This is a genomic window from Streptomyces sp. NPDC045899, from assembly GCF_056431485.1.
The window spans coordinates 115,344-172,601 of sequence record NZ_JBWKKP010000007.1 but is presented as its reverse complement, the minus strand read 5'-3'; the positions used below and the strand labels follow the sequence as shown (position 1 = coordinate 172,601).

The following is a 57,258-nucleotide window of genomic DNA, read 5'->3' as shown; positions in this document are numbered from 1 at the left end:
CCCACCGCGCCCTGTTCGGTGGCCAGCGGGGCGCCCGCATAGACGGTGACGTCCTCGCCACGGGCGTCGGTGACCTCCACGGCCGCCCAGCGGTACTCCGCGGTGCTGCCGTCGATCCGGGCCGTGCCTCCGCTGTACTCCGGGGCCGAGGAGACCTCCCCCGCACCGCCGTCGTCATCGTCGTCATCGCCCTCGCCGGGCGGCGCCGGAACCGGCCGCACCGAGGGGCTGCCGGTGCCGCTGACCGCCTCGAGGTCGTCGCTGACCGCCCGGACCCGGTGGTCCTCGTCCACGATCTGCACCGGGGTGTCGTCCCCGAGGTCCAGCTCCTGGTACGCCACCCCGCCGGCCACCTTCGACGCGACCGCACGCGCGGCGGCCCCGGCGTCGACCTCGGCCCGGTCCGCCAGATTGCTCCGCAGCACCGCCAGGACCGCGATCCCCGCGGCCACCAGCGCCACCGCGACCACCACGGTCGCGCCCAGCGCCGCCCGCGACCGTACGGAGCCGAAGACCCTACCCACGGAGCCGGTACCCCGCTCCCCGTACGGTCTCGATCAGCCCGGCGCCCAGCTTCCGGCGCAGGGCGCTGATGTAGACCTCGACGATGTTGGGGTCGCCGTCGTACGCGAAGTCCCAGACGTGCTCGAGGATCTCGGCCTTGGAGACCACGTCCCCCGGCCGCAGCGCCAGATGCTCCAGCACGGAGAACTCCTTGGCGGTCAGCGCGATCTCGCCGCCGTCCCGCTCCACCCGCCGGGCGCCGCGGTCCACCGACAGCTCGCCGATCCGCACCACCGGTGAGGCGGCGGGCCCGCGGCGGCGCAGCAGCGCGCGCACCCGGGCCACCAGCACCACGTACGAGAACGGCTTGGTCAGATAGTCGTCGGCGCCGGTGTCGAGTCCCTCGGCCTCGTCGTACTCGCCGTCCTTGGCGGTGAGCATCAGGATCGGCACATCGTTCCCGGCCGCCCGGAGCGCCCCGCACACGTGGTAGCCGTTCATTCCCGGCAGCATGATGTCGAGGACGATCAGGTCGTGGACACCCTCCTGCGCGCGGTGCAGCCCCTCGCGCCCGTCGTGCGCCACATCCACGGCGAAGCCCTCCGCCCGCAGCCCCTTGGCCAGCGAGACGGCGAGCCGCCGTTCATCCTCCACGATCAGCAAACGCATGCGACCAGCCTCCCAAAGCCAAGCTGAAGATCTCTTCAGGTGGCTTCAGCTCAGCTTCAGCATCCCTCCGTGATGGTGGTTGACGTCCGAACACGACCCGGGGAGGAAACCCTCATGAAGCGCAACATCGTCATCGCCACCGTCGCCGCGGCCGCCCTCATCGGCGGTGGTACGGCCGTCGCCATGGCGGACGGCGGGACGGGCGGCGCGCAGTCCTCGTCCTCCGGCGCGGCCGGGACCACCGGGAAGGTGGCGGCCTACCACTCCGACGACACCGACGCCGACGCGGACGACAGGGACGGCAAGGACGACACCGACCGCGACGACACCGACGGCGCGGACCGCGAGGCCGGGTCGGTCAAGACCGCCCGGGTGACGCTCTCCGACGCCGCGGGCACGGCCCTGAAGGCCGCACCGGGCACGCTGTCCTCCATCGAGCTGGACGACGACGCCCGCAACGCCGTCTGGGACGCCGAGATCCTGGGCAAGGACGGGAAGTGGCACGAGGTCGGCGTGGACGCGTCCAGCGGCAAGGTGCTGGACCAGCGCGTGGACCGTGACGAGGACGACGACGCCGCCGAGCGCGCCGCCCTGAAGAAGGCCGATGTGAGCGCCGTCGAGGCGGCGCGGAAGGCCGCCGCGGGCGGTGGCACCGTGACCTCCGTCGGCATCGACGACGACCGCGCCGCGGCGTGGGAGGCCGAGGTCGTGAAGAACCACAAGGAGCGCGACCTGACCGTCGACGCGCAGAGCGGCAAGGTCACCCAGACCGTGTCCGACGACGACCGGAACGACGACGAGGCCGGCGACCGCGACGACGACTGACAGGCCGATCTCTCGACAACCACGCGTACGGCGGGCCCCGGACACCGGGGCCCGCTCCGTCGTGCGGCGGCTCAGGCCCCCTCGGTGACCCCGGCCACCAGTTCGTCGGCGGCCGTGTACGGGTCCAGCTCACCGGCCACGACCCGCTCCGCCAGCGCGCCCAGCCGCCGGTCGCCGTGCAGATCGCCGATGCGCGCGCGCAGCGCGGTCACCGCGATCGTCTCGACCTCGCCGGCCGCCCGCCGCATCCGGCGCTCGGCCAGCACACCGTGCTCCTCCATCCAGGCGCGGTGCTTCTCCAGCGCCTCGACGACCTCGTCGATGCCCTCGGCGCGCGCCGCCACCGTCTTGACGATCGGCGGCCGCCAGTCCCCCGGCCCCCGTGCCTCGCCCAGGCCCAGCATGTGGTTGAGCTCACGGGCGGTGGCGTCGGCGCCGTCCCGGTCGGCCTTGTTGACCACGTAGACGTCGCCGATCTCCAGGATCCCGGCCTTGGCCGCCTGGATCCCGTCGCCCATCCCCGGCGCCAGCAGCACCACGCTGGTGTCGGCCTGGGCGGCGATCTCGACCTCGGACTGGCCGACGCCCACCGTCTCCACCAGCACCACATCGCAGCCGGCCGCGTCCAGCACCCGGATGGCCTGCGGCGCGGCCCAGGCGAGTCCGCCCAGATGGCCGCGGGTGGCCATGGACCGGATATAGACCCCGGGGTCCGAGGCGTGCTCGGACATCCGGACCCGGTCGCCGAGCAGCGCCCCGCCGGAGAACGGCGAGGAGGGGTCCACCGCGAGGACCCCCACCCGCTTGCCGATCCGGCGGTAGGCGGTGACGAGCGCCGAGGTGGAGGTGGACTTCCCCACCCCGGGGGAGCCGGTCAGACCGACCACATAGGCACCCCCGGCCAGCGGCGCCAGCGCCGCCATGACCTCGCGCAACTGCGGGGAATCGCCCTCGATCAGCGAGATCAGCCGGGCGACGGCCCGCGGCCGCCCCTGCCGGGCCTGCTCCACCAGGGTGGGCACATCACTCATGGGTGCCGCGCTCCTCAACGCTCGTACCGCCGTACCGCCCCGCCGTGTCCGTGGACCGGCGCCGTTCAGAACCTCATCCCGGCGACCGCCGGGATCACGCCTTCTTTCCGGGGACCCGGATGATCAGCGCATCGCCCTGACCGCCACCGCCGCACAGCGCGGCCGCGCCCGTGCCACCGCCGCGCCGCCGCAGCTCCAGCGCCAGGTGCAGCACGATGCGTGCGCCGGACATCCCGATCGGATGTCCGAGGGCGATGGCGCCTCCGTTCACATTCACCTTTTCGGAGGAAACGCCCAGATCCTTCATTGACTGCACCGCGACCGCGGCGAACGCCTCGTTGATCTCGATCAGGTCGAGGTCGCCGACGGTCAGCCCCTCCTTGCCCAGCGCGTGCGCGATCGCGTTGGACGGCTGCGACTGGAGGGAGTTGTCGGGTCCGGCCACATTGCCGTGGGCGCCGATCTCGGCGATCCACTCCAGGCCCAGCTCCTCGGCCTTCGCCTTGCTCATCACCACGACGGCGGCGGCGCCGTCGGAGATCTGCGAGGAGGTCCCGGCGGTGATGGTGCCGTCCTTGGCGAACGCCGGACGCAGCTTGCCCAGGGACTCGGCGGTGGTCTCCCCGCGGATGCCCTCGTCCTTGGCGAAGACGACCGGCTCGCCCTTGCGCTGCGGGATCTCCACGGGGGTGATCTCGGCGTCGAACAGACCGTTCTTCTGGGCGGCGGCGGCCCGCTGGTGGGAGCGGGCGGCGATCTCGTCCTGCTCGGGGCGGGCGATGCCCAGCCGGGTGTTGTGCTTCTCGGTGGACTCGCCCATGGCGATGTTCTCGAAGGCGTCGGTGAGCCCGTCGTGCGCCATCGCGTCGAGCATCTCGATGGCGCCGTACTTGTAGCCCTCCCGCGACTTGGGGAGCAGATGCGGGGCGTTGGTCATGGACTCCTGGCCGCCCGCGACCACCACGTCGAACTCACCCGCGCGGATGAGCTGGTCGGCCAGGGCGATGGCGTCGAGGCCGGAGAGACAGACCTTGTTGATGGTGAGGGCGGGCACGTTCATCGGGATACCGGCCTTCACGGCCGCCTGCCGGGCCGGGATCTGGCCGGCGCCCGCCTGGAGCACCTGCCCCATGATCACGTACTGCACCTGGTCCCCGCCGACCCCGGCGCGGTCCATCGCCGCCTTGATGGCGATGCCCCCCAGGTCGGCACCGGAGAACGAGCGCAGGCTGCCGAGCAGCCGTCCCATGGGCGTGCGGGCACCCGCCACGATCACGGAGGTGGTCTTGGCGTTACCGGTCGATGGTGCGGTCATGTGGTGCGCCCCTTCACGAGAAGAAGGAAGTTAACGAGGGTTATCGTCAATGTACTGACCGGTCACCCGCGCGGTCACCGGCCCATCAGTGTGATCGCGCGCACGTTGCGTAACCACCGCGCAGAGCGGTGCACTGGTCCCATGCTGACGAGAATCGACCACATCGGGATCGCCTGCTTCGACCTCGACAAAACCGTCGAGTTCTACCGTGCCACGTACGGCTTCGAGGTGTTCCACTCCGAGGTCAACGAGGAACAGGGCGTGCGCGAGGCCATGCTCAAGATCAACGAGACCTCCGACGGCGGGGCCTCCTACCTGCAGCTCCTGGAGCCGACCAGGGAGGACTCGGCGGTCGGCAAGTGGCTGGCCAAGAACGGCGAGGGCGTCCACCACATCGCCTTCGGCACCGCCGACGTCGACGGCGACTCCGAGGAGATCCGCGGCAAGGGCGTACGGGTCCTCTACGAGGAGCCCCGCCGCGGCTCGATGGACTCCCGGATCACCTTCCTCCACCCCAAGGACTGCCACGGTGTGCTGACCGAACTGGTCACCGCCGCACCCTCCTCCGAAGCGGACCACTGAAGCGGACCACTGACCTACCCCTTCCCCGGCCGGTAGAGTGCAGGCTCGGCCGGGGTACGGGAATCGGAAGGATCGGGGTCCGGCCCGGGCTTTGCCGATGATCTGACACCATTTCTTCGGAAGGGCCAGCTCCGCACCGTCCGGCACACGTCGCCGGGCCGTGACCACGAGGAACCGCGAGGGACCACGAGGTACGGAGCCGGCCGCCAACGCGACCAGGGGACGGATGGGACCGCGCAGTGCGGGGCTACGACCGCTACGAGCCTGACGATCAGCTCTCGAAGTTCGAGGCCGAGATGGAGCGGCTGAAGACCGAGCGGGAGAAGGCCGTCCAGCACGCCGACGACCTCGGCTACCAGGTCGAGGTGCTGCGCGCCAAGCTGCACGAGGCGCGCCGCACTCTGGCGACCCGTCCTGCCTACGACAGCGGCAACCTGGGCTACCAGGCAGAACAGTTGCTGCGCAATGCGCAGATCCAGGCCGACCAGCTGCGCGCCGACGCCGAGCGCGAGCTGCGCGAGACCCGTGCCCAGACCCAGCGGCTGCTCCAGGAACAGGCCGAGCGGCAGGCCCGGCTCGAAGCCGAGCTGCACGCCGAGGCGGTGGGCCGCCGCCAGCGCCTGGACCAGGAACTCGCCGAGCGCCGCGCCACCGTCGAGTCGCACGTCAACGAGAACGTCGCCTGGGCCGAGCAGTTGCGCGCCCGCAGCGAGGACCAGGCCCGCCGGCTGCTGGACGAGTCCCGCGCCGAGGCCGAGCAGTCGCTGTCGGCCGCCCGCGCGGAGGCCCAGCGGCTGGCCGAGCAGGCCCGTCAGCGGCTCGGTTCGGAGACGGAGTCCGCCCGTACCGAGGCCGAGGCGATCCTGCGCCGGGCCCGCGCGGACGCCGAGCGGCTGCTCAACGCGGCCGGGGCACAGGCGCAGGAGGCCACCGACCACGCCGAGCAGCTGCGGGCCGGGGCCACCACCGAGTCGGACGAGGCCCGCCGTCAGGCCGCCGAGCAGACCCGCGCCGCCGAGCAGCGGATGCAGGAGGCGGAGACGGCGCTGCGCGAGGCGCGCGCCGAGGCCGAGAAGCTCCTGAACGAGGCCAAGGAAGCGGCCGGCAAGCGGCTTTCGGCCTCCGAGGCCGACAATGAGCAGCGCACCCGTACGGCCCGTGCCGAGGTCGCCCGGCTGGTCGGCGAGGCCACCAAGGAGGCCGAGGCGCTGCGGGCGGAGGCCGAGCAGCTCCGTGACGACGCCCGCGCCGAGGCCGAGCGGATGGTCTCGGAGGCCGGGGACGACGCCCGTGCCCGCGCCGCCGAGGACTCCGCGGCCCAGCTGGCCAAGGCGGCCCGCAGCGCCGAGGACGTGCTGACCCGCGCCTCGGAGAAGGCGCAGGCCACCACCAAGGCGGCGGCCGAGGAGGCGGAACGGATCCGGCGCGAGGCCGAGTCCGAGGCGGACCGGCTGCGCACCGAGGCCCAGGACACCGTCGAGGAGCTCAAGGGCGCGGCGAAGGACGACACCAAGGAGTACCGCGCCAAGACCGTCGAGCTCCAGGAGGAGGCCCGGCGGCTGCGCGACGAGGCCGAGCAGTTGCGGTCCGAGGCGGTGGCCGAGGGCGAGCGGATCCGCACCGAGGCCCGCCGGGAGGCGGTCCAGCAGATCGAGGAGGCGGCCAGCACTGCCGAGGAACTGCTGACCAAGGCCAAGCAGGACGCGGAGGAGACGCGTTCGGGCGCGACCAGCGAGAGCGAGCGGGTCCGCACCGAGGCGATCGAGCGGGCGAACGCACTGCGCCGCCAGGCCGACGAGCTGCTGAAGCGGGCCCGGGGCGAGGCCGAGGAGCTGGTGACCTCGGCCGAGGAGCGGGCCGAGGAGATCCGTACCGAGGCCGACCGCGCGGCCGAGGAGCTGCGCGAGGAGGCCGAGCGGTCGGCGGAGGACCGGCGGGCCACCGCCGAGGCCGAGCTGACCCGGCTGCACCAGGAGGCCGAGCAGCGGCTGGGCTCCGCCGACGACGCGCTGAGCGAGGCGCGCGCGGAGGCCGAGCGGCTGCGCCGGGAGACGGCCGAGGAGATCGAGCGGCAGCGCGGGGAGTCCGCGGAGCGGCTGAACGCGCTGCGCCAGCAGGCCGAGGAGGAGGCCGACCGGCTGCGCGAGGAGGCCGCGGCCGACGCGTCGAACGCGCGCGCCGAGGGCGAGTCGGTGGCGGTGCGGCTGCGCGGCGAGGCCGCCGCGGAGGCCGAGCGGCTGCGCACCGAGGCCCAGGAGATGGCCGACCGGGTGCGTACCGACGCCACGGCCGCCGCCGAGCGGATCGGCGCGGAGGCGGCCGAGGCGCTGGCCGCGGCCCAGGAGGAGGCCGCCCGCCGCCGCCGTGAGGCCGAGGAGCTGCTGACCGACGCCCGTGAGGAGGCCCAGCAGGAGCGCACCCGGGCGCATGAGCAGAGCGAGGAGCTGCTGACCGCGGCCCGCAACCGGGTCGCCGAGGCGCAGACCGAGGCGCAACGGCTGGTCGAGGAGGCCGAGCGGCGCTCGTCGGACATGGTCACCGCCGCCGAGCAGACCGCCCAGCAGGTGCGCGATTCGGTCGCCGGGCTGCACGAACAGGCCGATGCCGAGATCACCGGGCTGCGTACGGCCGCCGAGCACGCGGCGGAGCGCACCCGCACCGAGGCGCAGGAGGAGGCGGACCGGGTCCGCGCCGACGCCTACGCGGAGCGGGAGCGCGCCTCACAGGACGCCACCCGGCTGCGGCAGGAGGCGCAGGAGGAGGCCGAGGCCGCCAAGTCGCTGGCGGAGCGCACGGTTTCGGAGGCGATCGCCGAGTCGGAGCGGCTGACCTCCGAGGCCCGCGAGGACGCCGGGCGGCGCCGTACGGAGGCGGCCGAACAGGCCGACCGGCTGCTCGGCGAGGCCACCCATGAGTCCGAGCGGCTGCGCACCGAGGCCGATGAGACGCTCGACGAGGCGCGCCGTTCGGCCAACAAGACCCGCACGGAGGCCGCGGAGCAGGCCGACACCCTGGTGAGCGGCGCCACCGAAGAGGCGCAGCGACTGGTGGCCGAGGCCACGGCCCGCTCCCAGGCGATGCGCACCGAGGCGTCGGACGCGCGCGCCACGGCGGAGCAGGACGCGGCGCGCACCCGGGCCCAGGCCCGCGGGGACGCCAACAACATCCGCTCGGAGGCCGCGGCGCAGGCCGACCGGCTGGTGGGCGAGGCCGCGAGCGAGGCGGAGCGGCTGCTCGCGGAGGCCACCGCGGAGGCCGAACGGCTGCGCACCGAGGCGGCGGAGACCGTCGGCTCGGCCCAGCAGCACGCCGAGCGCACCCGGGCCGAGGCGGACCGGATGGGGACCGACGCGGCGGCGGAGGCCGAGCGGATCCGGGCCGAGGCACAGGCCGAGGCGGACCGGCTGGTCGACCGGGCCCGCGAGGACGCCAACAAGCGCCGCTCGGACGCGGCGGAGCAGGCGGACCGGCTGGTCACCGAGTCCGCCGCGGAGGCCGAGCGGCTCACCGCGGAGGCGCAGGAGGCCGCGCTGCGGGCGGCCACCGCGGCCGAGGAGCAGGCGGACACCATGGTGGGCGTGGCCCGCCAGGAGGCCGACCGGCTGGTCGCGTCGGCCACCGAGGAGGCCAACGGGCTGGTGGAGAAGGCCCGTACGGACGCGGATGTGATGCTGGGCGAGGCCCGGGGCGACGCGACCGCGATCCGGGAGCGCGCCGAGGAGCTGCGCACCCGGATCGAGTCGGAGGTGGAGGAGCTGCACGAGCGGGCCCGCCGGGAGTCCGCCGAGCAGATGAAGGCCACCGGCGAGCGGGTGGACAAGCTGGTCGCGGCGGCCACCGCGCAGCTGATGAAGGCCGAGGAGAAGGCCAAGTCGCTGGTGTCGGACGCCAACAGCGAGGCCAGCCGGGTGCGGATCGCGGCGGTGAAGAAGGCCGAGGGCCTGCTGAAGGAGGCCGAGCAGCGGAAGGCCGACGCGACGCGGGACGCGGAGCGGATGAGGGCCGACGCCACCGCCGAGGCGACGGAGATCGTGGACGAGGGCAAGCGGGAGCTGGAGTTGCTCAAGCGGCGCCGCGAGGACATCAACTCGGAGATCTCCCGTGTCCAGGACGTACTGGAGGCGTTGGAGTCCTTCGAGACACCCGGGTCGGGTGGCGCGGGCGCCAAGGAGAACGGCGGGGTCAAGACGGCGGCGGGAGCGGGTGCGAACAGACCGGGCGGAAAACGTTCCGACGGCTAGCGCCACACGCCGTATCGTGTCCGAATCATCCCGACGAGTGACAAGCGTTGGGCCTTAACGACACTCAAAAGGCTGGACATTCTCCAGATCAAACAGACGTTGACTCGATGACACGCCGCTCGGCCCCCTAGGATTCCCTCTATCACCTCACCGGTCTCTTTCGACAGGAACCCCATGAGCGACACTTCCTCCCCCTTCGGCTTCGAGCTCGTGCGGCGTGGATACGACCGCGGTCAGGTGGACGACCGCATTACCAAGCTCGTCGCCGACCGTGACAGTGCACTGGCCCGTATCACCTCCCTGGAAAAGCGCATCGAGGAGCTGCACCTCGAGACGCAGAACGCTCAGGCCCAGATCAACGACGCGGAGCCGTCCTACGCGGGGCTCGGCGCCCGGGTCGAGAAGATCCTCCGTCTCGCCGAGGAGGAGGCCAAGGATCTGCGCGAGGAGGCCCGCCGGGCCGCCGAACAGCACCGTGAGCTCGCCGAGTCGGCGGCCCAGCAGGTGCGCAACGACGCGGAGACGTTCGCCGCCGAGCGCAAGGCGAAGGCCGAGGACGAAGGCGCGCGTATCGTCGAGAAGGCGAAGGGCGAGGCCTCCACCCTGCGCCAGGAGGCGCAGAAGGACGCCCAGTCCAAGCGCGAGGAGGCGGACTCCCTCTTCGAGGAGACCCGCGCCAAGGCCGCGCAGGCCGCCGCCGACTTCGAGACGAACCTGGCCAAGCGCCGCGAGCAGTCCGAGCGCGACCTGGCCTCCCGTCAGGCCAAGGCGGAGAAGCGGCTCGCGGAGATCGAGCACCGCGCCGAGCAGCTGCGCCTGGAGGCCGAGAAGCTGCGCACCGATGCCGAGCGCCGGGCCCGCCAGACGGTGGAGACCGCGCAGCGCCAGGCCGAGGACATCGTGGCCGACGCCAACGCCAAGGCGGACCGGATCCGCAGCGAGTCCGAGCGCGAGCTGGCGGCCCTCACCAACCGCCGCGACAGCATCAACGCCCAGCTGACCAACGTCCGCGAGATGCTGGCCACGCTGACCGGTGCCGCGGTGGCCGCGGCCGGTACGCCGGAGGACGAGGCGGTCAGCCGTGGCGTCCCCGCCCAGCAGACCCGGTGACACCCGGTCATCCCTGAGCGCTCCCTGCCCCGTGCCGCACCGTGCGGCGCGGGGCAGGCGCGCGTCCGCGGCCGGTACTCCGGCGGGCGGCGGCCCGGTGGCGGGGGTGACGGGCCCCGCTTAGCGTGGCCGCATGATCGAGATCGAGGGGCTGACCAAGGCCTACGGTGACACGCTGGCCGTGGACGGCCTCTCCTTCACCGTACGGCCGGGTGTGGTCACCGGCTTCCTCGGTCCCAACGGGGCGGGCAAGTCCACCACCATGCGGATGGTGCTCGGTCTCGACCACCCGACCTCCGGCCGGGTCCGGATCGGCGGACAGCCGTACGAGCGGCTCACGGACCCGCTGCGGCATGTGGGCGCCCTCCTCGACGCCAAGGCGGTGCACGGCGGCCGCAGCGCCTTCCACCACCTGCTGTGTCTGGCCCAGAGCAACGGGGTGGCGGACTCCCGGGTCCATGAGGTGCTGGACCTGGTCGGCCTCGGTTCGGTCGCCCGCAAACGCTCCAAGGGTTTTTCCCTGGGAATGAGTCAGCGGCTGGGAATCGCCGCCGCGATGCTCGGTGATCCGTCCATTCTGATGTTCGACGAGCCGGTCAACGGACTCGATCCGGAGGGCATCCACTGGATCCGGAATCTGATGCGTGATCTGGCGGGCCAGGGGCGGACCGTGTTCGTCTCAAGTCATCTGATGAGCGAAATGGCACTCACTGCCGACCATTTGGTGGTCATCGGTCAGGGACGACTTCTCGCCGACACCTCGATGCCGGATTTCATCACCGAACATTCACGTTCCTATGTGCGGCTGCGCTCCCCCGAACAGCAGCGACTGCGCGATGTCCTGGCGGCGGGCGGATTCACCGCGGTCCCCGGCTCCGACGGCTCGGTCGAGGTGGACGGCGGCGATCCGGTGCGGCTGGGCCAGCTGATGGCGGACCACCGGCTGGTCCTGCATGAGCTGAGCCGGCAGCAGGCGTCCCTGGAGGAGGCGTTCATGCGGCTCACGGCCGGATCGGTGGAGTACCACGCACATCCCGCGGGGGCCGATGAGCCCGCCCCGGCCGCCGTCTGGGGCGCCGACCGGCGGTCCGGGAAGGAGTCCTGACGATGGCGGTGCCGACCCGGGTGCTGCGCTCCGAATGGACCAAGATCCGTTCGGTGCGCTCGACGGTGTGGACGCTGGGTGTGGCCGCGCTGGTCACGATCGCGCTCGGAGCGCTCATCAGCGCACTGGTCCGGCATGACTTCACCCGTCTGTCCCCCCATGACAAGCAGGTCTTCGACCCGACCTTCGTGAGTTTCGCGGGCACCGGACTCGGTCAGCTCGCGATGATCGTCTTCGGGGTGCTGGTGGTCTCCGGCGAGTACGCCACCGGAATGATCCGCACCTCGCTCGCGGCCGTTCCGCGCCGCGGGGTGCTGTTCACCGCCAAGCTCACCGTGGCGGCGCTGCTCGCCCTCGCGGTGGGCATGCTCACCAGCTTCGCCGCCTTCGCCACCGGCCAGACCCTGCTGGGCCAGTACCGGGCCGCGCTGGGCGACCCCGGGGTGCTGCGGGCGGTGCTCGGCGGTGGGCTCTACATGACGCTCATCACCGTGTTCTCGATGGCGGTCGCGGTGATGCTGCGCAGCCCGCTGCTGTCCCTGGGCGTGCTGATGCCGTTCTTCTTCCTGATCTCGAACATCCTGGCCAACGTGGAAGTGACCCGGAAGTTCGGCGCATATCTGCCGGACCAGGCGGGCCAGCACATCATGCGGGTGGTCCCGGACGGCGACGGCGCCCCGTACGGCCCGTGGGGCGGCTTCGGCATCATGTGCCTGTGGGTGACGGCCGCCCTGATGACGGGCTACGTCCTGCTCAAGCGCCGCGACGCCTAGGCCCTGTCCTGCCGGTCCTCGCGGGAGGTCCTCGCGCGGCCGTCCGTTGCGTAGGCTCGCGGGTGTGACCGACCGCAGTCTCGCCGCCCTGGGCTTCGCCGACGTGCCCGCCCGGCAGCCGCTGTGCTACCCCGGCCGTCCCGTCACGTCGCCCGCCCTGCTCACCGGTGGTGAGCTGTGGCCGCTGGAGCCCGCGGAGGGACGGCTGGGCAGCTGGCCGGTCCCCGGCCCGGACGGACACCGGATACCGCTGGACACCGCGCTGGCCCGGCTCGGGGCACCGGCGGCCGGTGCGCGCACCCCGGTCGTCGCGGTCGGCTCCAACGCCTCCCCCGCCCAGCTGCACCACAAGCTCTCCCGGCTGGACGACCGGTACGCCGTGCCGATGGTCCCGGTGGACATCACCGGGATCGCGGTCGGCGCCGCCGCGCACATCGGGCGCCACGGCTACGTCGCCTCCGCGCCGTACACCGCGCCGCGGCAGCGCACCGCGCTGGTGGTGAGCTGGCTGGACGCCGGTCAGCTCGCGGCGGTGGACGCCACCGAGTACCCCAACTACCGGCGGGTGCCGCTGCCCGGCGCGGACTTCCCGATGGTGCTGCCGTCCGGTGAACGGCTGGGCGGCGCGTACCTCTACACCGGGGTGCGCGGGGTGCTGCGGGACCCTGACGGCACCGCGCCGCTGCCCGGCGGCGGCGACCAGGGCGCGCTGCTGACCCGGCTGCTGGCCGCCTCGGACCGGCTGCGCGCCCTGCTCGGCCCCGATCCGCGCTCCTGGGTCCGGCGGGCGGGCGCCGACCCCGCGGTGCGGGAGGCGGGCACCCGGGCCTTCCGGGACGAGGGCTGGACGCTGCCGCTGGAGGGACTCGGGGGCGGTGCCGGGGAGGCCGGGGACGGTGCGGAGGTGCCGTCCGGGGCCCGTGATTACGATGCGCTCTCATTCCTCCGGTGAGGGGAACCGTCAACCCACCGCTATCCTCCTAACCCTCACGGGGGCTCGCGCCCCGGACCCATTTGCACGAGGGGCGGAGAATGATCGAGGCAGTCGGCCTGACGAAGCGCTACGGCGCCAAGACGGCCGTGTACAACCTGTCGTTCCAGGTGAGGCCCGGTGCCGTCACCGGCTTCCTGGGACCCAACGGATCCGGCAAGTCGACGACGATGCGCATGATCCTGGGGCTCGACGAGCCCACCGCCGGGCAGGTCACCGTGGGTGGCTACCCGTTCCGCCGCCTCCCCAACGCACCGCGTCAGGTGGGTGCCCTCCTCGACGCCAAGGCCGTGCACGGGGGCCGCAGTGCGCGCCAGCACCTGATGTGCCTGGCCCAGCTGTCCGGTATCCCGGCCCGCCGGGTGGACGAGGTCCTGGGCGTGGTCGGCCTCCAGAGCGTCGCCGGCAAGCGGTCCAAGGGCTTCTCGCTCGGTATGGGCCAGCGCCTGGGCATCGCCGCCGCCCTGCTCGGCGACCCGCAGGTGCTGCTCTTCGACGAGCCGGTGAACGGTCTGGACCCCGAGGGCATCCTGTGGGTCCGCAATCTGATGAAGCAGCTGGCCTCCGAGGGCCGCACCGTCTTCGTCTCCAGCCACCTCATGAGCGAGATGGCGCTCACCGCGGACCACCTGATCGTCATCGGGCGCGGCCAGCTGCTCGCCGATATGAGCGTCCGGGACTTCATCTCGTACAACTCCGCGGACTTCGCCCGTGTCCGTACCCCCGAGGGCGAGCCCGAGCAGCGCGAGAAACTCACCTCCGCTCTGAGCGAGGCGGGCGGCCAGGTGCTGCCCGAGCAGGACGGCGCCCTGCGGGTGACCGGACTGCCGCTGCCGCGGATCAGCGATCTGGCACACGGGGCCGATGTCCGCCTCTGGGAGCTGTCGCCGCACCAGGCGTCGCTGGAGGAGGCGTACATGCGGATGACCTCCGGCGCGGTGGACTACCGCTCCACCGTCGACCAGCGTGCCGGGCTGATGGAACCGGTCCCCGGTATGCCGCCGCAGGGCGGTGCGTACGGCTACGCCCCGGGGGCGCCCGGCCAGCCCGTGGGCCCCGGCGGCTTCCCGCCCGGCACCGTACTGCCGGGGTACGCCGAGCCGCCCGCCGCCCCGCAGGGCCACGCACCGGCGCCCTACGGTCAGCCGCAGGGCGCCGTACCGGCGGCCGCGCCCGCGGCGCCGCCCGCCGCCCCTCCGGCCGCTCCCCCTGCCTCGGCTCCCGACATGACCAAGCGCGACAGCGAGGACGCCCGATGACGACCCCGTACCAGCACCCGTCGGCGCCCGTCCCGCCGCACACGCCCCCGCACACCCCGCCGGTGCCGCACGGCGCCCCGCAGGCGCCGCAGCAGATGCCGCCGCCGTCGGCGCACCCGCACCCGCAGATGGCCGCCCCCGCGGCGCCGCAGCAGCCCGTCCCGCAGCAGATGCCGCAGCCGACGCCGCCGCCCGCCGGGGCCAACCCGTCCCAGCCGTACGCCGCCGTGGGCGGCTACACCTCGCCGATCCCGGTCCGCGGCACCCACCTCGGACACGCCCTCGCCTCCGAGTGGACCAAGATCAAGTCGGTGCGGTCGACGATCTGGACGCTGAGCGTGATGGTCGCGCTGGTGGTCGGGATCGGACTGCTGGTCTCCGCGGGCACCGGCGACGACGACTACACCACCGCTCCCCCGACCCTGCCCGGCTTCTTCGGCACCCTGCTGGGTCAGCTCTGCCTCGTCACCCTGGGCGTGCTGGTGGTCTCCTCCGAGTACGGCACCGGCATGATCCGCACCACGGTCACCGCCTGCCCGCAGCGCGGGCGCGTGCTGACCGCCAAGGCGCTGGTCTTCTTCACCCTCTCGTTCACCACCACGACCGCTGCGCTGGCACTGGTGGCGTTCGCCGGATCGGGGATGCACAGCGGCCCGGGTGTCATGGAGCCCACCGGTGAGCAGATGGTCGGCGCCACCATCGGGGCCGGGCTCTACATGTCGCTGCTCGGGCTGCTCTCCATGGCCGTCGGCTCCATGCTGCGGCACTCCGCGGGCGCCATCACCGCGATGCTCGGTGTAGTGCTGCTGCCGGCGATCCTCCCGGCGTTCCTGATGATGTCCGAGAGCCTCCAGGACCTCGGCGAGACCATGCAGAAGTACTCCTCGCCGAACGCGCTGGCGGCGCTGTTCCAGCTCTCCGACGAACTGGGCAGCGGCTGGTCGCAGCTGGGCGTACTGGCCGGGGTCACCGGCGCGGCGCTGATCGGCGCCTATGTGCTGCTGGAGAAGCGGGACGTCTGAGACACCCCGCGCGGCCGCCCGGCCCGCGGCCCTCAGTACTTCGGCGCGCTACGGGACCGCTGGAGCTTCGCGCTCCGGCGGTCCCGCGCGTTCCAGCAGGCCTTGTGCCAGTGGCGGCGGTCATCGGCCCCCGAGTGCTGCTGCCAGGCGACCACATGCGGCACCCCCGGCGGGATCCCCTGGTCACACCCCGGGCAGCGGTAGTACTTGGTGGCGGCGCCCCCGCTGATCTGCCGTACCACCCACTCCTCGCCCTGCCAGTCCTCGGTGCGCTCGAGTCCGAAGCGGTCGGCACCGTCGCGGCCGACGGGCTGCTCACCACCTCGCGGGCGGTTGCGGCGTGGAGACACGGTGACACCTCGGAAACTCGGGAGCTGGGCGACTCAAACCCGCTGAGGGCTACGGGCTGTGACCACAGTACGCGTTACGGTCACGCTTCCGGAAAGCCGTCGTCCACCCCCACTCTCCGATCATCATGAAAACTTCTTGCCAAGCCGTGCCCTTGGCACGTGTCAGGCGTTAATGCCTTCGAGGGGGGTGCGCCCGCGTCCGCGGACGTTCCGCGACAAGGAGGCAGATGGCGATGCATGTGGGGGCTTTCATCCTGGCCGCTCAATTCCCGGGCCAGGGACATCAGGAGGCGCTGCACCGGGCGGTGCGGTCGGCCGAGCTGGCCGAGGTGTCGGGGCTGGACGCGGTCTGGCTCGCCGAGCACCATTTCGTTCCGTACGGGGTCTGTCCGTCCGCGGTCACCCTCGCCGCCCATCTGCTGGGCCGCACCCGGACGCTCGGGGTGGGCACGGCGGTGAGCGTGCTGCCGACGGCGCATCCCGTCGCGCTGGGTGAGCAGGCGGCGTTGCTGCACCAGGTCTCCGGCGGCCGGTTCACCCTGGGGGTCGGCCGCGGCGGGCCCTGGGTGGACCTGGAGGTCTTCGGCGCCGGTCTGGAGGCGTTCGAGCACGGTTTCCCCGAATCGCTCGATCTGCTGCTGCGCTGGCTCCGCGAGCCCCGGGTCGGGGCGGACGGCGAGCGGTTCGCCTTCCGTGAGGTGCCGGTGGTGCCGCGCTGCGAGGATCCGCTCGGCGGCCGGGGCGCGGTCTCCCCTCCGGTCGTCGTGGCCTGCACCTCGCCCGGCAGTGTGCGGCTGGCCGCCGAGCGCGGGCTGCCCATGCTGCTCGGTATGCACTGCGGGGACGAGGAGAAGGCCGAGGCGGTCGCGCTCTGGCGGAGCTCCGCGCTCGCCGCGGGCCGTCCGCCCGATGAGGTCGAGGCGGCGGAGCATGTCTCGGCGGGGGTGGTGCAGATCGCGGACGCGCGGCCCGAGGCCGCGGAGATCCTGACCAAGGCGATGCCCGGCTGGTTACGGCAGGGGCTCGATGCCCATGTCACGGTCGACGGGCGGCAGCGCCGGATGCGCGATCCGGTGGCCTATGCGGAGTTGCTCTGCGAGCTGCATCCGGTCGGCCCGCCGCGGCTGTGCGCGGACCGGCTGGCGGCCACCGCGGAGCGCACCGGGATCCGCCGGTTCGCGCTGCTGGTCGAGGGGTCGGGCGATCTGGCGACCACGGAGGAGAATGTGCGCAGGCTCGGTGGTGAGGTGCTGCCGCTCCTGTGCTGATACACCTCCCCCAGAGGGAGCGGCAGCGGTCATCGCGTCAGCAGTCGCGCAGTTCGGGCGACTGGTTCAGCAACTGCCCCCGAACCGAGGTGAAGCGCGCGAGGCGCTCATCCGCCGACGCGTCCAACGGGAAGACGGCCACCCGGTGACAGTTCTGGAAGGCCAGCCGGACCCCGAAATGGCGCTGGAGCGCGCCGCGTATCGCGTCACTCGCCAGTGCGCGCAGCAGTTGACCGCGTGCCTGCTCGTCCGGCGGCGGCGTCTGGTTGTCGGCGAACTCTCCACCGTCCACCTTGAGCTGGGCCACCAGCGAGCTGATCATCTCCCATGCGTACGGTAGGGAGTTCCGGACGCAGTCGACGAATTCCGCTTCGTCGACCTCGCCTCGCTCGGCCTGTTCGAGAAGGGCCGGTGAGACGTCGAGCGACATGGGTTCTCCTCTCGCGACCCCGGGGTGCGGGGTCTCAGGGATGGGATGGGCGGACGGCGACGGAGCGTACCCGTCCGGCGACCGCCCGCTTCAACGGTAATTCGGCCACTGCCCCCGCACCAGGAGAACGGGCACACAACCAGCCATCACCGAACGGGTCCATCGCCGGACGAATCGCGTGGAGCCACCGGCGTCGAGTAGCGTTGCCGACCATGCGTCTCGTCATCGCCCGGTGCTCCGTGGACTACGCCGGCCGTCTCACCGCCCACCTCCCCTCGGCACCCCGTCTGATCCTCGTCAAGGCCGACGGCAGTGTGTCCATCCACGCGGACGACAGGGCCTACAAACCCCTCAACTGGATGTCTCCCCCATGCACCCTCAAAGAGGGCGATGACGATGTGTGGACGGTCGTGAACAAAGCGGGGGAAAAGCTCATCATCACCATGGAGGAAGTCCTCCATGACTCGTCGCATGAACTCGGCGTCGACCCGGGCCTGATCAAGGACGGGGTGGAGGCCCATCTCCAGGAGCTGCTGGCCGATCGGATCGAGACACTCGGCGATGGCTGGACGCTTATTCGGCGTGAATACCCCACCGCCATTGGCCCCGTGGACATTCTCTGCCGGGACGCGGACGGCGCCACCGTGGCGGTGGAGATCAAGCGGCGGGGGGAGATCGACGGAGTCGAGCAGCTCACCCGCTATCTGGAGCTGCTCAACCGGGATCCCCACCTCGCCCCGGTGAAGGGTGTGTTCGCCGCCCAGGAGATCAAGCCGCAGGCGCGGGTGCTGGCCACCGACCGCGGAATCGGCTGCGCGGTCCTCGACTACGACGCGCTGCGCGGTATCGAGGACGACAAGCTCCGCCTCTTCTGACCGGCCCGGCCACCACACCCCTCACTTCCCGCCACCCGACCGCATCCGCGCCCGGCGCGATGCGGTCGTCGGCTTGTCCTGCCGGCCGCCCCGCCGCGCGGCCGGCGGGACACGGCCTAGGCCGAGGCCGACGAGGACGGGGCGGTGGAGGTGGTCGGCGCGCTTGCCGTGGTGGAGGTCTGACCCGAGGGCGTCGGCGCCGTGGTGGACGGCGAGGTCGTCGGGCTCGGCTCGTCCGTGGGGTCGTCCGGTGTCGTCGGGGTGCTGCTCGGCGTCCGGGTCGGCCGGTGGGTGGGGCGCTGGGTCGTGGGGTCCGGCGAGGGCGACGAGGGCTTGCCGGTCTCCGAAGGCGTACCGCTGGTCGACGGGTCGTCGTCCGGGGAGGTCGGAGTGCCGGGCGTCGCGTCGGCCGGAGTGCTGGGCGAGGTGGACGACTGCGGCACCCCGGTGGACCCCGGCCGGGGGTCCTGGTCGGTGTCGCTGGTCGGCTCGTCGGCGGTGAGATCGGCGTCGTCGTCCTGCTGGGACGCCGTCCGGTCGGGCTTGACGCGGTCGCCGGGCTGGTCCTTGTCGTCGGAGGTCATCCCCAGGGTCACCACGGTGCCGAGGACCGCCACCAGGAGCGCGCCCGAGGCCACCGCTATCACGTTGCGGCGGGCACCGGCCGCCGTGAGGCGGCGCAGCCCGCGCGGACGGCCGCCGGGGGCCGCGGCACCCGCCTTCGCCGTCGGGTCCGGTGCACCCGTCGAGCCCGGTGCGCCGGTCGTGTTCCGTGCCGTCACCGCGGGGAGGGCGCCCGTCCCGGCCGCCGCGGCCGTACCGACGGAGGTGAGCGGACTGGTCGCCGCCACCTTCGGGGTGACGACGGTGATCTCGGTATCGGGGTTCCGCGCCCCCGGAACGCCCGGCACCCCCGACGCACCGGACCCGTCCCGGGCCCCCGGAGCGCCCGGCGCGGAGGCCGACTCCTCGTGCCGGGCCGCCGGGACCTCCTCACCCGCGGCCGACCGGCCGCCCCCCGCGGTGCCGAACGCGCCCGCCATCGACGATCCGGCCGTACGGTCGCTGACCAGGGCCAGTGCCCGCCGCCCCGCGACCGTGCCGCGCTTGTCGGCGAGGACGCCGCGCAGTCCGATGGACGCCTCCAGCTCCGCGCGGGCCCGGTCGAGATTGCCGGTGCACAGCGCGAGGACGCCCAGCTCGTGGTGGAAGTACGCCTCGTCGGAGACCTGTCCGGCCAGCCGGGCGGCCTCCTGGCCGTGGCGCACCGCGCGCTCCCAGGCACCCCAGTGCAGCGCGGCGGCGAAGGCGGGGGCGGCGGCACGGGCCAGGGCCACGGCGGCGTCGGCGTGGCCCGCCTCGCGGCCGGCGACCAGGGTGGTCATGGCGCCGAGGATGGCGTCCGCCTCGGCGGCCACCCGGTCGGGGGCGACCGAGGGGTGTCCGGCCCACCAGGCGTAGTGCTGGGCGACGGTGTGCGCCCGCCCGGCGGACTCCGCGGCGTCCCCGGCGAAGCCCTCGTCGGCGAGCTGGTCGGCCACACCGGCGGCCAGCCGGTAGTGCGATCCGGCGCTGGTGATCAGTCCGCAGCCCAGCAGCTCGGTGAGGGCGGCGTCCGCGTGGGTGTCCTCGGTGAGCGCGGGCAGATGGGCCTGGTGCGGCAGTTCGCCGCCGAGCGCGACCCCGAACCGCAGGGCGTCCCGGGCCGCCTCACCGAGCTCCCCGGCGAGCAGCGCGGCGGGGGCGGCGGCCTCGGCGCGGCTGGGCAGCGGTCCGCCGCCGCGCTCCTCGCGCCGCCGCAGCAGCGCGCCCGCCTGGACGAAGCGCAGCGGCAGCCCCTCGGCCGCGAACCACAGGTCCGCGGCCCAGCCCGCCTCCTCCTCCGTCAGCGGCCGGCGTACGGCGCGCTCCAGCAGCTCCAGACCGGCGGTGCGGCTGAGGCCGGAGAGGAAGACCTCTTCGAGGTGCGAGTCGGCGGAGGGCGCCGCGATCCCGGGGGTGGCGGAGATCAGGAAGGCGCATTCGGGGGTCGCGTCGAGGAACTCGTCGAGCGCGGCGCCACCGAAGTCGATGTCGTCGAGGACGACCACGGCGCCGATCTCCTGGACCGCCGCCAGCAGTCCGGCGCGGTCGGGGCGGTGGAGCGGTGCGCGGTAGACGGCGGCGTAGAGGTCATGGAGGAGATCGGTGGGGGTGCGGCGGTAGCCGGACAGCCGGACCACGCCGTCCGGGGCGAGCCGCTCACAGTCGGCGGCCACGGCCTCCAGCAGGACGCTGCGCCCGGCGCCGGAGGGACCGGTGACGCGCACCGAGCGGCCGCGGGCCAGCAGCCGGGACAGCCGCTCCCGCTCCTCCTCGCGCTCCAGCACGGGCAGCTCGTGCACGACGGTGCCGGAGGGGCGCGGCGGGGCGGCGGCCCTGCGCAGCTCGGCGCGCTCCTCGGCACTGCGCCGCCCGGGCCGGTCGGGCCGCTCACCGGGCGGACAGGGTTCTATCTCGCTGCCGTCGACGGGGTTGACGGTCAGCAGGTGGTCGCCGGAGACGATCCGGGCGGTACGGGCGGGCGCCGGGGCGTCGCTGTCCAGATGCGGCAGGAGCGGATCGCCCGGCGGTGGGGCGGGCAGGACCGACGGACCCTGGCCGTCCGCCGGGCGCGAGGACTCGGCCGGACGGGAAGCGGCCTCGTCGCGGCCGTCTTCCTCCGGTCCGCGGTTCATCGGCTCCATGGTGATGGCCCCCAGTGCGTGGCGTGCTGTGTGGCTCCCCGGCCCGCCGTCGCCTCTGGTCGGTGCCGCCGTGGGGAAAGGGCCCGGCGGTACCGAACCCTAGACCTTCTCACAGTATCCACTCCCCGGGAGGGAGGGCACGCCACCCCGGTGCCGCCCGGCCTCTCGGAGCCCGCGCCATGGCGGGATCCGAGAGGCCGGGCGTCCGCGGGTTTCAGACGCGCGGCAGGGATTCGGCCTCGAGGCCGCCCTCGATGGCCAGGATGCGGTGCAGCCGGGTGGCCACCAGCAGCCGCTGCATCTGGGGCGGGACTCCGCGCAGGACCAGCCTGCGCCCCGCCCGGCCCGCCCGCCGGTGCGCCCCCATGATGACGCCGAGTCCGGTGGCGTCCCAGGAATCCAGCTCGGTGAGGTCCAGCACCAGATCCCCACCGCCGGAGTCGACAGCGGTGTGCAGGGCCGTCCGGGCGTCCGCCGCGCTTCGGACATCCAGTCGGCCCCCGACGACCAGCTCGGTGTGGTCGCCCCTGATGTGCATATGCACTCCCCACTTCGGTGCGTCGTGTGTCGTCAATGAGCCATTCTGTCTACAGAACTGACTGCCCCTCACGCGACGAAGTTGCCGCTTGTAAGCGAACCGATACCGAATTCACCCGCGAGGGTGAGTCCTGGGCCTGGCGCGGTAACCGGGCCCGTCAGTAGCGGTAGAAGCCCTCGCCGCTCTTGCGGCCGATGTCCCCCGCGTCGACCATGCGGCGCATGCTCTCCGGCGGCGCGAACTTCTCGTCCTGGGACTCGGTGTAGATGTTCTCGGTGGCGTGCATCAGGATGTCCACGCCGGTGAGGTCGGCCGTGGCGAGGGGTCCCATCGCGTGGCCGAAGCCCAGCTTGCAGGCGATGTCGATGTCCTCGGCCGAGGCCACCCCGGATTCGTGGAGCTTGGCCGCCTCGACGACGAGGGCGGCGATCAGACGTGTGGTGACGAAGCCCGCGACATCACGGTTGACGACGATACAGGTCTTGCCGATGCCCTCCGCGAACTCCCGTGCGCGGGCGAGGGTTTCGTCACTGGTCTTGTAGCCGCGCACCAGCTCGCACAGCTGCATCATCGGCACCGGGGAGAAGAAGTGGGTGCCGACCACCCGCTCCGGGCTCCCGGTGGCCGCCGCGATCTTGGTGATCGGGATCGCGGAGGTGTTGGAGGCGAGGATGGTGTCGTCCTTGACCAGCCCGTCGAGGGTCCGGAAGATCTCCCGCTTGACCTCGACCTTCTCGAAGACGGCCTCGACCACGACATCCGCGTCGGCGGCGGCGTCGAGGTCGGTGGTGGTGGTGATCCGGGCGAGGGCCTGCTCGGCGGCCTCGGCCTCCAGCTTGCCCTTGGAGACGAACTTCTCGTACGAGGCCCGGATGCCGTCCGTACCCCGCCGCAGTGCCTCGTCGGTCACATCGCGCAGCACGACGTCCCAGCCCGCCTGTGCCGAGACCTGCGCGATGCCGGACCCCATGAGTCCGGCTCCGATGACCACGAGCTTCCTGGCCACGACACACACCCTTCGATCGACGTTGATGTGCCGGACCTTAACGCCCGTTCACCCTCCGTGGCAGCCCTTAGTAAGGCGCGTCACGGTGTGTTCTTCGCCGCATAGTTGAGCGTGCGCTCCCCGAGGAGGGAGGTGACCAACTCCAGACGGCTCAGTACCTCGCGCGCCACGTCCGCCGGTTCGCCCCCGGCCGCGATCAGCCGCTGGACGCTGTTGAACAGCACGCTGTTCACCCAGGCGAGCTGGCTGGCGACCAGCATCGGTTCGGGGTCGCCGGGGTCCGCACCGGTCTCCTCGCGCAGGGTGTCGCCGATGGCGTGGCAGGTCCGCTCGTTCATCGACATGATCCGCAGACTCAGGGCAGGTGAGTCCTGGATGACGGCCATGAAGCGCGCGAATCCCGGGCTGAGCGGGGCGTAGCTGCCGTCCTCGAGGGAGGCGCGCAGTTCCCGCAGGACGGCGACGGCGGCGGACTCGCCCACCGCGCGCTCCCTGATCCAGCCCGACAGCCGTCCCACCGTCTCCTCCTCCCGGTCGAAGAAGAGGTCCTCCTTGGCCGGGAAGTAGTTGTAGACCGTGTTCACGGACACCTCGGCGGCCTCCGCGATCTCCGCGATGGTGACCGCCTCGAACCCGCGCTCCAGGAACATCCCGGTCGCCACGTCCGAGATGTACTGCCGGGTCTGCCGCTTCTTCCGCTCCCTGAGCCCTTCCGCCATGGACCCATCCTAGCTTCGCTGGTGTCGCTTTATTTTTGGAGTCATTGCAATTTTGGAGTGGCCCTGGTTTTCTGTGCGACATGGCAGTCCTCATCACCAGCGGGCTCGCCCGCACCTTCCGGACCAAGCGCGGCCCCGTCGAGGCCGTACGGGGCATCGATCTGTCCGTCGAAGCGGGGGAGATCCTCGGCTTCCTGGGACCGAACGGCGCGGGCAAGACCACCACGCTGCGCATGCTCACCACCCTGCTCCCGCCCACCGGCGGCACCGCGACCGTCGCCGGCCACGACCTGACCCACGACCCCGCCGGGGTGCGCCGCCGCATCGGCTACGTCGCCCAGACCGGCGGCGTCGACCCGACCGTCTCCGTACGGGAGGAACTGGTCACCCAGGGCAGGCTGTACCGGCTCACCCGGCAGCGGGCCACCGACCGCGCCACCGAACTGGCCGGGGAGCTGGCCCTCACCGAGCTGCTGGACCGCCCCTGCGGCGCGCTCTCCGGCGGTCAGCGGCGACGACTGGACATCGCCCTGGGCCTGGTCCACCGGCCCGGGATCCTCTTCCTCGACGAACCCACCACCGGCCTCGACCCCGGCAGCCGCGCCGAGCTGTGGGACCTGGTCCGCCGGCTGCGCGACGAGCACGGCACCACGGTGTTCCTGACCACCCACTACCTCGACGAGGCCGACGCGCTCGCCGACCGATTGGTCATCGTCGACCAGGGGCGGATCGCCGCCGAGGGCACCTCGGCGGCGCTGAAGGCCCGGTACGGGGGCTCACCGGGGGCGACCCTCCAGGACACCTTCATCGCCATCACCGGACACGGCTCCCCACGGCGTGACACCGCCCCGCTCACCGTCTGAACACCGCATCACCCCCGCGCACCCCGCGCAGCCGTCCACAGCGGTCAACCCGCCCTCCCGGAAGGGGAATCCGTGCCCCACGTCCTGTCCGACACCGTCCTGGTCTTCGGCCGGTACGCCCGTCAGACCCTGCGCTCCACCCCCGCCCTGGTCTTCGGACTGGTCCAGCCGCTGCTCTTCCTGGTCTTCTTCGGACCGCTGCTGGAGGATCTGCCGCTGAGCGGCGACGGTGACTCCTGGCAGCTCATCGTCCCCGGCATCCTCATCCAACTCGGCCTGTTCAGCGCCTCGTTCACGGGTATCGGCCTGGTGCTGGAGAAGCGCCTCGCGATCGTCGAGCGGATGCGGGTCACCCCGGTCAGCCGGCTGGCGCTGCTCATGGGCCGGGTGCTCAAGGATGTCGTCCAGCTGCTGGTGCAGTCCCTGGTGCTGGTGGCCGTCGCCGTGGTGATGGGGCTGCGGGCCCCGGTGCTGGGGGTGGCGATCGGCTTCGTCTTCGTCGCCGTGCTCACCATCTCGCTCGCCTCGCTGTCGTACGCGCTGGCCATGCGGGTGGCCACCCCGCAGGAGTTCGCCCCCCGTGATCAACGCCGTCACCATGCCCGCGATGCTGCTGTCCGGTGTGCTGCTGCCGATGTCGCTCGCGCCGGGCTGGCTCGACGCGGTCTCCCACGCCGTGCCGTTCCGCTACCTCGTGGACGGCGTACGGGCCGCCTTCGCCGGGGAGTACGGGGACGGCAGGATCGCGGTGGCCGCGCTGGTCGCCACCGGTCTCGCGGTGGTGGCGGTGACCCTCGGCGCCCGGCTCTTCCGGCAGGCGGGGGCCTAGCCACGGCGCGTAGTCTCGGGCCCATGGTCAATCTCACCCGCATCTACACGCGCACCGGGGACTCGGGTACCACCGCCCTCGGCGATATGAGCCGCACCGCCAAGACCGATCTGCGGATCTCCGCCTACGCCGACGCCAACGAGGCGAACGCCGCGATCGGGGTGGCCATCGCGCTGGGCGGGCTGCCCGACGAGCTCACCACCGTCCTGGTCCGCGTCCAGAACGACTTGTTCGACGTGGGCGCGGACCTGTGCACCCCGGTGGTGGAGAACCCGGAGCATCCGCCGCTGCGCGTCGAGCAGAGCTACATCGACAAGCTGGAGGCGGACTGCGACCGCTTCCTGGAGCAGCTGGAGAAGCTGCGCAGCTTCATCCTCCCCGGCGGCACCCCCGGTGCCGCGCTGCTGCACCAGGCGTGCACGGTGGTCCGCCGCGCCGAACGGTCCACCTGGGCGGCGCTGGAGACCCACGCGGACTCCATGAACCCGCTCACCGCCACCTATCTCAACCGGCTGTCGGACCTGCTGTTCATCCTGGCCCGCTCGGCCAACAAGGAGGTCGGCGACGTGCTGTGGGTGCCCGGCGAGAACCGCTGACACCACGCGGCCCGGACGATGCGAACGGGGCCGGAACCGGGCGCTCCCCGGTTCCGGCCCCTACCACGACGGCCCTCACTCCGGGAGCGAGGAGCGGACCCGCTCCGGCGTCCGCTCCCGCTCCGGCTCCCGCTTCGGCCACAGCGTGTAGCTCATCGCGATGACCGCGTTGATGCCGATGACGAACAGCATCCTGGTCTGCCACTCGCGCAGCGAGCCGATCTCCCCGTCGTCCCCGACGTACCAGATCGCACCCTGCAACAGCGCGATCGCGATCACCGACGCCAGCATCCAGCGCAGCGCGGTCTTCCACTCGTGCACCGCCCGCGCCGTCCCGTACTTGGGCGGCTTCACCGGCGGCGGACCGCCGAAGAAGCGGTGGGCCACCCGGGCGTCCACCCACGAGATCGTCTGATGGCCCAGCGCCACGGAGAAGCCGATGTAGACGGCGGCGAGCCCGTGTTTGAAGTCCGGTTCCGCACCGTTCTTGAGGTCGATCGCGGTCGCGACGAACAGCACCAGTTCCAGCAGCGGCTCGCACAACAGCACCGCGACGCTCGCCTTCGGCATCTTCGCCAGGTACCGCAGGCCCAGCCCGATGGCCAGCAGTACCCAGAACCCGACCTCACAGGCGATGATCAGCGCGACAATCACGGATGGCTCCTCTCGCTCTCCCCTTCCACGCTCCCGTGCGATCCGGGCCGCCGCGTCGTCGCGGGCGATGAGAACCGACTGCATCCTTCGATGTACCCCGGCTTGTCCCGGCCCCGCCCCCGAGCGGAGGATCACCCGCCGTCGCCCGTGATGGGATGGGCGTCATGCCGTCCCGCCCCCGTCCGCTCCAGCGTCCGCACCGCGACGATGTGCTGATCAGCCTCGCCGGACTGGTCGGTGGAGTCGTCCTGTGGTCGCTCGGGCTGGTAGGCGGGGATTCGTTCCCCCGGGAACCGGAGGCCCTCACCCTGGTCCCGCTGGTGGTGATGACCGGGGCCGAACTGCTGCGCAGGACCGCCCCCGCGGTCGCGCTGTGCGTGGCGGTGCCCGCCCTCGCCGGCGACCAGCTGGCGGGCTCGCTGATCGCCACCATCGTGATGTTCACCGATGTGCTCTACGCGGCGGTGGTGTACGGGACCCCTGCGATGGCCCGCAGGATCCCGCTGGCCACGGTCTATCTGACGGTCGTGGCCACGGTCGTGCCGATCGCGGTCTACCGCACCCCGGCCTCCCTGCTCATCGGCGTGGTGGTCGGCCTGGTGGCGCTGACGCCCGCCTGGACCGGCTGGGCCATCCGCGAGCACCGGGAGGCCGCCGCCGCCGAACGGCTGCGCGCCGAACAGACCGCGCTCCTGGCCGAACTGGACCGCCGCGAGGCGGTCACCGCGGAACGTGCCCGGATGGCCCGGGAACTCCACGACATGGTGGCGAACCACCTGTCCGCCATCGCCATCCACTCCACCGCCGCGCTCTCCCTCAAGGACGCCGCCGCCACCGAACAGGCCCTCGGTGTCATCCGGGAGAACAGCGTGCACGGCCTCGCCGAGATGCGCCGGCTGATCGGTCTGCTGCGCGACGCCGGGGACGGGGGCGCACCCGCGCCCGCGCCCACCCTGGACGCCCTGGACACCCTGCTGGACCAGGCGCGCGCCACCGCCGCGGCGGGCTCCGGCGGCCAGGAGTTCGTCCTGCGCGATGACCGCCCCGGGGGCGCCGCCCCGCTGCCCGCTCCGGTCGGGCTGGCCGCCTACCGCATCGTCCAGGAGTCCCTGACCAACGCGCTGAAGCACGCGGGACCCGGACGGGTGGAGGTCACCCTCGCCCGTCTCCCGGACGGCCCGGTGGAGGTCGGTGTCACCAGCCCGTACGACGAGGACCGCGCGGCGCCCCGGGCGCCCGGCTCCGGCAGCGGGCTGATCGGGATGCGGGAGCGGGTCTCGCTGCTCGGCGGCACCCTGGAGACCGGACCGGCGGACGGCCCCTCGGGCCGGGTCTGGCGGGTCCGGGCCACCCTGCCGCTCACCTCCGAGAACGCCCCCGAGACCGCCCACTCCCCCACCGACCAGGAGCCGCAGTGACCCAGCCGACCACCCCGCCGCGGACGGTCCGCGTGCTCGTCGCCGAGGACCAGGCCGCGGTGCGCTCCGGGCTCGTCCTCATCCTGGGGTCGGCGCCCGGGATCGAGGTGGTCGGCGAGGCCACCGACGGCCTCCAGGCGGTGGACATGGCCCGGTCGCTCCGCCCCGACCTGGTGCTGATGGATGTGCAGATGCCGCGTCGTGACGGGGTGTCGGCCACCCGGGAGGTGGTCGCGGAGGGGCTCGCCGATGTGCTGGTGCTGACCACCTTCGACCTCGACGAGTACGTCTTCGGGGCGCTGCGCGCGGGCGCCGCGGGCTTTCTCCTCAAGGACAGTGACGCGGCGACGCTGATCGAGGCGGTCCGTACGGTCGCCCGCGGTGAGGGACTGATCGCCCCGGCGGTGACCCGCCGGCTGATCGCCGAGTTCGGCAGAGCGGGCTCGGTGCCCTCCCCGGGCGGCGCCGACGCGGCGGCGCTCGGCGCGCTCACCCCGCGCGAGCGGGAGGTGCTGGGCGCTCTGGGTCAGGGGCTGTCGAACGCGCAGATCGCGGCACGGCTGACCATGGCGGAGGCCACCGTGAAGACGCATGTCAGCAGGGTGCTGGCCAAACTGGACCTGCGCAGCCGGGTACAGGCCGCGGTACTGGCCCAGGAGCTGGGAGTGGAAGGCCCTAGGCCACGTTGACCCGGCGGCCGGGCGGGGCCGCCTCCAGCCAGGCGAGGAAGCCGGTCAGGGCGTCCTCGCTCATCGCCAGCTCCAGGCGGGTGCCGTGGTGCAGACAGGCGAGCACCACCGCGTCGGAGAGCAGCGCGAGCTCCTCCTCGCCCTTGGGCGTACGGCGCTCCAGCACCTCGATGGCGTCGCGCTCCAGCAGCTGGCGGGGGCGGAAGGCGTAGGAGAAGACCCGGAACCACTCGACGCGGTCGCCGTTGTAGCGGGCGACCCCGTACACCCATCCCTTGCCGTTGGAATCGGACCGGCCCTCGCCGTCCGGGCTCCAGCGCAGTGAGCAGTCGAAGGTTCCGCCGGAGCGCTGGATCAGCCGCCGCCGCAGACCGAAGACGAAGAGTCCCACCACCACCAGCGCGACGACCACGCCGCTCACGAGCAGAGCGAGGACCATCTTCACCGACCTCCTCGCGTCATCCGGAAAACCGCACCTGCATTACCTCAGCCGCGGACCGCTGAAGCAAAATTCCAGCGAGGTCCGCGGCTGAGGTTCTCGACCGTACGTGACAGGCTCAGTGCACTCCCGCCACCGCGCGCAGTCGGACATCGGCGCGCCGCTCGGCGGCGGCGTCCGCCTCCGCCTTGGCACGCTCCAACGCCCGCTCCGCGCGCTTGACATCGATCTCGTCGGACAGCTCCGCGACCTCGGCCAGCAGCGAGAGCTTGTCGTCCGCGAAGGAAATGAACCCGCCGTGCACCGCGGCGAGGACGGTTCCGCCATCGCTCGTACGGATGGTCACCGGACCGGACTCCAGCACACCGAGCAGCGGCTGGTGGCCGGGCATCACGCCGATGTCACCCGATGTGGTGCGCGCGATGACCAAGGAGGCCGTGCCGGACCAGACACTACGGTCCGCCGCGACCAGCTCGACGTGCAGCTCAGCAGCCAACGTGGCTCCTCGGGTCTACCTGCCGGGTACGACAGGGCTTTCGTCACAGAATAACGGGCGTTCGGAGAGGGGTGGGACCGGGCCCACCCCTCTCCGTGAGCACGGGGCTCAGGAGACGCCCAGCTCCTTGGCCTTCGCCTTGAGGTCGTCCAGGCCACCGCACATGAAGAACGCCTGCTCCGGGAAGTGGTCGAACTCACCGTCGGCGATCGCGTTGAACGCGGCGATGGACTCGTCCAGCGGAACGTCCGATCCGTCGAGACCGGTGAACTGCTTCGCCGCGTGGGTGTTCTGCGACAGGAAGCGCTCGATACGGCGGGCGCGGAAGACGGTGAGCTTGTCTTCTTCGCCGAGCTCGTCGATACCCAGGATGTTGATGATGTCCTGGAGGTCCTTGTACTTCTGCAGGATCGACTTCACGCGCGAGGCGCAGTCGTAGTGGTCCTGCGAGATGTAGCGCGGGTCCAGGATCCGGGAGTTCGAGTCCAGCGGGTCCACCGCCGGGTAGATGCCCTTCTCCGAGATCGGCCGGGAGAGCACCGTCGTCGCGTCGAGGTGCGCGAAGGTGGTCGCCGGAGCCGGGTCGGTGAGGTCGTCCGCGGGGACGTAGATCGCCTGCATGGAGGTGATCGAGTGACCACGGGTCGAGGTGATGCGCTCCTGGAGGATGCCCATCTCGTCGGCCAGGTTCGGCTGGTAGCCCACCGCGGAGGGCATACGGCCGAGCAGGGTCGAGACCTCGGAACCGGCCTGGGTGAAGCGGAAGATGTTGTCGATGAAGAACAGCACGTCCTGCTTCTGCACATCGCGGAAGTACTCCGCCATGGTCAGACCGGCCAGCGCGACCCGCAGACGGGTGCCCGGGGGCTCGTCCATCTGGCCGAAGACCAGTGCGGTCTGCGGGAGAACGCCGGACTCGGCCATCTCCTCGATCAGGTCGTTGCCCTCACGGGTGCGCTCGCCGACACCGGCGAACACGGAAACGCCCTCGTGCAGCTTGGCCACACGCATGATCATTTCCTGGATGAGGACGGTCTTGCCGACGCCCGCGCCGCCGAACAGACCGATCTTGCCGCCCTTGACGTACGGGGTCAGCAGGTCGACGACCTTCAGACCGGTCTCGAACATCTCGGTCTTGGACTCGAGCTGGTCGAAGGCCGGGGCCTTGCGGTGGATGGACCAGCGCTCGGTGACCTCGGACTCGGCCTCGGGCTCGTTGAGGATCTTGCCGAGGGTGTTGAACACCCGGCCCTTGGTGACATCGCCGACCGGCACCGTGATGCCGTCGCCGGTGTCGGTCACCGCCGCCTGGCGGACCAGACCGTCGGTGGGCTCCATGGAGATGGCGCGGACCAGGCCCTCGCCGAGGTGCTGGGCGACCTCGAGGGTCAGCGTCTTGGTCGCGCCCTCGGTCGTCGGGTCGGCGACCTGGACGGTCAGCGCGTTGTAGATTTCCGGCATCGCGTCGACGGGGAACTCCACGTCGACGACCGGGCCGATGACCCGCGCGACGCGGCCCGTCGCCGTGGCCGTCTCAACAGTGGTGGTCATAGTTGTCAGTCACTCCCCGCAGAGGCGTCGGCCAGAGCGCTCGCGCCACCGACGATCTCGCTGATTTCCTGGGTGATGTCGGCCTGGCGGGCCGCGTTGGCAAGCCGCGTGAGCGACTTGATCAGTTCTTCGGCATTGTCGGTCGCCGACTTCATCGCCCGCCGGGTGGCCGCGTGCTTGGAGGCGGCGGCCTGGAGGAGGGCGTTGTAGATGCGCGACTCGACGTACCGCGGCAGCAGGGCGTCGAGGACGTCCTCCGCCGACGGCTCGAAGTCGAACAGCGGGAGGATCTCGCCCTTCTTGGCCGACTCCTCCGCCGTGTCCTCGAGGCTGAGCGGCAGCAGCCGGCTGTCGACCGGCGACTGCGTCAGCATCGACACGAACTCGGTGTACACGATGTGGAGCTCGTCCACACCGCCCTCGGCCGTCTGCTGGAGCACGGCCTCGATCAGGGGACCCGCGATCTTCTTGGCGTCCGCGTAGGTCGGGTTGTCGGTGAAGCCGGTCCACGCCTCCGCGACCTTGCGCTCGCGGAAGCCGTAGTAGGCGACGCCCTTGCGGCCGACGATGTAGGTGTCGACCTCCTTGCCCTGCGCGGTGAGCCGCTGGGTGAGCTGCTCGGCCGCCTTGATGACGTTGGAGGAGTAACCGCCGGCCAGACCCCGGTCGCTCGTGATGAGCAGCACGGCGGCCCGCGCCGGGTTGTCGGTCTCCGTCGTCAGCGGGTGCTGGGTGTTGGAGCCGGTGGCGACCGCGGTCACCGCCCGGGTGAGCTCCCCGGCGTACGGAGTCGAGGCCGCCACCCGGCGCTGCGCCTTGACGACGCGCGAGGCGGCGATCATCTCCATCGCCTTGGTGATCTTCTTGGTCGCGGAGACGGACTTGATCCGCCTCTTGTAGACCCGGAGCTGGGCACCCATGCTCAGCCCTCGCCCAGCAGCTTGCCGTCCGAGGTCTCGAACTGCCGCTTGAAGGTGTCCACCGTCTCGCCGAGCGACGCGATGGTGTCGTCGGACATCTTGCCGCCCTCGACGATGCTGGTCAGCAGACCCTTGTGCTCACGGTGCAGGTAGTCCAGCAGCTCGCGCTCGAAGCGGCGGACGTCCTCGACCGGGACGTCGTCCATCTTGCCGTTGGTGCCGGCCCAGACGGAGACGACCTGGTCCTCGGTGGAGAACGGGGCGTACTGCGTCTGCTTCAGCAGCTCGACCATGCGCGCACCGCGCTCCAGCGACGCCTTCGAGGCCGCGTCCAGGTCGGAACCGAAGGCGGCGAACGCCTCCAGCTCGCGGTACTGGGCGAGGTCCACACGGAGGCGGCCGGAGACCTGGCGCATCGCCTTGTGCTGGGCGGAGCCACCGACTCGGGAGACCGAGATACCGACGTTCAGCGCGGGGCGCTGCCCGGCGTTGAACAGGTCCGACTCCAGGAAGCACTGGCCGTCGGTGATGGAGATGACGTTGGTCGGGATGAACGCCGACACGTCGTTGGCCTTGGTCTCGACGATCGGCAGACCGGTCATCGAACCGGAGCCCATCTCGTCGGAGAGCTTGGCGCAACGCTCCAGCAGCCGCGAGTGCAGGTAGAAGACGTCACCCGGGTAGGCCTCACGGCCCGGCGGGCGGCGCAGCAGCAGCGAGACGGCGCGGTAGGCGTCGGCCTGCTTGGACAGGTCGTCGAAGACGATCAGGACGTGCTTGCCCTGGTACATCCAGTGCTGACCGATGGCCGAGCCGGTGTAGGGGGCCAGGTACTTGAAGCCCGCCGGGTCGGACGCCGGGGCGGCGACGATGGTGGTGTACTCCAGCGCACCGGCCTCCTCCAGCGCGGCGCGCACGCCGGCGATGGTGGAGCCCTTCTGGCCGATGGCGACGTAGATGCAGCGGACCTGCTTCTTCGGGTCGCCGGAACGCCAGTTGTCGCGCTGGTTGATGATCGTGTCGACGGCCAGCGCGGTCTTGCCGGTCTGACGGTCACCGATGATCAGCTGACGCTGGCCGCGGCCGATCGGGGTCATGGCGTCGACGGCCTTGTAGCCGGTCTCCATCGGCTCGTGCACCGACTTGCGGTCCATGACCGTGGGGGCCTGCAGCTCGAGGGCGCGGCGGCCCTCGGTCTCGATCTCGCCGAGGCCGTCGATCGGGGCACCCAGCGGGTCGACGACGCGGCCGAGGTAGCCCTCGCCGACGGCGACCGAGAGGACCTCGCCGGTGCGCTGCACCTGCTGGCCCTCCTCGATCCCGCTGAACTCTCCGAGGACGACCGCACCGATCTCGCGCTCCTCGAGGTTGAGGGCGAGACCGAGGGTGCCGTCCTCGAACTTCAGCAGTTCGTTCGCCATGGCCGAGGGAAGTCCCTCGACCTTCGCGATGCCGTCGCCGGCAACGCTGACCGTACCGACCTCCTCGCGCGAGGCCGCGTCCGGCTTGTACGCCTGGACAAAGTTCTCCAGCGCGTCCCGGATCTCCTCCGGCCGGATCGTGAGCTCCGCCATCTGGGTTCCCTGCTCTCCTTGTTGGGCCCGAAGTATCTGACTACGGCCCAACTCGGGCCGCTTACATGCTTGTTGAGTTGGTGGCTGTGTCAGCCGGCCATCCGGCGGGCCGCCTCGTCGAGGCGGTCCGCGATGGTCCCGTTGATGACCTCGTCGCCGATGCGCACCGCGATCCCGCCGAGGACCTCCGGGTCCACGTCGAGGTTGAGGTGGACCTGGCGGCCGTACAGCTGGGCCAGAGCCGCGCCGAGGCGCTGCTTCTGCTGATCGCTGAGCGGTACCGCCGAGGTCACGACCGCCACCGTCCGGTCGCGGCGTGCCGCGGCCAGCTTGGTGAGCTCGTCGAGACCCGCTTCCAGGCTACGTCCGCGCGGCTGGGTGACCAGACGCACCACGAGGCGCTCGGTCACCCCCTCGGCCCGGCCGCCGAGCAGCCGGCGCACCAGGTCGGCCTTGGCCGTGGTGCTCGCGTTCCGGTCGGACAGCGCGCTGCGCAGCTCCGGCGAGGAGGAGACGATCCGGCTGAACCGGAACAGCTCGTCCTCGACGTTGTCGAGGGTGCCGGCTCGCTGGGCCGCCACGAGGTCGGCGCAGGCCGCCAGCTCCTCGACCGCGTCCGCGAGGTCGCGCGGACGCGACCAGCGGGTGCGGACCATGCCGGAGACCAGGTCGACGGTCTCGCCGCCGACCTGCCCACCCAGCAGGCGTCCGGCCAGCTCGGCCTTGGCCTCGCCGGGCTGCGCCGGGTCGGTGAGGACCCGACGCAGGGAGACCTCGCGGTCGAGCAGCGCGGTGACGGCGGCCAGCTCATCGGCGAGCTTCGTGGCGTCGACGGACGTGTTGTCCGTCAGCGCGTTGAAGCGCTCACGCGCGGCTGCCAGTGCCTCCCTGCTCGCTCCGTTCATCGGCCGGCCTCAGCCTTCGAACCGTCCGCGGCCTTCGCCTCGAGGTCATCGAGGAACCGGTCGATGGTGCGGCTCTGCCGGGCCACGTCCTCGACCGACTCGCCGACGATCTTGCCGGCCAGGTCGGTGGCGAGCTTGCCCACGTCCTGGCGCAGCGCCTGAGCGGCCTGCTTGCGGTCGGCCTCGATCTGGGCGTGACCGGCAGCGATGATCTCCTCACGCTGCCGCTGGCCCTCCGCGCGCATCTCGGCGATGAGCGCGGCACCCTGCTCCTGCGCCTCCTGGCGCAGGCGAGCGGCCTCGTGACGGGCGTCGGCGAGCTGGGCGCGGTAGTCCTCGAGGACCTGCTGGGCCTCGGCCTGGGCGGCCTCGGCCTTCTCCATCCCGCCTTCGATCGCCTCGCGACGCTGCTCCAGAACACGGTTGATGTTCGGGAGGAGCTTCTTCGCGAGGAACACGAAGACGATGGCAAAGGCGATCAGGCCGATGACCAGCTCCGGGATCGGCGGGATGAGGGGGTTCTCCTCCTCAGCCGCCACCTGTACCAGGGCGTTCATCTCAGTGCCTTCCGTCTGTGGTGGTTAACGCGGTGCGTCAGGACTTGAAGAGGAAGCCCATGACGATACCGATCAGCGCGAGCGCCTCACAGAACGCGAAGCCCATGATCTGGTTGGCGCGGATCAGGCCCGCGGCCTCGGGCTGGCGGGCCAGGGCCTGGGTGCCGTTACCGAAGATGATGCCGACGCCGACGCCGGGGCCGATGGCGGCGAGGCCGTAACCGATCGAACCGAGGTTGCCGGTGATGCCGTCGGCGGCGAGGGTCTGGAGAGCGGACATGCCGGTTCTTCCTTCTGTTTCATGGACCGGTGGGGGTTGGCCACCGGACGTCTGATGGGCGAGGACTGGGCTGCTCGGTGCTCAGTGGCCCTTGGCGAGCGCGCCCTGAACGTAGTTGCAGGCCAAGAGCACGAAGACGTACGCCTGGACAGCCTGGATGAAGAGCTCGAACGCGGTCAGCAGGATCGTCATGACGAACGAGGCGCCCGCGTAGGCGATCCCGATGCCGTTCAGCAGGTACCAGGTGCCGATGGTGAACATCAGGAGCAGCAGGTGACCCGCGAACATGTTGGCGAAGAGCCGGACGGCGTGGGTGAAGGGCCGGATGATCACGTTCGAGAAGAACTCGATGACGACGATCAGCGGGAGGATCCCGCCGAGCTCCTTGTCGTAGCCGGTGATGTTCTTCCAGCCACCGACGAAGCCGTGGTTCTTGAACGTCAGGTACATCCACATGATGTAGACGATCAAGGCGAGACCGGCCGGGTAGGCGATGATCGACGTCACCGGGAACTGCGCGACCGGGATGATCGACCACAGGTTCATGATCCACACGAAGAAGAACAGCGAGACCATGAAGGGGACGTACTTCTCGCCCTCCTTCTTCCCGAGTGCTTCGTAGACCAGCCCGCGGCGCACGAAGTCGTACCCCGCCTCGCCGACCATCTGGAGCTTGCCCGGGACCACCTTGGCCCGGCCGAAGGCCGCCCAGAAGAACCAGATGACAATGCCGGTGCCCAGCAGGGCCAGCAGCATCGTCTTGTTGAACTCGAACCCGCCCACCGTGAAGAGCGGCTCGAACTTGAACGAATGGAGTCCGGGTGCCGGGAAGCCGCACCCATCGAAGATGTGGCAGTTCGTCTCGAAGGCGAGCGTCTGGTCAGCACTCACCGCGAGCTCCTTCAGCGTGGCGCATGGGTACGGCAACCTCGTTGTGTCGGCGCGGCGCACGGCCACGGAACGGCACTGGACTGGTCTTACGGATGTGGGGGCGGCTGATCGGCGGGGAGCCGAACGCTGTGTCGGGCATCAGCTGCATGGGCCGCCGATTCCCTCCCGCGGAATACGGGGGTTCGGCTACCTGCGCCCGCTGTGCCTCAGATGGCACCGGACGATAGCAGGTGAGCGGACGTGCCTTTATACCGGCCCTACCGATCACGATGCGGACCCGGCGGGAGCGGACTTCTTCGCCCCCCCGGGCTTACGTTCGTGCTCGGCTTCGGGCTGCACGTAAAGGATCTTGGCCTTCATGTGGGCGCGGGTCTGTGCGGCGATCCACACGAGCACCGCGACGAGCAGTGCGACTCCGAACGCCTTGGTGGAGAACAGGGTGGTGTCCCTGAACACCGCGAGCGCCACCGCGACCAGCAGGAACTGGGCCATGTAGAGCACCAGTCCCATCATCTGGAACAGCTGCGGGAGGTGCTTGGCGGTGCGCTCCAGCACGATCAGGCCGGTGGCCATCACCGCGGCGCCCAGGAGCGCCCCGAAGGTGGCTCCGAGCGCGCCCTTCCCACCGGCGACCACAGCGCTGACAGCGACGGCGACCACCCCGGCAACGGCCGTGGGCGCGGCGCAACTCAGAAGCGTTCGGGCGTCGTTGGACTGCATGAAGGGTTCTCCGGCAAGAGTCGGAAGCAGCGTTTCGTCGTGGACGAGCGTATCCCCGGGTATGAGGGAAACCTCGCGACGAAGGACCGTCGCACTACGGTCCCTCGGCTCTGGCACCGGGTTTAGTGAACGGTATCACAAACTATTTGATGAGGTCTTTACCTGCCAAGTGTGCTGCCCGTCACACACAGGAGTTATGGACTCTCCACCGTGCTGACGCCGCGGCGTTCCCTGTTGTGGCGATCAGCACCCCTCGCGCGGAGATCTCGAGGGAGATCACCAGGGAGTTCAACGGTGTCCGCGACACGTTCGCCGGCGGCGCTCACTGCGGAGTGCCGATCCTCCTGCGGTGGGTGAACCGGGAGCGGTCTCCGATGGCGGTCGCACCGTTGATCCCGGCCGGCACCGGCTGCGGCGCGGACTCCTCCGCCATCTGCCCGGCCGCGGCGCCGTCCTCGGCCCCGCCCTCCGCGACGGCACCGGCGTCCGCCGCCTCCGCCGCCTCCCGGTTCCCGCGGCGGTAGCGCGGCGGTACGAACCCCTCGGCCCAGCGCGGCACCCGCGGGGTGAACCTCGGCAGCAGCAACAGCACCAGGCCCACACCGCTCAGCGCCACGATCGCCATCACGAACCACGTGCCGACGCTGTTCACCGAGTACGCCACGGCGCCGAAGGCGATCAGCGCGGACCAGAAGTACATGATCAACACGGCCCGGCTGTGCGAGTGTCCGATCTCCAGCAGCCGGTGGTGCAGATGGCCGCGGTCGGCGGCGAACGGTGACTGGCCCCGCCAGGTGCGCCGCACGATGGCCAGCACCAGATCGGCGAAGGGCACCGCGATGACGGTCAGCGGCAGCAGCAGCGGGATGTAGACGGGCACGGTGGCGTGCACCGCGGCCGTCTCGGACCCGGCGAACAGCTTCATCGCGTCCGGGTCCACCTGACCGGTGATGGAGATGGCACCCGCGGCCAGCACCAGACCGATCAGCATCGAGCCCGAGTCGCCCATGAAGATCCGCGCGGGGTGGATGTTGTGCGGCAGGAAGCCCAGGCACATGCCCATCAGCACGGCCGCGAACAGCGTCGCGGGAGCGGCCGACTCCAGTCCGTAGCCGTACCAGATGCGGTAGGCGTACATGAAGAACGCGGCGGCGGCGATGCACACCATGCCGGAGGCCAACCCGTCCAGCCCGTCGACGAAGTTGACCGCGTTGATGGTGATGACGACCAGCGCCACCGTCAGCAGGGTGCCCTGCCAGGGCGTGAGCGAGACCGGCCCCACACCGGGCACCGGCAGCCACAGGATGGTCAGACCCTGGAGCACCATCACACCCGCGGCGATCATCTGGCCGCCGAGCTTGATCAGCGCGTCCACGCCCCACTTGTCGTCCAGCACACCGAGCAGCCAGATCAGCCCGGCGCCGGACAGCAGCGCCCGCGGCTCGTTGGACAGCTCGAAGACGTCCTTGAGGTTGGTGAGGTGCGCGGCGACCAGCAGTCCCGCGCACAGCCCGCCGAACATGGCGATGCCACCCAGCCGTGGGGTGGGCTCGCGGTGCACATCACGGGCGCGGATCTCGGGCATCGCGCCGGCCGCGATGGCGAATTTCCGCACCGGCCCGGTCAGCAGATACGTGACCGCGGCCGTGATGCACAGAGTCAGCAGGTATTCACGCACAGGCTGCCCCAGAGGTATCGCTGGCCATCACAGCCACACACCCTATGCGTGTCGGACCGCAACCGGTGAACGTACTTACAGACGGCCTACACCTTCGGATGGTTGCACGAGTCGGCCCTCGTCCGGATAGGGCGGAAATCTGCCGGCCAGTTCCGCCACCTTCTCCCGTACGACGCGCTCGTCCCGGAGCGCGGTTCCGATCAGGGCCGCTATGCGCTCCATCTCGGGCGCTCCCATGCCCTGGGTGGTCACCGCCGCGGTGCCCAGCCGCAGCCCCTTGACGCACCCTCCGGGCTCCGTGGCGGAGGCCAGCGCACAGGTGTCCAGCACGATCCCGGAGGCGGCGCAGCGGCCGCGCGCGGTGCGGCCGTCCAGGCCCAGCGGGGCCGTGTCCGCGGTGATCATGTGGGTGTCGGTACCGCCCGTGGTGACCGCGAGACCCTCCGCGACCAGCGCGTCCGCCAGCACCCGGGCATTGGCGACCACCCGCTGCGCATAGGCGGTGAAGGAGGGCGCCGCGGCCTCGCCGAACGCCACGGCCTTGGCCGCCACGGTGTGCATCTGGGCGCCGCCCTGGGTGAACGGGAACACCGCCCGGTCGACCCGCTCGGCCAGCTCCGCACCGCACAGCAGCATCCCGCCGCGCGGTCCGCGCAGCACCTTGTGTGTCGTTGCGCACACCACGTCGGCGTACGGCACCGGACTGGGCGCCGCCTTGCCCGCGACCAGCCCGATGGGGTGCGCGGCGTCGGCGATCAGATACGCCCCGACCTCGTCCGCGACGTCCCGGAAGGCCACGTAGTCGGGGTGACGGGGATAGGAGATCGACCCGCACACGATGGCCTTCGGCCGGTGGGTCCGCGCCAGTCCGCGCAACTGGTCGTAGTCGATGAGCCCGGTGGCCGGATCGACGCCGTAGCCGACGAAGTCGAACCAGCGGCCGGAGAAGTTCGCCGGGGAGCCGTGGGTGAGATGGCCGCCGTGCGGCAGCGCCATCGCCAGCACGGTGTCACCGGGGCGCAGCAGCGCGGCGTACGCGGCCAGCACCGCCGAGGAGCCCGAATGGGGCTGCACATTGGCGTGCTCGGCGCCGAACAGGGCCTTGGCGCGGTCCTGGGCCACCCGCTCGGCGATGTCGACCAGTTCACAGCCACCGTGGTGGCGGGCGCCGGGGTAGCCCTCGGCGTACTTGTTGGCCAGCGGTGAGGCCAGGGCGGCGAGGACGGCGGGTGAGGTGAAGTTCTCCGCGGCGATCAGCTGGAGGCCGCTGGAGACCCGGTCCAGTTCGCTCAGGATGATCCCGGCGAGTTCGGGGTCCTGGCGGGCGAGGGCGTCGAAGTCGGGGCCCCAGGGGGTACGGACCGGGGCACCGGCGGGATCGGCGGCAGTGCCGCCCCGGGTCCCTGCGGGGGTGACGGCCATCGCTGCTCACAGCCTCGGGAGGGTCGGTCGGGCGTCACCCCCAAATGTAGGCCGGGCGGGCCGTCCGTGCGCGCCGTGCGGCCGCCGCGGCCGCGGGCGCGGTCCCCGGCCGCCCCAGCAGCCCTTCAGGCCGCGGCGGGGACCCCCGTCAGGGCCGTGACGACCGGGTCCAGGGCCTGGTGGATCTCATCGCCGATGGAACGGAAGAAGGTGATGGGCGCGCCGTACGGATCGTGCACCTCGTCCGCATCCTCGTTGGGGGCCAGCAGCCAGCCGCGCAGCGCGGCGGCCGCCTGCACCAGCGCGCGGGCGCGCTCGACCACCCCGCCGCTCTCCTCCGGATCGGGGAGCGTGGCCGGGTCTATGGCCCGCACCAGCCGGGTGAACTCCTTGAGGGTGAAGGTGCGCAGCCCCGCCGAATGCCCCATCGAGATGACCTGGGCACGGTGGTCACGGGTCGCGGTGAGCACCAGATCGGCCCGGATGACGTGTTCGTCGAGCAGCTCACGGCCGAGGAAGCCCGCCGGGTCGGCGCCGAAGTCGGTCAGGACGGTCGCGGCGTGCGCCTCCATGGGGGCGCCCTCGTGCCCCCAGGTGCCCGCGCTCTCCACGATCAGGCCGCTGGTGCGGGCGCTGCCGAGGCGGTCGGTGAGGGCATGGCGGGTCAGCCGCTCGGTGATCGGCGAGCGGCAGACGTTGCCGGTGCTGACGTGGAGGATGCGGAAGGAGGTCTCGGCGTGCTTCGCCCGGTGTTCCGCTATGCCACGCCCCGTCTCAGGGGCTGTCAATTGGCCACCTCGAGGTCGGGGACGACCTCGCGGAGCTGCTCCGCGGTGAGCGCGCCCGCGCGGAGCAGCACCGGCACCTTGCCGGTGACGTCGACGATGGAGGACGGGACGGCGGCGGGGGTGGGCCCGCCGTCGAGGTAGACCGAGACGGAGTCGCCGAGCATCTCCTGGGCGGCGTCGCAGTCCTGCGGGGACGGGTGTCCGGTGAGGTTGGCGCTGGAGACGGCCATCGGCCCGAAGTCGGTGAGCAGCTCGATGGCGACCGGGTGCAGCGGCATCCGGATCGCGACGGTGCCACGGGTCTCCCCCAGGTCCCAGGTGAGCGACGGCTGGTGCCGGGCGACCAGGGTGAGCGCACCCGGCCAGAAGGCGTCGACCAGCTCCCACGCCTGCTCGGAGAAGTCGGTGACCAGTCCGTGCAGGGTGTTCGGGGAGCCGACGAGGACGGGCGTGGGCATATTGCGGCCCCGGCCCTTGGCCTCCAGCAGGTCGCCGACGGCCTCGGCGCTGAAGGCGTCCGCACCGATCCCGTACACGGTGTCGGTGGGCAGCACGACCAGTTCGCCGCGGCGGACCGCGGACGCGGCCTCGCGCAGGCCGGTCTTGCGATCCGTGGCGTCCCCGCAGTCGTAGCGCCGTGCCATCTAACGGACCTCCTCGTAACGGGCCAGGGTGGGGTGCGGTGCCGTCGTCACGGCATGGCCTTCCGCGCGGTGGCGAACCGGGGCCGGTTGTTCAGGTCGGGGTGGTCGGCGGCGTCCGCCCAGCCACGCTCCTCCGTGAAGATCCATGGCACCTGGCCGCCCTGGGTGTCTGCGTGCTCGATGACGACGACGCCTCCCGGGCGCAGCAGCCGGTGGGCCGTGCGCTCCAGGCCGCGGATCACATCGAGGCCGTCCTCACCGGAGAACAGCGCGAGCTGGGGGTCGTGGTCGCGGGCTTCCGGCGCGACGTACTCCCACTCGGTCAGCGGGATGTACGGCGGATTGCTGATGACGAGGTCCACCTGCCCGTCGAGCTCGGGCAGGGCCGTCAACGCGTTTCCGTGCTGGAGAACGACGCGGGACCCCTCGACGTTCTTCCGGGCCCACCGCAGGGCGCCCTCGTCCAGCTCCACGGCGTGCACCCGGGACCGCGGCACCTCCTGGGCCAGGGCCAGCGCGATGGCGCCGGAGCCGGTGCACAGGTCCACGATGAGCGGTTCGACCACGTCCATGGCCCGGACCGCGTCTATGGCCCAGCCGACCACCGACTCGGTCTCCGGGCGGGGGACGAAGACCCCCGGCCCCACCTGGAGCTCCAGATAGCGGAAGAAGGCCCGGCCGGTGATGTGCTGGAGGGGCTCGCGGGCCTCCCGGCGGGCGACCGCCTCCCAGTAGCGGGCGTCGAAGTCGGCGTCGGCGACACCGTGCAGCTCACCCCGCTTGACGCCGTGCACAAAGGCGGCGAGCTCCTCCGCGTCGAAGCGCGGAGAGGGCACGCCCGCGTCGGCCAGCCGCTGGGTGGCCTGCGCCACCTCCGCGAGCAGCACGTTCACTGAATTCCTCCAGCCGATCCGGACAAGGGCACGGGGACGTCCCGGTGGGTGCTTACTGCGCCGCGGCCAGCTTGGCGGCCGCGTCGGCGTCGACACACGCCTGGATCACCGGGTCGAGTTCACCGTCGAGCACCTGGTCCAAGTTGTACGCCTTGAAGCCGACCCGGTGGTCCGAGATCCGGTTTTCCGGGAAGTTGTACGTACGGATGCGCTCGGAGCGGTCGACGGTGCGGACCTGGCTGCGGCGGGCGTCGGACGCCTCCTTCTCCGCCTCCTCCTGGGCCGCGGCCAGCAGCCGCGAACGCAGGATGCGCAGGGCCTGCTCCTTGTTCTGGAGCTGGCTCTTCTCGTTCTGGCAGGAGACGACGATGCCGGTGGGCAGGTGGGTGATGCGCACCGCGGAGTCGGTGGTGTTGACCGACTGGCCGCCGGGGCCGGAGGAGCGGTAGACGTCGATCCGCAGATCGTTGGGGCCGATCTCGACCTCGACCTCCTCCGCCTCCGGGGTGACCAGCACACCGGCGGCGGAGGTGTGGATACGGCCCTGCGACTCGGTGGCGGGCACCCGCTGCACGCGGTGCACCCCGCCCTCGTACTTCAGCCGGGCCCAGACGCCCTGGCCGGCCTCGGCCGAGCCCTTGGTCTTGACCGCGACCTGGACGTCCTTGTAGCCGCCGAGGTCGGACTCGTTGGATTCGAGGATCTCGGTCTTCCAGCCCACGCGCTCGGCGTAGCGCAGATACATCCGCAGCAGGTCACCCGCGAACAGGGCGGACTCCTCGCCGCCCTCGCCCGCCTTGACCTCCAGGATCACGTCCTTGTCGTCACTGGGGTCACGGGGCACCAGCAGCAGCCGCAGCCGCTCGGTGAGCTCCTCGCGCCGCTGCTCCAGCTCCTTGACCTCGTCGGCGAAGTCCGGATCGTCCTGGGCCAGCTCCTGGGCCGTGCCGATGTCATCGCCCGCCCGCTTCCACTCGCGGTAGACGGTGAGGATCGGGGTCAGCTCGGCGTAGCGCTTGTTGAGCCGCATCGCCTCGCGCTGGTCGGCGTGGACCGCGGGGTCGGCGAGCCGCGTCTCGAGGTCGGCGTGTTCGCCGATGAGTTCCTCGACCGCCTCGAACATCGGGGGCTCCCTGGGTGGTCTGCGTGCGGGCTTTCGGGGAAGAGCCGGAAGGCCGGTGACGACAAAACGCCGGTCCGGTCGCCCCAGGACTGGGGCGACCGAAGACCGGCGCCGTACGGGTCGCTACTTCTTGTTGGACCCGGCGTTCTTGCCGAAGCGGGCCTCGAACCGCGCCACACGGCCACCGGTGTCGAGGATCTTCTGCTTGCCCGTGTAGAACGGGTGGCACTCGGAGCAGATGTCGGCGCGGACGGTGCCGCCGGTCATCGTGCTACGGGTGGTGAACGAGGCGCCACAGGTGCAACTGACCTGGGTCTCGACGTACTCCGGGTGGATGTCGCGCTTCAAGGGATTCTCCTAGGTTCGGGAGGGTGCCGGGTCGACGGGCGGATTGCCCATCGTGAACCGGGACCGACGGTCCAGTCTGCCAGCACTGGCCGTATCCCCCAAAACCGGGGGTGGGGCCCGGATATTCCCGGGCCCCGGCCGCGCCGCCCGGGGCGGCGCGGACCCGTCCTACTTGACGACCTTGCCCGCGCTGGTGGCCTCACCGGCCGAGCCCTTGGTGGCGGACTTGGGGATCGGCCGGTCCGCCCGCAGGGCCTGCCACATCAGGGCGGACTTGCGCTCCATGGGCAGTACCCGGGCGGGGTCGTCGGGGTCGTACATGACCGGCAGCGTGGTCATCTTCATATCGCCCGAACCGATGCCCTTGACGCTCTGCGCGAAGCCCTTCAGCTTGTTCACCGAACCCAGCTCGGAGTCGGTGGTGAGGGCCTTGGTGGAGGTGTCGGCGAGGTCGTAGAGCTTCTTCGGGTTGCCGAACAGGTCGACCTGCTTGATCTGGTCCAGCAGCGCCTTGACGAACGCCTGCTGGAGCTTGATCCGGCCGAGGTCACTGCCGTCGCCCACCCCGTGGCGGGTGCGGACCAGGCCCAGGGACTGCTCACCGTCGAGGTTGTGCGGGCCGGGCTCGAGGTCCAGATGGCTCTGCTTGTCGTGGATCGGCGCGGTGGTGGTGATGTCCACGCCGCCGAGGTCGTTGATCAGCTGCTTGAAACCGGAGAAGTCGACTTCGAGGTAGTGATCCATGCGTATGTGGGTCAGGGACTCGACGGTCTTGACCGCACAGGCCGGGCCGCCGACCTCATAGGCGCTGTTGAACATGGCCAGCCGCGCCGCCGGGGTCTCCTTGCCGTCCTTCACACAGGAGGGGCGCTTGACCATGGTGTCCCGCGGGATGCTGACCACGCTGGCCTTCTGGCGGCCCTGGTGGACATGGACGATCATCGCGGTGTCGGAGCGGGAAGTGCCCTCGTCCTTACCGTACTTGGCGTTCTTCCCCGCCCGGGAGTCGGAGCCGAGGACGAGGATGTCCATCGAGCCGTTGTCCACGTTCTTGGGGCGGTCGGAGCCGAGGGCCGCGTTGATGTCGACGCTGGTGAGATTGCCGTTGAGCCGGTAGTAGAGGTACCCGAGCCCGGCACCTCCGAGGACCAGCACGGCGGCCAGGGTCCATATCGTGTAGTGCACGGCACGGCGGCGCGTGCTGGGCCGTTTACGGCGGCGGCCTCCGGCTCCGCGCGCTCGTGGTTGGCCCGGGTTCACCGGCGTACCGCTGCTGTCGTCAGCCATGTGCTCCTCAGTCCTCGTCTCCCGGTTACCCCCTGCCGTGACGGTCAGGCCTGACGTCGCGGTCCGGATCGGTGTCGCCCAGACAGACGAAAGGCCGAGCGCCAGGGTTGCATATGTTGTTTTCGGGATTTTTGGCCGTGTGACAGCCGGTGCCGTTCGCCCCCTTCGTCCTTCTCGCCGCCCTGGCCTGCACTTTTGCCGTCCAGAACGACATCGCGGCCGGCCCCTGAGGGGCTCGGCCGCTGTGGTTCAGATCTCAACGACAATTTCGGCGACGATCTCCGCCCCCGTTCACCGGGGCTCCAGCACGACGGAGGGGCCCCTTCCGCCGCGGCGGAAGGGGCCCCTCTGCGGAGCGTGCCGGATCAGTCGCCGTTGCCCGGGGTGGGCGTGGTCTTGGCGATCTGCATCAGGAACTCGGCGTTGGACTTGGTCTGCTTCATCTTGTCCAGCAGCAGCTCGATGGCCTGCTGGGAGTCCAGCGCGTGCAGCACCCGGCGGAGCTTCCAGACGATGCTCAGCTCCTCCGGCGCCAGCAGGATCTCCTCCTTGCGGGTGCTGGACGGGTCGACGTCCACCGCGGGGAAGATGCGCTTGTCGGCGAGCTTGCGGTCGAGCTTGAGCTCCATGTTGCCGGTGCCCTTGAACTCCTCGAAGATCACCTCGTCCATCCGCGAGCCGGTCTCTACCAGCGCGGTGGCCAGGATGGTCAGCGAGCCGCCGTCCTCGATGTTGCGCGCGGCACCGAAGAACTTCTTCGGCGGGTAAAGCGCGGTCGAGTCGACACCACCGGACAGGATGCGGCCGGAGGCGGGCGCCGCCAGGTTGTACGCACGGCCCAGACGCGTGATCGAGTCCAGCAGGACCACCACGTCATGACCCAGCTCGACCAGGCGCTTGGCCCGCTCGATCGCCAGCTCGGCGACGGTGGTGTGGTCCTCGGCCGGACGGTCGAAGGTCGAGGAGATGACCTCGCCCTTGACCGACCGCTGCATGTCGGTGACCTCTTCCGGCCGCTCGTCGACGAGGACGACCATCAGATGGCACTCGGGGCTGTTACGGGTGATCGCGTTGGCGATCGCCTGCATGATCATGGTCTTACCGGTCTTCGGCGGGGCCACGATCAGACCGCGCTGGCCCTTGCCGATCGGCGCGACCAGGTCGATGATCCGGGTCGTCAGCCCGCCGGCCTCGCTCTCCAGCCGCAGCCGGTCCTGCGGGTAAAGCGGCGTCAGCTTTCCGAACTCCGGCCGTCCGCGGCCGGTTTCGGGCGCCATGCCGTTGACCGAGTCCAGCCGGACCAGCGCGTTGAACTTCTCGCGGCGCTCGCCCTCACGCGGCTGGCGGACCGCGCCGGTGACGTGGTCACCCTTGCGCAGACCGTTCTTGCGCACCTGGGCCAGCGAGACGTACACGTCGTTCGGGCCCGGGAGGTAACCGGAGGTCCGGATGAACGCGTAGTTGTCGAGGATGTCGAGGATGCCCGCGACCGGGATCAGCACATCGTCGTCGGACACCTGCGGCTCGTTGCCGAAGTCGTCGCGGCCACGGCGGCCACGGCGGTCGCGGTAGCGGCCGCGGCGCCCGCGGCGCCCGCCCTCGAAGTCGTCGTCCGCGTCATCGGCGGCGGCGCGCTGCTGGCCCTGGCCACGGCCGTCACGCTGCTGGCGGCCGCCGGCCTGCTGACCGTCGTCCCCCTTGCCGCCGCGGCGGTCACGCTGGCCGCGCTCCCGGCGGTCACCCTTCTGGCCGCGCTCCTGGCGGTCCTGGCGGTCGCCGCCCTTGCCCTTGCCCTCGGCGGTGTCCGCGGCGGCCTCGGCCTTCGCGTCCGTCCTGGCCTCGGCGCGGGCACCGGCCGCGGAGTCGGTCCGGGTCTCCGCCTTGGTCTCGACGGCGGTGGCGGTGGCCCCCTGCTCGGGGCTCGCGGCGGGCGCGGTCGCGCGACGGCGGCGGCGCTCTCCGGCGGGCTGCTCATCGGCGGCGGACTCGCCCGACTGCCCCGGGATCTCGATCTGCTGCTGCGCCACGGCCTTCTCGGCCTTGTCGCTCTTCTCGGCCTTGGCGGCCTTGTCGTTCTTCTCGGCCTTGGCGGCCTTCGCGGACTTCTCCTGCTTGCCCGCGTCAGCGCTGTCATCGCCCGTACGGACCCGGGAGGTGGCACGGCGCTTGGGCTTGGCAGCCTCATCGGAGGCGGACTCGGAGCTCTGGGCTCCGCCGGAGCCCGCGGCCTGCTTCTCCTTGATGACCTCGATCAGCTGGCTCTTGCGCATCCGCGCGGTGCCCTTGATACCGAGGCTCGAGGCGAGCTGCTGGAGCTCGGCCAGGACCATGGCGTCGAGGCCGGTGCCCGAGCGGCGTCGCCGCGGGGCAGTGCCAGTGGCAGCACCGGTGGCAGGCGCGGCGGGAGCGTCCGTAGCGGGCGCGGCGGCATTGCCGACACTGCTGTCGGAGGTGCCGGAGGCGTTCACGCCCATCAGATCGGTGGTGTCGCTCACGAAGGGTCCTTCCCTGGAGCGGGCGTCGGCCTGTCTGGCTCGGCGACCGGTTGTGCTGTCCGGCTGTGGTCCTTCCGTTACGGACCGGGCCGGGGCGGTGGTCCGCCGGGTTACGGCGGAGAGATCAATTCATGGTTCCGGCGAGACGGAAGACTTTCCTCGGCTCCGCCGCGCCGATTCCGGAGCGTGCTCGATACTGCTCAGGCAGGCTGCTCAGGCAGTGCTGGGAGGCTCCCGGAAGAAGGGTGGTCCCGGATGGGGACACTGAGCACTTCGCCTCCGAGTACATCCAAGAGGCTTCAAGTGCAGACTTGAGGTTAACACTACCGGATCCAACAAACATTCCCCCTCTCCAAGACCGGCAATCGAGTTTTCCCAGCGCCCGGGGCGATCCGGGCGCCGTGTCAGCTGAGCGGCAGAACGCTCGCCCCCCCGGCGTCGAGAGCCAGCCGGTTGGCCGCCCATCCCTCACCCGCCAGTCGAGCGACCTTGTCGGCCGCACCGTCCTCGACCAGCGCGAGCACCGTGGGGCCCGCACCGGAGATGACCGCGGGGACGCCGTCCGCACGCAGTCGGTTCACCAGGGCCACGCTCTCGGGCATCGCCGGAGCGCGGTATTCCTGGTGCAGCCGGTCCTCCGTGGCCGCGAGCAGCAGCTCGGGACGCCTGGTCAGGGCCTCCACGAGCAGGGCCGCGCGGCCCGCGTTGACCGCCGCGTCCACATGCGGGACGGTGCGCGGCAGCAGTCCGCGTGCGGTCTCCGTGAGCACCGGGCTGCCCGGGACGAAGACCACCGGAACGATGGAACCGGCCGGGTCCATCCTGATCGCCCGCGCGGCTCCCGCGTCCGTCCAGGCGAGGGTGAAGCCGCCGAGCAGACACGCGGCGACATTGTCGGGGTGGCCCTCGATCTCGGTGGCCAGCTCCAGCAGCGCCGCGTCGTCGAGCTTCTCGGCGCCGCCTATCGTCACCGCGCGGGCGGCGACGATCCCGGCGCAGATGGCGGCGGAGGAGGAACCGAGACCGCGGCCGTGCGGAATCCGGTTGGCACAGACCACCTCGAGCCCCCGCGGCTGTCCGCCCAGCAGGTCGAACGCGGTGCGCAGGGACCGTACGAGCAGATGGCTCTCGTCGCGCGGCAGGGTCTCGGCGCCCTCACCCGCGATGTCGACGTGCAGACCGGAGTCGGCCACCCGGACCACGACGTCGTCGTAGAGCCCGAGGGCCAGACCGAGGGCGTCGAAGCCGGGGCCGAGATTGGCGCTCGAGGCGGGGACGCGCACTCGGACGGCGGCGGCGCGGAACGCTGGACCGGCCATCGCTCGATGACTCTCCTTGTGTGTGCGTGAGATTACTCGAAGAGGTACGGAAAACCGCGGGGGTTGTCACGCGAAGTACGGCGACGCCGCGCAGAGATGAGGGCTCTGCGTCGGGGCGGATTCAGTACAGCCTATCGAAGGAAGGTTCTGTGGCGACATAGGGCGCACGGGAGGCGCACGATGCGTGTCGCGCTCCCTGCCGTCGTCCGCGCCCACTCTACTGGAGCGTTCCGCGCGCCCTCCCCGCTCCCGTGCATCTCTTCCACCAGTTGAGTGGATCGCGAGAAAGCCGCCGGTGGGAGCCGGTGGGCGAGCGGGTGCGGAGCGGGCGCGGACAGGGAACGGGCCGGGACCCCAGGGGATCCCGGCCCGCGCCGCGCTAGACCAGTCCGAGCCGTACGGCCGCGGCGTCCGCGTCCACCGGGACCACCACCGGCTGCGGCGCTCCCGCCACCGCCCAGTCCGGGTCCTTGAGCCCGTTCCCGGTCACCGTGCACACGATGCGCTGGCCCGGGTCGACCAGACCCTGCTCGGCCGCCTTCAGCAGGCCCGCCACGCTCGCCGCGGAGGCCGGCTCCACGAAAACGCCCTCCTGGGAGGCGAGCAGCCGGTAGGCGGCGAGGATCTGACGGTCGGTCACCTCGTCGATGAGGCCGCCCGACTCGTCCCGCGCCCGCTCCGCGAAGCTCCAGGAGGCGGGGTTGCCGATGCGGATCGCGGTGGCGATGGTGCTCGGCTCGCGGACCGGCTCACCGCGCACGATCGGCGCCGCGCCGGACGCCTGGAATCCCCACATCCGGGGGGTGCGGGTGGACCGGGGGTCCTGACCGCCGAAGGGCGCCGCGTACTCCTGGTAGCCCTTCCAGTAGGCCGTGATGTTGCCCGCGTTGCCCACCGGGAGGACGTGGATGTCGGGCGCGTCGCCGAGCATGTCGACGATTTCGAAGGCCGCGGTCTTCTGACCCTCGATACGGGCCGGGTTGACCGAATTGACCAGCGCCACCGGGTACTTCTCGGACAGCCCGCGCGCCAGCGTCAGACAGTCGTCGAAGTTGCCGTCGACCTGGAGGATCTTCGCGCCGTGCACCAGGGCCTGGCCCATCTTGCCCAGCGCGATCTTCCCCTGCGGGACCAGCACCGCGCAGACCATCCCGGCGCGCACCGCGTAGGCGGCGGCCGAGGCCGAGGTGTTCCCGGTGGAGGCGCAGATGACGGCCTTGGCGCCGGCCTCCTTGGCCGCGCTGATGGCCATCGTCATCCCGCGGTCCTTGAAGGATCCGGTGGGGTTGGCGCCCTCGACCTTGAGGTGGACCTCGCAGCCGGTGCGCTCGGAGAGCACCTGCGCGGGAACGAGCGGGGTGCCGCCCTCGCGGAGGGTGACGACCGGGGTCGTCCCGCTGACCGGCAGGCGGTCGCGGTACTCCTCGATGATGCCCCGCCAGCCGTGCCACTGGCGGGTGCCGGACATTCGGGGCCCGGCGTCGGCGATTGCGTTCATGTTTTCCTTACTCCCCTGCTACTGGCCCCGCTGCTGTGCGGTATGCCCGCGTCGTCCCACGCTCCACTCGCTCTCTACTCACCCTCGACCCGCATGATGCTGGCGACGTCGCGGACGGTGTCGAGGCGGCGCAGCGTCTCCACGGTCGCCGACAGCGCGGCGTCGCTCGCGCGGTGGGTCACGACCACGAGGGAAGCCTCGCCGTCCTTCCCCTGCTGGCGGACCGTATCGATCGACACTCCGTGCTCGGCGAAGACTGTCGCGACCTGAGCGAGAACACCCGGCTTGTCGGCGACGTCGAGGCTGATGTGGTAACGCGTGACCACATCGCCCATCGGGCTCACCGGCAGCCTGCTGTAGGCGGACTCCCCCGGTCCGGTGGCGCCCGCCAGCTTGTTGCGGCAGGCGGCGACGAGGTCGCCGAGCACCGCCGAGGCGGTCGGCGAGCCACCTGCCCCCGGCCCGTAGAACATCAGCTGGCCGGCGGCGTCGGCCTCCACGAACACCGCGTTGTACGCCTCGCGGACCGACGCCAGCGGATGGGCCAGCGGGATCATCGCCGGATGCACCCGCGCGGTGACCGAGCGGCCGTCGGCGGCGCGCTCGCAGATGGCGAGCAGCTTGACGGTGCAGCCCATGCGCTTGGCGGAGGCGATGTCGGCCGCGGTCACCTCGGTGATGCCCTCGCGGTGGACATCGTCGAGGGTGACCCGGGTGTGGAAGGCGATCCCGGCGAGGATCGCGGCCTTGGCTGCGGCGTCGAACCCCTCGACGTCGGCCGTCGGGTCGGCCTCGGCGTAGCCCAGCGCGGTGGCCTCGTCCAGCGCCTCGCTGTAGCCCGCGCCGCTGCCGTCCATCCGGTCGAGGATGAAGTTGGTGGTGCCGTTGACGATGCCGAGGACCCGGTTGACCTTGTCGCCCGCCAGCGATTCGCGCAGCGGCCGCACCAGCGGGATCGCGCCCGCGACCGCCGCCTCGTAGTACAGGTCCGCACCGCGCTCCTGGGCGGCGGCGTGCAGGGCCGCGCCGTCCTGGGAGACCAGCGCCTTGTTGGCGGAGACCACGCTCGCGCCGTGCTCGAACGCGGTGGTGATGAGGGAACGGGCGGGCTCGATGCCGCCGATCACCTCGACCACCACGTCGATGTCCCCGCGTTTGACCAGGGCGGTGGCGTCGGTGGTCACCAGGTGCTCCGGCACCCCCTCACGGACCCGGTTGGGGCGGCGTACGGCCACCCCGGCCAGCTCCACCGGGGCCCCGATGCGCGCCGTGAGGTCGTCCGCGTGCGTCGTCATGATGCGCGCCACCTCTGAGCCCACTACCCCACAGCCCAGCAGCGCCACTTTCAGCGGACGCGTACGCATCATCCGACCTCGTTTCTCATCCATCGTTTGGTGCACCAGTCTCAGGCACTGGACGGGATTTCCTATCCCGGGTCCAGTATCCGAGATTTATTTCTCGCTAGCCGACATCGAGCCGGAGGAGATCTTCCTCCGTCTCGCGCCGGACGATTTCCCGCGCCTGTCCGTCGCGCACGGCGACGACCGGCGGACGCAGCGCATGGTTGTAGTTGCTCGCCATCGAACGGCAGTAGGCCCCGGTGGCGGGGACGGCGATCAGATCGCCGGGCGCCAGGTCCGCGGGCAGGAAGGCGTCCCGGACCACGATGTCACCGGATTCGCAGTGCTTGCCGACCACGCGGGAGAGCATCGGCCCGGCAGTGGAGGTACGGGAGACCAGGGCCACCGAGTACTCGGCGTCGTAGAGCGCGGTACGGATGTTGTCGGACATCCCGCCGTCCACACTCACGTACGTCCGCAGCCCCGGCAGCTCCTTGACCGTCCCCACCTCGTACAGCGTGAACGCGGTCGGCCCGACGATCGCCCGCCCCGGCTCGACCGACAGCCGCGGCACGGCGAGCCCCGCGCCCCGGCACTCGCGGTGCACGATCTCGCGCAGCGCCGCGGCGATCTCATGCGGCTCGCTGGGGTCGTCGTCCGCGGTGTACGCGATGCCGAGACCGCCGCCGAGGTCGATCTCGGGCAGCTCCACCCCGTGCTCGTCGCGGATCTCCTTCAGCAGTCCGACCACCCGATGGGCAGCCACCTCGAACCCGGAGGTGTCGAAGATCTGCGAGCCGATGTGCGAGTGGATGCCGATCAGCTCCACCCCGTCCAGCTTCAGGGCCCGCCGCACCGCCTCCGCGGCCAGCCCGCCCGCCAGCGGAATGCCGAACTTCTGGTCCTCGTGCGCGGTCGCGATGAATTCGTGGGTGTGCGCCTCGACGCCCACGGTGACCCGGATCTGCACCCGCTGGCGCCGCCCGAGCCGCTGCGCGATATGCGCCACCCGCACGATCTCCTGGAAGGAGTCGAGCACGATCCGCCCGACCCCGGCCTCGACCGCCCGCGTGATCTCCCGCGTCGACTTGTTGTTCCCGTGCAGCGCGATCCGCTCCGCGGGCATCCCGGCGGCCAGCGCGGTGGCCAGCTCCCCCTCCGAGCAGACGTCGAGGTTGAGCCCCTCCTCGTGCAGCCAGCGCACCACGGCCCGGGAGAGGAACGCCTTCCCGGCGTAGAACACGTCGGCCTCGTCCCCGAACGCCTCCCGCCAGGCATGGCAGCGGGCCCGGAAGTCCTCCTCGTCCAGGAAGTAGCCGGGTGTCCCGAACTCCTCGGCCAGCCGCGTCACCTCGATCCCGCCCACGGTGGCCACACCGTCGGCGTTCCGCGAGACGGTGCGGGACCAGACGCGCGGGTCGAGCTGATTGAGGTCGGCGGGCGGCGCGCTGTAGTGCCCCTCGGGCAGGACGTCGGCGTGGCGGGGCCCGGCGGGGTGGGCGGAACGGCTCATGGTGTCTCTCTCGCAGGTGTCACAGATGTTCTGGAGCGGTGATGCCGAGCAGGTGGAGGCCGTTGGCGAGCACCGTGCCGGCGGCCTCGGCGAGGGCCGTCCGCGAGCGGTGCACGGCCGAGGGTTTCTGCTCGCCGCGCGGGAGGGGCGGACATGTGTCGTGGAAGCGGAAGAAGGCGTCGGCGGTGACGACGAGATGCCGCACCAGCCGGTCGGGCGCCCGGTCCCGGGCGGCGGCCTCGATCGTACGGGGGAAGTCACCGAGCGGGGCGAGGAGGGCGGTCTCGGCGGGATGGTCGTAGCCGGCCCCGTCCGGCTGTGCCTCGACCCCGAGGTCGTGGGCGTTCCGCAGCACGGCACGCGCCCGCGCGTGGGCGTACCGGACGCGGAACAGCGGGTTGGCCTCCCGCTGCGCGAGCAGCCGCCCCGGATCGAGGTCGGGCAGGTCATGGGCGGCGGGCCGCAGCAGGGCCCAGCGGGCGGCGTCGGGGCCGAGCCGGATGAGCAGCTCGTCGGCCGGAACACCGGCGGCCCGGACGGTGAGGACCTCGCCCCCGGGACCGTCGTCCGCCGTCCGCCCCCCACAGGCGGTGACGAGCCCGCGGACGGTGTGGGCGACGAGGGCGGCGCGGATGTCCCCGTCGGCCGTCCCCGCGGCGAACCGGACCCGCTCCCCGGCCAGCCCCTCACCGCACCCGTAACCGGCCCCCTGGGCGAGGACGGTGGCCACGAGAGTCCCGTGGGAGCCGGCATGGAGGGTGATGTTCAGGAACCCGGGAGCGGCGATGTCGACGCGGGCGATGCCGGGGGCGCGGACGAGACGGCGCCGGAGTATCTCGGCGATCCGCAGCGGATCGCCGCCGGGGCTGCCGGGGCTCTGCTGCGCTCCGGCTCCGGCGAGCTGGAGGGCCACGTTGGTGGCGTAATCGCCACACCCGGGCCGCGGCGGAGTCCGCACCGTGACCCGCTCCGGCACGGTCACACACAGTTCGTCGTCCTCGACGGCACGACGCACGGTGTGCAGCACAGTGCGGGAGAGCTGGGCGGGTGTCACGGGACAAGCGTATGGGAGGAGGGGGGTGCCCCCGCGAACCGGTTTCGTCCTTCGGACGCAGATCGGACGCAGAGGTGGTGAACGGGGCGGGGCGCGGGGGCTGGCGCGAACCGGGAGGGGGCCCCGGCACGAGCGGGGAGCGGAGGCGCGGCGCGGGCGGGGCACAGGGCGGGCGTGGTGTGCGCTGGGCGCGGGCGGAGCCCGGTCTGCGTGGTGTGCGCGACATGCGCCGGGCGTCATCGAGGCGGGGCGGTGGCCGGGCGCGGTCGAGGCCGGGGTGATGGTCGCGGTGACCTCCGCACTCGCCCGGTCGCGGGACGAAGTGGGAATGGTCATGGGCGACCGCCACAGTCACCCGACCACGGGGCACAGCGAGGGCAGGGACGGTGACGGTGACCGCGACACTCGTCGGACCGCGGCAGGCCGCACCGGCGGAACCGGTCCGGAGACCGGCACCGGGTGCACGACCGGCCGCGGAGACGCCGACCGCCGCACACACGGTGGCCGTGGCCACGCGCACCGGTCGCGGGAAGCGGACCGGCGCACCCGTCACCGGTCGCGGAACACCGCCCACCCCGGTGGCCGGTCGGTCGCCACCACCACGTCCGCGTCGACCACCGTCCGCCGCACCCCGCCGCCGTCATCCGGCAACCCGGACGACTAACCGGTGGGACCCACAACCGGCGCGGCATCACCAGGCGTCGAGGCCCCAGCACCCCCTCGCCTCTTCAGCCGACCCACGAGCTGCACCAGCTCGGTCGGCTCGAAGGGTTTCGCCAGGAACGCATCGACGCCCAGCGCCTTCCCACTGTCCATCTCGTACTGCGTACACGCGCTGATGATCGCGACGGGCACGTGGCACGTCCGCGCATCCGCGCGCAACCGTGATGCCGTATGCAGCCCATCAAGTCTGGGCATCACGACATCAAGAGTGATCACATCGGGCCGCACCTGGTGAACGATCTCCAGGCATTCGGCACCATCGGCCGCGGTCACGACCTCGAAGCCTTCCAGCTCGAGGTTGACCCTGATCAGCTGCCGGATGACCTTGTTGTCGTCTACGACAAGGACCCGGCCGGACAACCCAGGCACAAACTGAAGAGTAGGCGCGCGGCCCCTGCCACGTCCGGGTTTTGCCCACTTCCGCCACGTGCGGGGGACCTTCGCCCCGGAGTCCTGCGCCCCCGCCTCCACATGCGGTATACCCCCCTCCGCTCCCGCCTCCGACCCCCTCCCGCCCGTCTCCCGATAAGCGTTCATGAACACCCCGAGTGAGCTGGTAGGGTTCTACCCGTCGCCAAGAACACCGGCGGCAACGCCCCCGTAGCTCAGGGGATAGAGCAACGGCCTCCGGAGCCGTGTGCGCAGGTTCGAATCCTGCCGGGGGCACCTTGTATGAGGTGCCAGCAGACCCCGCCATCAGCCCAGCAGCTGAGAGCGGGGTCTTCGCGTAGGTACAGGTGGCTGCCTCCCGGAGTGGCCGCGTGACGGAGCCCGTGCACGAGCCGTGGACGGGCTCTCCAGACATCGCCGCAGGTGAAACGGCACCCCCGCCGGCACCGGCCACTTCATCCGTAGGCCAGCCACTTGGTCGATCCCGACCAAGTGGCTGATCTTTGAACTCAGGCGCAGCGCCCGTTGAAGAATGACTGCCATGGTCGCGATCATCCGCACTGCCCTAAAGAAGAGAAGCACCTCAAGACTTGGTGGCGTCGGAGAGAAGACGGGAGCATGCCTCGCTGGGTAATCACCCAGTACCAGGAACACTGGAAGGGCACGCACGTCACTCTGATCATCACTGGAGCCGAGCGTGGCGCCCCACAGATGACCTACGTTGCGCGGGCCAGCAAAGTGCGCGGGCCGGGCGACGACCTGAAGAGGCGAGTTGAGGTCACCAAGCCGTACCGGCTCCTATCCCCCGTACCGTGGGCAGAACTGGAGGTCTTAGTTCCCCAGCTCCCACGCCGCTACCTATCTCGCGACGGGGCTCTGCCGGACGGCGCAGGGAGGCATCTGCTGCAAGCCCTGAGTCAGCGGGCCAGCGACGTCGTTCCTCACCTCCATGCTCTCGGAGCAGGGAGCAGGCCATCACTTGCCCTGACACCGACCGCCAAGTTGCTCATAGATGAACGTGACGCGACCCTCACCTTCGTGCGCATGACGGACTTCGACCTTGACGAGTTTGTTAGTTGGGACCAGCCATACGAAGACGATGACGTTCCATTTGTTGCTCGCACCCAAATGCGTAACGGCCCGTCACACGAGGACGACCTGATTGCGTACGACGCGCAACGCTTTCGTGATTGGCTGGGGCCAGAAGACTGGCCGAACAGGGCCGCATGGACCGGCTTCAGCCAAGGGGAGCAACGACTAGTCATCTACAACGCCAACCGCAAAGCCGCAGAAGAGACACTCGGCGTCGACCTGATTTACTATCACGAGTCACGCGCTTGCTTCGTCATGGTCCAATACAAGCGGATGTCGAAGGGCAGCGGGAAATCGGACTGGCGCTACTACCCGAACAGCGACAATAACCTTGCTGATCAACTCGAACGCATGCGAGCGATCGACGGCGAGTGCGACAAGCTGAGGCGCGAAGTCGAAGATTACCGCCTCTGCTCTAGACCTTCTTGGTTCAAGCTCTGCCAAGGGGACTCCCTTATGCCGGATGCGAGAAGCCTGGCGCTCGGGATTTACCTAGATCGCGAACATTACGATCAGCTACACAAGAGGTTCCAATCCCCAGGCAGCGCTCGGTCTTTTAGCCGAAAGACGGTTGATTGCTATCTCGACAACACCGAGTTTACCGATCTCGTCGCCGGTGGCTGGATCGGCACCACAGGGTTTGGCACACAAGGAGTGCAACGCCAGCTCGAACTGAGTTTGAGCGGCAGTCGCGAGGTGGTATTTACCGCGGTGACTGGCGCTTCGCTTTCTAAGCGCGAGCGGATGCAGCGTAGGCGGGAGCGCGGGGCGAACCAACGCCTTTGATGATGGCACGTGCACCTGCTGAGGGGCTTCTGGAGATGTGTCCGCCCAGGAGTCTCCAATGTGTACGCAGAGATGGATCGACCACGACTACCGGCACGATGCCGATCACGAGGATCGCCATCCGGAGAGACCGCTGCGGGGGCA

The 57,258-nt window shown here is 71.2% G+C and carries 52 protein-coding genes, 1 tRNA gene and 1 pseudogene (1 of these 54 cut by a window edge); 18 read left to right on the top strand and 36 right to left on the bottom strand.

What is annotated here, in order from left to right:
* Both AC07FT_RS13265 and AC07FT_RS13260 read right to left on the bottom strand, forming a co-directional pair.
* Positions 1-524, bottom strand: the beginning of a protein-coding gene (locus tag AC07FT_RS13265) for a sensor histidine kinase (RefSeq protein ID WP_479176347.1). 913 nt of this gene lie to the left of the window's left edge; only the first 524 of its 1,437 coding nucleotides appear in the window; its start codon is at positions 522-524; its stop codon lies off the left edge, out of view.
* Positions 517-1,173 (bottom strand): response regulator transcription factor, encoded by a 657-nt coding sequence (locus AC07FT_RS13260; protein ID WP_471193663.1) that lies wholly within the window; start codon positions 1,171-1,173, stop codon positions 517-519. Before AC07FT_RS13260 ends, AC07FT_RS13265 begins: the two co-directional genes overlap by 8 nt.
* A 114-nt stretch (positions 1,174-1,287) precedes the next feature.
* On the opposite strand from AC07FT_RS13260, the gene AC07FT_RS13255 reads away from it, so the two are divergent.
* Complete coding sequence (locus AC07FT_RS13255; protein ID WP_479176346.1) at positions 1,288-1,998, top strand: PepSY domain-containing protein; 711 nt, start codon at positions 1,288-1,290, stop codon at positions 1,996-1,998.
* A 71-nt stretch (positions 1,999-2,069) separates the two neighbouring features.
* On the opposite strand, the gene meaB is transcribed toward AC07FT_RS13255, so the two are convergent.
* Positions 2,070-3,029, bottom strand: a complete 960-nt coding sequence (gene meaB / locus AC07FT_RS13250; protein WP_254738602.1) for a methylmalonyl Co-A mutase-associated GTPase MeaB — start codon at positions 3,027-3,029, stop codon at positions 2,070-2,072.
* 94 nt (positions 3,030-3,123) lie between these two features.
* Complete coding sequence (locus AC07FT_RS13245; RefSeq protein WP_479176431.1) at positions 3,124-4,305, bottom strand: acetyl-CoA C-acetyltransferase; 1,182 nt, start codon at positions 4,303-4,305, stop codon at positions 3,124-3,126.
* Positions 4,306-4,485: 180 nt separating this feature from the next.
* On the opposite strand from AC07FT_RS13245, the gene mce reads away from it, so the two are divergent.
* From mce to AC07FT_RS13205, 8 genes are all read left to right on the top strand, one after another.
* Positions 4,486-4,926, top strand: a complete 441-nt coding sequence (gene mce, locus AC07FT_RS13240; protein WP_432014526.1) for a methylmalonyl-CoA epimerase — start codon at positions 4,486-4,488, stop codon at positions 4,924-4,926.
* Positions 4,927-5,165: 239 nt separating this feature from the next.
* The gene (gene scy, locus AC07FT_RS13235) at positions 5,166-9,167 is read left to right on the top strand and encodes a polarized growth protein Scy (RefSeq protein ID WP_479176345.1); all 4,002 of its coding nucleotides are present in this window, start codon (positions 5,166-5,168) and stop codon (positions 9,165-9,167) included.
* Between the two features lie 174 nt (positions 9,168-9,341).
* A complete protein-coding gene (locus AC07FT_RS13230) occupies positions 9,342-10,277 on the top strand; it encodes a coiled-coil domain-containing protein (protein ID WP_254738596.1) in 936 nt (311 codons plus the stop codon).
* 133 nt (positions 10,278-10,410) lie between these two features.
* Complete coding sequence (locus tag AC07FT_RS13225; protein ID WP_479176344.1) at positions 10,411-11,382, top strand: ABC transporter ATP-binding protein; 972 nt, start codon at positions 10,411-10,413, stop codon at positions 11,380-11,382.
* A 2-nt stretch (positions 11,383-11,384) separates the two neighbouring features.
* Positions 11,385-12,155 carry an ABC transporter permease gene (locus AC07FT_RS13220; RefSeq protein ID WP_479176343.1) on the top strand — a complete coding sequence of 257 codons (771 nt, stop codon included), beginning with the start codon at positions 11,385-11,387 and terminating at the stop codon, positions 12,153-12,155.
* 64 nt (positions 12,156-12,219) lie between these two features.
* Positions 12,220-13,107, top strand: a complete 888-nt coding sequence (locus tag AC07FT_RS13215) for a hypothetical protein (protein WP_479176342.1) — start codon at positions 12,220-12,222, stop codon at positions 13,105-13,107.
* 80 nt (positions 13,108-13,187) lie between these two features.
* Positions 13,188-14,405, top strand: coding sequence for an ABC transporter ATP-binding protein (locus AC07FT_RS13210; RefSeq protein WP_479176341.1), 1,218 nt, complete (start codon positions 13,188-13,190; stop codon positions 14,403-14,405).
* Positions 14,402-15,427, top strand: a complete 1,026-nt coding sequence (locus AC07FT_RS13205) for an ABC-2 transporter permease (protein ID WP_479176340.1) — start codon at positions 14,402-14,404, stop codon at positions 15,425-15,427. Before AC07FT_RS13210 ends, AC07FT_RS13205 begins: the two co-directional genes overlap by 4 nt.
* Positions 15,428-15,459: 32 nt before the next feature.
* Here AC07FT_RS13205 and AC07FT_RS13200 read toward each other — a convergent pair whose 3' ends face one another.
* Positions 15,460-15,777, bottom strand: a complete 318-nt coding sequence (locus AC07FT_RS13200; RefSeq protein ID WP_479176339.1) for an ATP/GTP-binding protein — start codon at positions 15,775-15,777, stop codon at positions 15,460-15,462.
* 233 nt (positions 15,778-16,010) lie between these two features.
* Here AC07FT_RS13200 and AC07FT_RS13195 point away from each other — a divergent pair, with 233 nt between their 5' ends.
* Positions 16,011-17,045 (top strand): LLM class flavin-dependent oxidoreductase, encoded by a 1,035-nt coding sequence (locus AC07FT_RS13195; protein WP_479176430.1) that lies wholly within the window; start codon positions 16,011-16,013, stop codon positions 17,043-17,045.
* Positions 17,046-17,082: 37 nt separating this feature from the next.
* On the opposite strand, the gene AC07FT_RS13190 is transcribed toward AC07FT_RS13195, so the two are convergent.
* Positions 17,083-17,475, bottom strand: a complete 393-nt coding sequence (locus AC07FT_RS13190; protein WP_254738582.1) for an SCO5389 family protein — start codon at positions 17,473-17,475, stop codon at positions 17,083-17,085.
* Between the two features lie 212 nt (positions 17,476-17,687).
* Between AC07FT_RS13190 and nucS the strand changes: the two genes are divergently transcribed.
* Positions 17,688-18,350, top strand: coding sequence for an endonuclease NucS (nucS, locus tag AC07FT_RS13185; RefSeq protein ID WP_037951157.1), 663 nt, complete (start codon positions 17,688-17,690; stop codon positions 18,348-18,350).
* 116 nt (positions 18,351-18,466) lie between these two features.
* Here nucS and AC07FT_RS13180 read toward each other — a convergent pair whose 3' ends face one another.
* From AC07FT_RS13180 to AC07FT_RS13165, 4 genes are all read right to left on the bottom strand, one after another.
* Entirely contained in the window at positions 18,467-21,076 is a 2,610-nt protein-coding gene (locus AC07FT_RS13180; RefSeq protein ID WP_479176338.1) for an ATP-binding protein, read from the bottom strand.
* Between the two features lie 214 nt (positions 21,077-21,290).
* Positions 21,291-21,614, bottom strand: coding sequence for an STAS domain-containing protein (locus AC07FT_RS13175; RefSeq protein WP_254738755.1), 324 nt, complete (start codon positions 21,612-21,614; stop codon positions 21,291-21,293).
* A 157-nt stretch (positions 21,615-21,771) separates the two neighbouring features.
* The gene (locus AC07FT_RS13170) at positions 21,772-22,620 is read right to left on the bottom strand and encodes a 3-hydroxyacyl-CoA dehydrogenase family protein (RefSeq protein WP_254738578.1); all 849 of its coding nucleotides are present in this window, start codon (positions 22,618-22,620) and stop codon (positions 21,772-21,774) included.
* Positions 22,621-22,700: 80 nt separating this feature from the next.
* Positions 22,701-23,339 carry a TetR/AcrR family transcriptional regulator gene (locus tag AC07FT_RS13165; RefSeq protein ID WP_479176337.1) on the bottom strand — a complete coding sequence of 213 codons (639 nt, stop codon included), beginning with the start codon at positions 23,337-23,339 and terminating at the stop codon, positions 22,701-22,703.
* An 80-nt stretch (positions 23,340-23,419) separates the two neighbouring features.
* Here AC07FT_RS13165 and AC07FT_RS13160 point away from each other — a divergent pair, with 80 nt between their 5' ends.
* The 3 genes and pseudogenes from AC07FT_RS13160 to AC07FT_RS13150 all read left to right on the top strand — a co-directional run bounded on the left by AC07FT_RS13160 (position 23,420) and on the right by AC07FT_RS13150 (position 25,627).
* Entirely contained in the window at positions 23,420-24,202 is a 783-nt protein-coding gene (locus AC07FT_RS13160) for an ABC transporter ATP-binding protein (RefSeq protein ID WP_479176336.1), read from the top strand.
* A gap of 72 nt (positions 24,203-24,274) precedes the next feature.
* A pseudogene (locus AC07FT_RS13155) lies at positions 24,275-25,031 on the top strand (ABC transporter permease).
* 23 nt (positions 25,032-25,054) lie between these two features.
* Positions 25,055-25,627 (top strand): cob(I)yrinic acid a,c-diamide adenosyltransferase, encoded by a 573-nt coding sequence (locus AC07FT_RS13150; protein WP_479176335.1) that lies wholly within the window; start codon positions 25,055-25,057, stop codon positions 25,625-25,627.
* 75 nt (positions 25,628-25,702) lie between these two features.
* Here AC07FT_RS13150 and AC07FT_RS13145 read toward each other — a convergent pair whose 3' ends face one another.
* Positions 25,703-26,281 (bottom strand): hypothetical protein, encoded by a 579-nt coding sequence (locus tag AC07FT_RS13145; protein WP_479176334.1) that lies wholly within the window; start codon positions 26,279-26,281, stop codon positions 25,703-25,705.
* 164 nt (positions 26,282-26,445) lie between these two features.
* On the opposite strand from AC07FT_RS13145, the gene AC07FT_RS13140 reads away from it, so the two are divergent.
* Entirely contained in the window at positions 26,446-27,699 is a 1,254-nt protein-coding gene (locus tag AC07FT_RS13140; RefSeq protein WP_479176333.1) for a sensor histidine kinase, read from the top strand.
* On the top strand, positions 27,696-28,388 hold the full coding sequence (locus AC07FT_RS13135) for a response regulator (protein ID WP_479176332.1): 693 nt from the start codon (positions 27,696-27,698) through the stop codon (positions 28,386-28,388). Before AC07FT_RS13140 ends, AC07FT_RS13135 begins: the two co-directional genes overlap by 4 nt.
* Here AC07FT_RS13135 and AC07FT_RS13130 read toward each other — a convergent pair.
* The 25 genes from AC07FT_RS13130 to AC07FT_RS13010 all read right to left on the bottom strand — a co-directional run bounded on the left by AC07FT_RS13130 (position 28,375) and on the right by AC07FT_RS13010 (position 55,215).
* Positions 28,375-28,827, bottom strand: coding sequence for a DUF2550 domain-containing protein (locus AC07FT_RS13130; RefSeq protein WP_471193691.1), 453 nt, complete (start codon positions 28,825-28,827; stop codon positions 28,375-28,377). The two genes, AC07FT_RS13135 and AC07FT_RS13130, sit on opposite strands and share 14 nt — an antisense overlap.
* Positions 28,828-28,945: 118 nt before the next feature.
* Positions 28,946-29,323 (bottom strand): F0F1 ATP synthase subunit epsilon, encoded by a 378-nt coding sequence (locus AC07FT_RS13125; RefSeq protein ID WP_254738560.1) that lies wholly within the window; start codon positions 29,321-29,323, stop codon positions 28,946-28,948.
* Between the two features lie 108 nt (positions 29,324-29,431).
* Positions 29,432-30,874 carry a F0F1 ATP synthase subunit beta gene (gene atpD, locus AC07FT_RS13120; RefSeq protein ID WP_471193693.1) on the bottom strand — a complete coding sequence of 481 codons (1,443 nt, stop codon included), beginning with the start codon at positions 30,872-30,874 and terminating at the stop codon, positions 29,432-29,434.
* Positions 30,875-30,879: 5 nt separating this feature from the next.
* Positions 30,880-31,794, bottom strand: a complete 915-nt coding sequence (locus tag AC07FT_RS13115; RefSeq protein WP_479176331.1) for a F0F1 ATP synthase subunit gamma — start codon at positions 31,792-31,794, stop codon at positions 30,880-30,882.
* 2 nt (positions 31,795-31,796) lie between these two features.
* Positions 31,797-33,368, bottom strand: a complete 1,572-nt coding sequence (gene atpA / locus AC07FT_RS13110) for a F0F1 ATP synthase subunit alpha (protein WP_479176330.1) — start codon at positions 33,366-33,368, stop codon at positions 31,797-31,799.
* Positions 33,369-33,457: 89 nt separating this feature from the next.
* A complete protein-coding gene (locus AC07FT_RS13105; RefSeq protein ID WP_479176329.1) occupies positions 33,458-34,273 on the bottom strand; it encodes a F0F1 ATP synthase subunit delta in 816 nt (271 codons plus the stop codon).
* On the bottom strand, positions 34,270-34,830 hold the full coding sequence (locus tag AC07FT_RS13100; RefSeq protein ID WP_479176328.1) for a F0F1 ATP synthase subunit B: 561 nt from the start codon (positions 34,828-34,830) through the stop codon (positions 34,270-34,272). The genes AC07FT_RS13105 and AC07FT_RS13100 overlap by 4 nt, the downstream gene beginning before the upstream one ends.
* 37 nt (positions 34,831-34,867) lie before the next feature.
* A complete protein-coding gene (gene atpE, locus AC07FT_RS13095) occupies positions 34,868-35,110 on the bottom strand; it encodes an ATP synthase F0 subunit C (RefSeq protein ID WP_037951036.1) in 243 nt (80 codons plus the stop codon).
* An 81-nt stretch (positions 35,111-35,191) separates the two neighbouring features.
* Positions 35,192-36,001, bottom strand: a complete 810-nt coding sequence (gene atpB / locus AC07FT_RS13090) for a F0F1 ATP synthase subunit A (protein WP_479176327.1) — start codon at positions 35,999-36,001, stop codon at positions 35,192-35,194.
* Between the two features lie 264 nt (positions 36,002-36,265).
* The gene (locus AC07FT_RS13085; protein ID WP_479176326.1) at positions 36,266-36,721 is read right to left on the bottom strand and encodes a hypothetical protein; all 456 of its coding nucleotides are present in this window, start codon (positions 36,719-36,721) and stop codon (positions 36,266-36,268) included.
* Positions 36,722-37,043: 322 nt separating this feature from the next.
* On the bottom strand, positions 37,044-38,411 hold the full coding sequence (locus tag AC07FT_RS13080) for an MraY family glycosyltransferase (protein ID WP_479176429.1): 1,368 nt from the start codon (positions 38,409-38,411) through the stop codon (positions 37,044-37,046).
* 63 nt (positions 38,412-38,474) lie between these two features.
* Entirely contained in the window at positions 38,475-39,821 is a 1,347-nt protein-coding gene (locus tag AC07FT_RS13075) for a serine hydroxymethyltransferase (RefSeq protein WP_479176325.1), read from the bottom strand.
* A 125-nt stretch (positions 39,822-39,946) separates the two neighbouring features.
* A complete protein-coding gene (locus tag AC07FT_RS13070) occupies positions 39,947-40,609 on the bottom strand; it encodes an arsenate reductase/protein-tyrosine-phosphatase family protein (protein ID WP_471193708.1) in 663 nt (220 codons plus the stop codon).
* Complete coding sequence (locus AC07FT_RS13065) at positions 40,606-41,253, bottom strand: L-threonylcarbamoyladenylate synthase (RefSeq protein ID WP_254738540.1); 648 nt, start codon at positions 41,251-41,253, stop codon at positions 40,606-40,608. The genes AC07FT_RS13070 and AC07FT_RS13065 overlap by 4 nt, the downstream gene beginning before the upstream one ends.
* Before the next feature lie 47 nt (positions 41,254-41,300).
* A complete protein-coding gene (gene prmC / locus AC07FT_RS13060) occupies positions 41,301-42,146 on the bottom strand; it encodes a peptide chain release factor N(5)-glutamine methyltransferase (protein WP_471193711.1) in 846 nt (281 codons plus the stop codon).
* A 52-nt stretch (positions 42,147-42,198) separates the two neighbouring features.
* Positions 42,199-43,269, bottom strand: a complete 1,071-nt coding sequence (gene prfA, locus AC07FT_RS13055) for a peptide chain release factor 1 (RefSeq protein WP_479176324.1) — start codon at positions 43,267-43,269, stop codon at positions 42,199-42,201.
* A 123-nt stretch (positions 43,270-43,392) separates the two neighbouring features.
* Positions 43,393-43,617 (bottom strand): 50S ribosomal protein L31, encoded by a 225-nt coding sequence (gene rpmE, locus AC07FT_RS13050; RefSeq protein WP_254738534.1) that lies wholly within the window; start codon positions 43,615-43,617, stop codon positions 43,393-43,395.
* 168 nt (positions 43,618-43,785) lie between these two features.
* A complete protein-coding gene (locus tag AC07FT_RS13045) occupies positions 43,786-44,904 on the bottom strand; it encodes an LCP family protein (RefSeq protein WP_471193714.1) in 1,119 nt (372 codons plus the stop codon).
* 365 nt (positions 44,905-45,269) lie between these two features.
* Positions 45,270-47,399, bottom strand: a complete 2,130-nt coding sequence (gene rho / locus AC07FT_RS13040; protein WP_479176323.1) for a transcription termination factor Rho — start codon at positions 47,397-47,399, stop codon at positions 45,270-45,272.
* A 404-nt stretch (positions 47,400-47,803) separates the two neighbouring features.
* Positions 47,804-48,718, bottom strand: a complete 915-nt coding sequence (gene thrB, locus AC07FT_RS13035; protein WP_479176322.1) for a homoserine kinase — start codon at positions 48,716-48,718, stop codon at positions 47,804-47,806.
* A 379-nt stretch (positions 48,719-49,097) separates the two neighbouring features.
* The gene (thrC, locus tag AC07FT_RS13030; RefSeq protein WP_432035922.1) at positions 49,098-50,186 is read right to left on the bottom strand and encodes a threonine synthase; all 1,089 of its coding nucleotides are present in this window, start codon (positions 50,184-50,186) and stop codon (positions 49,098-49,100) included.
* Positions 50,187-50,290: 104 nt separating this feature from the next.
* On the bottom strand, positions 50,291-51,583 hold the full coding sequence (locus tag AC07FT_RS13025; RefSeq protein WP_254738524.1) for a homoserine dehydrogenase: 1,293 nt from the start codon (positions 51,581-51,583) through the stop codon (positions 50,291-50,293).
* A 94-nt stretch (positions 51,584-51,677) separates the two neighbouring features.
* Positions 51,678-53,069, bottom strand: a complete 1,392-nt coding sequence (gene lysA, locus AC07FT_RS13020) for a diaminopimelate decarboxylase (protein ID WP_479176321.1) — start codon at positions 53,067-53,069, stop codon at positions 51,678-51,680.
* 19 nt (positions 53,070-53,088) lie between these two features.
* Positions 53,089-54,123, bottom strand: a complete 1,035-nt coding sequence (gene nrtL / locus AC07FT_RS13015) for an ArgS-related anticodon-binding protein NrtL (RefSeq protein ID WP_479176320.1) — start codon at positions 54,121-54,123, stop codon at positions 53,089-53,091.
* A gap of 660 nt (positions 54,124-54,783) precedes the next feature.
* Entirely contained in the window at positions 54,784-55,215 is a 432-nt protein-coding gene (locus AC07FT_RS13010) for a response regulator (RefSeq protein ID WP_479176319.1), read from the bottom strand.
* 225 nt (positions 55,216-55,440) lie between these two features.
* Between AC07FT_RS13010 and AC07FT_RS13005 the strand changes: the two genes are divergently transcribed.
* Positions 55,441-55,512, top strand: a tRNA-Arg gene (locus AC07FT_RS13005).
* Positions 55,513-56,280: 768 nt separating this feature from the next.
* On the top strand, positions 56,281-57,114 hold the full coding sequence (locus AC07FT_RS13000; RefSeq protein ID WP_479176318.1) for a hypothetical protein: 834 nt from the start codon (positions 56,281-56,283) through the stop codon (positions 57,112-57,114).
* Positions 57,115-57,258 lie beyond the last annotated feature (144 nt).

Coding starts and splice junctions, on each gene's coding strand:
- AC07FT_RS13260 (WP_471193663.1), bottom strand. CDS start 1,173: ATGCGTTTGCTGATCGTGGAGGATGAACGGCGGCTCGCCGTCTCGCTG.
- AC07FT_RS13255 (WP_479176346.1), top strand. CDS start 1,288: ATGAAGCGCAACATCGTCATCGCCACCGTCGCCGCGGCCGCCCTCATC.
- meaB (WP_254738602.1), bottom strand. CDS start 3,029: ATGAGTGATGTGCCCACCCTGGTGGAGCAGGCCCGGCAGGGGCGGCCG.
- mce (WP_432014526.1), top strand. CDS start 4,486: ATGCTGACGAGAATCGACCACATCGGGATCGCCTGCTTCGACCTCGAC.
- AC07FT_RS13230 (WP_254738596.1), top strand. CDS start 9,342: ATGAGCGACACTTCCTCCCCCTTCGGCTTCGAGCTCGTGCGGCGTGGA.
- AC07FT_RS13225 (WP_479176344.1), top strand. CDS start 10,411: ATGATCGAGATCGAGGGGCTGACCAAGGCCTACGGTGACACGCTGGCC.
- AC07FT_RS13220 (WP_479176343.1), top strand. CDS start 11,385: ATGGCGGTGCCGACCCGGGTGCTGCGCTCCGAATGGACCAAGATCCGT.
- AC07FT_RS13210 (WP_479176341.1), top strand. CDS start 13,188: ATGATCGAGGCAGTCGGCCTGACGAAGCGCTACGGCGCCAAGACGGCC.
- AC07FT_RS13205 (WP_479176340.1), top strand. CDS start 14,402: ATGACGACCCCGTACCAGCACCCGTCGGCGCCCGTCCCGCCGCACACG.
- AC07FT_RS13195 (WP_479176430.1), top strand. CDS start 16,011: ATGCATGTGGGGGCTTTCATCCTGGCCGCTCAATTCCCGGGCCAGGGA.
- AC07FT_RS13190 (WP_254738582.1), bottom strand. CDS start 17,475: ATGTCGCTCGACGTCTCACCGGCCCTTCTCGAACAGGCCGAGCGAGGC.
- nucS (WP_037951157.1), top strand. CDS start 17,688: ATGCGTCTCGTCATCGCCCGGTGCTCCGTGGACTACGCCGGCCGTCTC.
- AC07FT_RS13180 (WP_479176338.1), bottom strand. CDS start 21,076: ATGGAGCCGATGAACCGCGGACCGGAGGAAGACGGCCGCGACGAGGCC.
- AC07FT_RS13175 (WP_254738755.1), bottom strand. CDS start 21,614: ATGCACATCAGGGGCGACCACACCGAGCTGGTCGTCGGGGGCCGACTG.
- AC07FT_RS13165 (WP_479176337.1), bottom strand. CDS start 23,339: ATGGCGGAAGGGCTCAGGGAGCGGAAGAAGCGGCAGACCCGGCAGTAC.
- AC07FT_RS13160 (WP_479176336.1), top strand. CDS start 23,420: ATGGCAGTCCTCATCACCAGCGGGCTCGCCCGCACCTTCCGGACCAAG.
- AC07FT_RS13150 (WP_479176335.1), top strand. CDS start 25,055: ATGGTCAATCTCACCCGCATCTACACGCGCACCGGGGACTCGGGTACC.
- AC07FT_RS13140 (WP_479176333.1), top strand. CDS start 26,446: ATGCCGTCCCGCCCCCGTCCGCTCCAGCGTCCGCACCGCGACGATGTG.
- AC07FT_RS13130 (WP_471193691.1), bottom strand. CDS start 28,827: ATGGTCCTCGCTCTGCTCGTGAGCGGCGTGGTCGTCGCGCTGGTGGTG.
- atpD (WP_471193693.1), bottom strand. CDS start 30,874: ATGACCACCACTGTTGAGACGGCCACGGCGACGGGCCGCGTCGCGCGG.
- AC07FT_RS13115 (WP_479176331.1), bottom strand. CDS start 31,794: ATGGGTGCCCAGCTCCGGGTCTACAAGAGGCGGATCAAGTCCGTCTCC.
- atpA (WP_479176330.1), bottom strand. CDS start 33,368: ATGGCGGAGCTCACGATCCGGCCGGAGGAGATCCGGGACGCGCTGGAG.
- AC07FT_RS13105 (WP_479176329.1), bottom strand. CDS start 34,273: ATGAACGGAGCGAGCAGGGAGGCACTGGCAGCCGCGCGTGAGCGCTTC.
- AC07FT_RS13100 (WP_479176328.1), bottom strand. CDS start 34,830: ATGAACGCCCTGGTACAGGTGGCGGCTGAGGAGGAGAACCCCCTCATC.
- atpE (WP_037951036.1), bottom strand. CDS start 35,110: ATGTCCGCTCTCCAGACCCTCGCCGCCGACGGCATCACCGGCAACCTC.
- AC07FT_RS13085 (WP_479176326.1), bottom strand. CDS start 36,721: ATGCAGTCCAACGACGCCCGAACGCTTCTGAGTTGCGCCGCGCCCACG.
- AC07FT_RS13075 (WP_479176325.1), bottom strand. CDS start 39,821: ATGGCCGTCACCCCCGCAGGGACCCGGGGCGGCACTGCCGCCGATCCC.
- AC07FT_RS13065 (WP_254738540.1), bottom strand. CDS start 41,253: ATGGCACGGCGCTACGACTGCGGGGACGCCACGGATCGCAAGACCGGC.
- prfA (WP_479176324.1), bottom strand. CDS start 43,269: ATGTTCGAGGCGGTCGAGGAACTCATCGGCGAACACGCCGACCTCGAG.
- AC07FT_RS13045 (WP_471193714.1), bottom strand. CDS start 44,904: ATGGCTGACGACAGCAGCGGTACGCCGGTGAACCCGGGCCAACCACGA.
- thrB (WP_479176322.1), bottom strand. CDS start 48,718: ATGGCCGGTCCAGCGTTCCGCGCCGCCGCCGTCCGAGTGCGCGTCCCC.
- thrC (WP_432035922.1), bottom strand. CDS start 50,186: ATGTCCGGCACCCGCCAGTGGCACGGCTGGCGGGGCATCATCGAGGAG.
- AC07FT_RS13025 (WP_254738524.1), bottom strand. CDS start 51,583: ATGATGCGTACGCGTCCGCTGAAAGTGGCGCTGCTGGGCTGTGGGGTA.
- lysA (WP_479176321.1), bottom strand. CDS start 53,069: ATGAGCCGTTCCGCCCACCCCGCCGGGCCCCGCCACGCCGACGTCCTG.
- AC07FT_RS13000 (WP_479176318.1), top strand. CDS start 56,281: ATGACGGACTTCGACCTTGACGAGTTTGTTAGTTGGGACCAGCCATAC.